The sequence below is a fragment of the Rahnella laticis genome, from assembly GCF_015644585.1.
Classification (GTDB): Bacteria; Pseudomonadota; Gammaproteobacteria; order Enterobacterales; family Enterobacteriaceae; genus Rahnella; species Rahnella laticis.
The window spans coordinates 57781-115451 of the sequence record NZ_JADOBI010000009.1 but is presented as its reverse complement, the minus strand read 5'-3'; the positions used below and the strand labels follow the sequence as shown (position 1 = coordinate 115451).

The 57671-nt window shown below is 53.1% G+C and carries 53 protein-coding genes and 2 tRNA genes (2 of these 55 only partly in view); 29 read left to right on the top strand and 26 right to left on the bottom strand.

All coding sequences use genetic code 11. From position 1 onward, the window contains the following. Positions 1-1182 carry the 3' portion of a methyl-accepting chemotaxis protein gene (locus tag IV433_RS18875; protein WP_195815457.1) on the top strand. It extends 606 nt beyond the left edge of the window, so the window shows 1182 of its 1788 coding nt (coding positions 607-1788); its start codon lies off the left edge, out of view; it ends in the stop codon at positions 1180-1182. 181 nt (positions 1183-1363) lie between these two features. Next, on the top strand, positions 1364-2146 hold the full coding sequence (locus IV433_RS18870; protein ID WP_195815456.1) for a CatB-related O-acetyltransferase: 783 nt from the start codon (positions 1364-1366) through the stop codon (positions 2144-2146). A gap of 44 nt (positions 2147-2190) precedes the next feature. On the opposite strand, the gene IV433_RS18865 is transcribed toward IV433_RS18870, so the two are convergent. From IV433_RS18865 to IV433_RS18855, 3 genes are all read right to left on the bottom strand, one after another. Further along, complete coding sequence (locus IV433_RS18865) at positions 2191-3024, bottom strand: ABC transporter permease (RefSeq protein ID WP_195815455.1); 834 nt, start codon at positions 3022-3024, stop codon at positions 2191-2193. Between the two features lie 21 nt (positions 3025-3045). Then, on the bottom strand, positions 3046-3885 hold the full coding sequence (locus IV433_RS18860) for an ATP-binding cassette domain-containing protein (RefSeq protein WP_195815454.1): 840 nt from the start codon (positions 3883-3885) through the stop codon (positions 3046-3048). Positions 3886-4008: 123 nt separating this feature from the next. Then, complete coding sequence (locus tag IV433_RS18855; RefSeq protein ID WP_195815453.1) at positions 4009-4941, bottom strand: LysR substrate-binding domain-containing protein; 933 nt, start codon at positions 4939-4941, stop codon at positions 4009-4011. Positions 4942-5046: 105 nt separating this feature from the next. On the opposite strand from IV433_RS18855, the gene betC reads away from it, so the two are divergent. Continuing rightward, positions 5047-6588 (top strand): choline-sulfatase, encoded by a 1542-nt coding sequence (betC, locus tag IV433_RS18850; RefSeq protein ID WP_195815452.1) that lies wholly within the window; start codon positions 5047-5049, stop codon positions 6586-6588. A 2-nt stretch (positions 6589-6590) separates the two neighbouring features. Next, positions 6591-7532 (top strand): choline ABC transporter substrate-binding protein, encoded by a 942-nt coding sequence (gene choX / locus IV433_RS18845; RefSeq protein WP_229893523.1) that lies wholly within the window; start codon positions 6591-6593, stop codon positions 7530-7532. Between the two features lie 88 nt (positions 7533-7620). Here choX and IV433_RS18840 read toward each other — a convergent pair whose 3' ends face one another. Next, entirely contained in the window at positions 7621-8787 is a 1167-nt protein-coding gene (locus tag IV433_RS18840) for a M20 aminoacylase family protein (RefSeq protein WP_195815451.1), read from the bottom strand. Between the two features lie 571 nt (positions 8788-9358). Here IV433_RS18840 and IV433_RS18835 point away from each other — a divergent pair. After that, positions 9359-10957, top strand: coding sequence for a methyl-accepting chemotaxis protein (locus IV433_RS18835; protein ID WP_195815450.1), 1599 nt, complete (start codon positions 9359-9361; stop codon positions 10955-10957). Between the two features lie 7 nt (positions 10958-10964). Here IV433_RS18835 and IV433_RS18830 read toward each other — a convergent pair whose 3' ends face one another. Further along, a complete protein-coding gene (locus tag IV433_RS18830; protein ID WP_229893521.1) occupies positions 10965-11996 on the bottom strand; it encodes a GlxA family transcriptional regulator in 1032 nt (343 codons plus the stop codon). 435 nt (positions 11997-12431) lie between these two features. Here IV433_RS18830 and IV433_RS18825 point away from each other — a divergent pair, with 435 nt between their 5' ends. The 11 genes from IV433_RS18825 (at position 12432) to IV433_RS18775 (ending at position 24940) form a co-directional block, all read left to right on the top strand. Continuing rightward, a complete protein-coding gene (locus IV433_RS18825) occupies positions 12432-12977 on the top strand; it encodes a fimbrial protein (protein WP_195815449.1) in 546 nt (181 codons plus the stop codon). A 119-nt stretch (positions 12978-13096) separates the two neighbouring features. Continuing rightward, positions 13097-13822 (top strand): fimbria/pilus periplasmic chaperone, encoded by a 726-nt coding sequence (locus IV433_RS18820; protein WP_195815448.1) that lies wholly within the window; start codon positions 13097-13099, stop codon positions 13820-13822. Next, positions 13800-16388 carry a fimbrial outer membrane usher protein gene (locus tag IV433_RS18815; RefSeq protein ID WP_195815447.1) on the top strand — a complete coding sequence of 863 codons (2589 nt, stop codon included), beginning with the start codon at positions 13800-13802 and terminating at the stop codon, positions 16386-16388. Before IV433_RS18820 ends, IV433_RS18815 begins: the two co-directional genes overlap by 23 nt. Positions 16389-16396: 8 nt before the next feature. Then, positions 16397-17746: a fimbrial usher protein StbD gene (gene stbD, locus IV433_RS18810; protein WP_195815446.1), complete on the top strand. Its 1350-nt coding sequence runs from the start codon at positions 16397-16399 to the stop codon at positions 17744-17746. Continuing rightward, positions 17712-18425: a fimbria/pilus periplasmic chaperone gene (locus IV433_RS18805; protein WP_229893519.1), complete on the top strand. Its 714-nt coding sequence runs from the start codon at positions 17712-17714 to the stop codon at positions 18423-18425. Before stbD ends, IV433_RS18805 begins: the two co-directional genes overlap by 35 nt. Before the next feature lie 93 nt (positions 18426-18518). Then, entirely contained in the window at positions 18519-19172 is a 654-nt protein-coding gene (locus IV433_RS18800) for a LuxR C-terminal-related transcriptional regulator (RefSeq protein ID WP_195815445.1), read from the top strand. A gap of 22 nt (positions 19173-19194) precedes the next feature. Further along, positions 19195-20514, top strand: coding sequence for a TolC family outer membrane protein (locus IV433_RS18795; RefSeq protein ID WP_195815444.1), 1320 nt, complete (start codon positions 19195-19197; stop codon positions 20512-20514). A gap of 15 nt (positions 20515-20529) precedes the next feature. Continuing rightward, complete coding sequence (locus tag IV433_RS18790) at positions 20530-21792, top strand: HlyD family secretion protein (RefSeq protein WP_195815443.1); 1263 nt, start codon at positions 20530-20532, stop codon at positions 21790-21792. Positions 21793-21817: 25 nt separating this feature from the next. After that, the gene (locus IV433_RS18785; RefSeq protein ID WP_195815442.1) at positions 21818-23980 is read left to right on the top strand and encodes a peptidase domain-containing ABC transporter; all 2163 of its coding nucleotides are present in this window, start codon (positions 21818-21820) and stop codon (positions 23978-23980) included. Between the two features lie 35 nt (positions 23981-24015). Beyond that, complete coding sequence (locus IV433_RS18780) at positions 24016-24450, top strand: DcrB-related protein (protein WP_195815441.1); 435 nt, start codon at positions 24016-24018, stop codon at positions 24448-24450. Between the two features lie 166 nt (positions 24451-24616). Continuing rightward, positions 24617-24940: a colicin V synthesis protein gene (locus tag IV433_RS18775; protein ID WP_195815440.1), complete on the top strand. Its 324-nt coding sequence runs from the start codon at positions 24617-24619 to the stop codon at positions 24938-24940. 77 nt (positions 24941-25017) lie between these two features. On the opposite strand, the gene IV433_RS18770 is transcribed toward IV433_RS18775, so the two are convergent. Next, on the bottom strand, positions 25018-25497 hold the full coding sequence (locus IV433_RS18770; RefSeq protein WP_195815439.1) for a hypothetical protein: 480 nt from the start codon (positions 25495-25497) through the stop codon (positions 25018-25020). Beyond that, entirely contained in the window at positions 25498-26463 is a 966-nt protein-coding gene (locus IV433_RS18765) for a transcriptional regulator (RefSeq protein WP_229893517.1), read from the bottom strand. Between the two features lie 1067 nt (positions 26464-27530). Here IV433_RS18765 and IV433_RS18760 point away from each other — a divergent pair. The 6 genes from IV433_RS18760 (at position 27531) to IV433_RS18735 (ending at position 33627) form a co-directional block, all read left to right on the top strand. After that, on the top strand, positions 27531-28133 hold the full coding sequence (locus tag IV433_RS18760) for a helix-turn-helix transcriptional regulator (protein ID WP_229893515.1): 603 nt from the start codon (positions 27531-27533) through the stop codon (positions 28131-28133). 129 nt (positions 28134-28262) lie between these two features. Further along, positions 28263-28763, top strand: a complete 501-nt coding sequence (locus tag IV433_RS18755) for a fimbrial protein (protein WP_452598899.1) — start codon at positions 28263-28265, stop codon at positions 28761-28763. A gap of 68 nt (positions 28764-28831) precedes the next feature. Next, complete coding sequence (locus IV433_RS18750; RefSeq protein ID WP_195815437.1) at positions 28832-29512, top strand: fimbrial biogenesis chaperone; 681 nt, start codon at positions 28832-28834, stop codon at positions 29510-29512. Between the two features lie 58 nt (positions 29513-29570). Beyond that, the gene (locus tag IV433_RS18745; RefSeq protein ID WP_195815436.1) at positions 29571-32105 is read left to right on the top strand and encodes a fimbria/pilus outer membrane usher protein; all 2535 of its coding nucleotides are present in this window, start codon (positions 29571-29573) and stop codon (positions 32103-32105) included. Then, the gene (locus tag IV433_RS18740; RefSeq protein WP_195815435.1) at positions 32096-32617 is read left to right on the top strand and encodes a fimbrial protein; all 522 of its coding nucleotides are present in this window, start codon (positions 32096-32098) and stop codon (positions 32615-32617) included. The genes IV433_RS18745 and IV433_RS18740 overlap by 10 nt, the downstream gene beginning before the upstream one ends. Continuing rightward, positions 32617-33627, top strand: a complete 1011-nt coding sequence (locus tag IV433_RS18735) for a fimbrial protein (protein WP_195815434.1) — start codon at positions 32617-32619, stop codon at positions 33625-33627. Before IV433_RS18740 ends, IV433_RS18735 begins: the two co-directional genes overlap by 1 nt. A gap of 75 nt (positions 33628-33702) precedes the next feature. On the opposite strand, the gene IV433_RS18730 is transcribed toward IV433_RS18735, so the two are convergent. Continuing rightward, on the bottom strand, positions 33703-33936 hold the full coding sequence (locus IV433_RS18730) for a putative hemolysin (RefSeq protein ID WP_195815433.1): 234 nt from the start codon (positions 33934-33936) through the stop codon (positions 33703-33705). Positions 33937-34133: 197 nt separating this feature from the next. Here IV433_RS18730 and tehA point away from each other — a divergent pair, with 197 nt between their 5' ends. Beyond that, positions 34134-35093: a dicarboxylate transporter/tellurite-resistance protein TehA gene (gene tehA / locus IV433_RS18725; protein WP_195815432.1), complete on the top strand. Its 960-nt coding sequence runs from the start codon at positions 34134-34136 to the stop codon at positions 35091-35093. A 187-nt stretch (positions 35094-35280) separates the two neighbouring features. Next, the gene (locus IV433_RS18720) at positions 35281-35436 is read left to right on the top strand and encodes a hypothetical protein (protein ID WP_229893513.1); all 156 of its coding nucleotides are present in this window, start codon (positions 35281-35283) and stop codon (positions 35434-35436) included. Positions 35437-35493: 57 nt separating this feature from the next. Here IV433_RS18720 and bhsA read toward each other — a convergent pair whose 3' ends face one another. The 4 genes from bhsA to IV433_RS18700 all read right to left on the bottom strand — a co-directional run bounded on the left by bhsA (position 35494) and on the right by IV433_RS18700 (position 38857). Beyond that, on the bottom strand, positions 35494-35751 hold the full coding sequence (gene bhsA / locus IV433_RS18715; protein WP_195815431.1) for a multiple stress resistance protein BhsA: 258 nt from the start codon (positions 35749-35751) through the stop codon (positions 35494-35496). A 255-nt stretch (positions 35752-36006) separates the two neighbouring features. Further along, entirely contained in the window at positions 36007-36726 is a 720-nt protein-coding gene (locus IV433_RS18710; RefSeq protein WP_195815430.1) for a DUF554 domain-containing protein, read from the bottom strand. Continuing rightward, positions 36723-37343, bottom strand: coding sequence for a UbiX family flavin prenyltransferase (locus tag IV433_RS18705; protein ID WP_195815429.1), 621 nt, complete (start codon positions 37341-37343; stop codon positions 36723-36725). Before IV433_RS18705 ends, IV433_RS18710 begins: the two co-directional genes overlap by 4 nt. A gap of 26 nt (positions 37344-37369) precedes the next feature. Then, entirely contained in the window at positions 37370-38857 is a 1488-nt protein-coding gene (locus IV433_RS18700; protein WP_195815428.1) for a UbiD family decarboxylase, read from the bottom strand. Between the two features lie 156 nt (positions 38858-39013). On the opposite strand from IV433_RS18700, the gene IV433_RS18695 reads away from it, so the two are divergent. Then, on the top strand, positions 39014-39901 hold the full coding sequence (locus IV433_RS18695) for a LysR substrate-binding domain-containing protein (protein WP_195815427.1): 888 nt from the start codon (positions 39014-39016) through the stop codon (positions 39899-39901). A 148-nt stretch (positions 39902-40049) separates the two neighbouring features. Here the strand turns inward: IV433_RS18695 and IV433_RS18690 are convergent, their stop codons facing one another. From IV433_RS18690 to gpt, 8 genes are all read right to left on the bottom strand, one after another. Next, a complete protein-coding gene (locus tag IV433_RS18690; protein WP_326838668.1) occupies positions 40050-40289 on the bottom strand; it encodes a helix-turn-helix domain-containing protein in 240 nt (79 codons plus the stop codon). Beyond that, positions 40267-40341: transfer RNA gene (locus IV433_RS18685), tRNA-Thr, on the bottom strand. Before IV433_RS18685 ends, IV433_RS18690 begins: the two co-directional genes overlap by 23 nt. 219 nt (positions 40342-40560) lie before the next feature. Continuing rightward, a tRNA-Thr gene (locus tag IV433_RS18680) sits at positions 40561-40636 on the bottom strand. Positions 40637-40793: 157 nt separating this feature from the next. Continuing rightward, positions 40794-42047, bottom strand: coding sequence for a glutamate-5-semialdehyde dehydrogenase (proA, locus tag IV433_RS18675; RefSeq protein WP_195815425.1), 1254 nt, complete (start codon positions 42045-42047; stop codon positions 40794-40796). Positions 42048-42057: 10 nt separating this feature from the next. Further along, positions 42058-43161, bottom strand: a complete 1104-nt coding sequence (gene proB / locus IV433_RS18670; protein ID WP_195815424.1) for a glutamate 5-kinase — start codon at positions 43159-43161, stop codon at positions 42058-42060. Between the two features lie 126 nt (positions 43162-43287). After that, entirely contained in the window at positions 43288-43689 is a 402-nt protein-coding gene (gene crl / locus IV433_RS18665) for a sigma factor-binding protein Crl (protein ID WP_195815423.1), read from the bottom strand. A 63-nt stretch (positions 43690-43752) separates the two neighbouring features. Further along, on the bottom strand, positions 43753-45003 hold the full coding sequence (gene frsA / locus IV433_RS18660) for an esterase FrsA (protein ID WP_195815422.1): 1251 nt from the start codon (positions 45001-45003) through the stop codon (positions 43753-43755). Positions 45004-45308: 305 nt separating this feature from the next. Next, positions 45309-45767 (bottom strand): xanthine phosphoribosyltransferase, encoded by a 459-nt coding sequence (gene gpt, locus IV433_RS18655; RefSeq protein ID WP_056781475.1) that lies wholly within the window; start codon positions 45765-45767, stop codon positions 45309-45311. A gap of 294 nt (positions 45768-46061) precedes the next feature. Between gpt and pepD the strand changes: the two genes are divergently transcribed. Further along, positions 46062-47522: a beta-Ala-His dipeptidase gene (gene pepD, locus IV433_RS18650; RefSeq protein WP_195815421.1), complete on the top strand. Its 1461-nt coding sequence runs from the start codon at positions 46062-46064 to the stop codon at positions 47520-47522. A 39-nt stretch (positions 47523-47561) separates the two neighbouring features. Here pepD and dinB read toward each other — a convergent pair whose 3' ends face one another. After that, on the bottom strand, positions 47562-48620 hold the full coding sequence (gene dinB / locus IV433_RS18645; RefSeq protein ID WP_195815420.1) for a DNA polymerase IV: 1059 nt from the start codon (positions 48618-48620) through the stop codon (positions 47562-47564). 281 nt (positions 48621-48901) lie between these two features. Between dinB and dpaA the strand changes: the two genes are divergently transcribed. After that, on the top strand, positions 48902-49627 hold the full coding sequence (gene dpaA / locus IV433_RS18640; protein WP_152324647.1) for a peptidoglycan meso-diaminopimelic acid protein amidase: 726 nt from the start codon (positions 48902-48904) through the stop codon (positions 49625-49627). Here dpaA and IV433_RS18635 read toward each other — a convergent pair. After that, a complete protein-coding gene (locus tag IV433_RS18635) occupies positions 49598-50365 on the bottom strand; it encodes a class II glutamine amidotransferase (protein WP_195815419.1) in 768 nt (255 codons plus the stop codon). The two genes, dpaA and IV433_RS18635, sit on opposite strands and share 30 nt — an antisense overlap. A 26-nt stretch (positions 50366-50391) precedes the next feature. Beyond that, positions 50392-50973 (bottom strand): D-sedoheptulose 7-phosphate isomerase, encoded by a 582-nt coding sequence (gene lpcA / locus IV433_RS18630; RefSeq protein ID WP_101079792.1) that lies wholly within the window; start codon positions 50971-50973, stop codon positions 50392-50394. Positions 50974-51241: 268 nt separating this feature from the next. On the opposite strand from lpcA, the gene fadE reads away from it, so the two are divergent. Next, positions 51242-53710 (top strand): acyl-CoA dehydrogenase FadE, encoded by a 2469-nt coding sequence (gene fadE / locus IV433_RS18625; protein WP_195815418.1) that lies wholly within the window; start codon positions 51242-51244, stop codon positions 53708-53710. A gap of 74 nt (positions 53711-53784) precedes the next feature. Here the strand turns inward: fadE and IV433_RS18620 are convergent, their stop codons facing one another. The 3 genes from IV433_RS18620 to mtnK form a co-directional block, all read right to left on the bottom strand. Then, on the bottom strand, positions 53785-55188 hold the full coding sequence (locus tag IV433_RS18620; protein WP_195815417.1) for a carbohydrate porin: 1404 nt from the start codon (positions 55186-55188) through the stop codon (positions 53785-53787). Positions 55189-55483: 295 nt separating this feature from the next. Further along, positions 55484-55954, bottom strand: coding sequence for a YehS family protein (locus IV433_RS18615; RefSeq protein ID WP_152324652.1), 471 nt, complete (start codon positions 55952-55954; stop codon positions 55484-55486). A 95-nt stretch (positions 55955-56049) separates the two neighbouring features. Beyond that, positions 56050-57249, bottom strand: coding sequence for an S-methyl-5-thioribose kinase (gene mtnK / locus IV433_RS18610; protein ID WP_195815416.1), 1200 nt, complete (start codon positions 57247-57249; stop codon positions 56050-56052). A 117-nt stretch (positions 57250-57366) separates the two neighbouring features. On the opposite strand from mtnK, the gene mtnA reads away from it, so the two are divergent. After that, positions 57367-57671: the 5' portion of an S-methyl-5-thioribose-1-phosphate isomerase gene (gene mtnA / locus IV433_RS18605; protein ID WP_195815415.1), read on the top strand. It continues 724 nt past the right edge of the window; 305 of the gene's 1029 nt are visible here — the first part of the coding sequence; it begins with the start codon at positions 57367-57369; the stop codon falls past the right edge of the window.

Sequence of the window (57671 nt, the reverse complement as noted above, 5' to 3'; positions counted from 1 at the left end):
GATAAGCTGGCTCTGAAACCGTTCAGTTCGCTGGCGGAAGGCGTGAATTTGCAGGATTTATTCGCGGCGAAAACGCCGGTGGATATTCAGCTTAATGGCGCAACAAAGCGCGTTCGGGCCCTGCCGGTCGCGGGCACCGAATGGTACACGCTTGTGTTGCAGGACAAGAGCGAGTCAACGGCGGGTATGCGTTCGCTGCTGACCTCTTCGGTGATCACGCTGATTGTGATCGTGCTGATTTCAGCCGCCGTGATTGGCCTGATCATCACCAAATCGTTCCGCCGTTTGTCGGTGGTGCGCGATATACTTAACGCCATCAGTTCCGGCGAAGACGATCTGACCCAGCGCTTACCGACCGACGGCCACGACGAGGTGACGCAAATTGCTCATGCGTTCAATACGTTCGTGGATAAACTCAGTAAGGTGATGTCCGAAATCCGCACCACCAGCGAATCCGTTAAAATTGCCGCCGACGAAATTGCCGCCGGGAATAACGATTTGTCGGGCCGTACCGAATCCGCCGCGGCCAGTCTGCAACAAACCGCCGCGTCGCTGGAGCAGATCACCGCCACGGTTTCTCAGTCCGCCAGTTCCGCCAAACAGGCCAGCGCGACGGCGAAATCCGCCTCAGAAGCCGCCACACGCGGCGACGAGGTGGTGACGAAAGTCATTACGACGATGGAAACAATTGAAAGCGCATCGTCAAAAATCGGCGATATCACCGGTGTCATCGACGGCATTGCGTTCCAGACCAACATTCTGGCGCTGAACGCCGCGGTTGAAGCCGCGCGTGCCGGGGAACAGGGGCGTGGATTTGCCGTGGTCGCCAGCGAAGTGCGCAGTCTGGCACAGCGCAGCGCGCAGGCAGCAAAAGAGATTAAAGTGCTGATTGAATCGACGGTGAGCAGCGTGGCGTCGGGTTCCGCGCAGGTGCGGCTGGCCAGCGACAGCATGAGTGAAATCGTCAGTAACGTGTCGAACGTCAGCAGCGTGATGATGGAAATCACCCACGCGTCCGAAGAGCAGATGCTTAGCATTCATGAAATCAACAAGGCGATTACCCAGCTTGATGGCATGGTGCAGCAGAATGCGGCGATGGTTCAGGAATCTACCGGCGCGGCGTCAGCCTTGCAGGAACAGGCCACCGGTCTGGCACTCGCCGTCGGGCATTTCCGCGTCTGATCACGTCACCTGAGTAAGATGTTAGTAACAGCGCCCGGACTTTAACCTTCGGGCTTTTTTTGCTTTATTTCTCCCCCTTCAGACGTGATTTTCACCGACCTCAGTTTTTTGCAATGTCTGTTTTATGCTAGGATTTTGATAAGAATATATAAAAACAGCAGTCACCTCTGAGGAATAATGAATGAAACATCCTGTTGATTTTCGATGGACTCAAAAACACGAGGATTATTGCTTACGCCATAAGATCCATCTTAAATTTCCTGAGATAGTGAAAGGAATATATAAAAAGAGAAACATATTTCTTTTAAAAAAAGGGGAGAAAATAAAATTCACCTCGGATGTTTGGGTCGAAGAATATGCCTCAATGCCACGAAAAAGTTTCTGCTCAATGGGCGCATATTCTTACGCGTGCAGTAAATTACCCAACAACCTCAAAATCGGCAGATTTTGCAGCCTGGCGGCAGGGGTACGGATTATGGGACCGCAACATCCTATACACCGGTTTACGACCAGTCCCCTGACGTACCATGATTTTTTCCCGAAAGTCGCGCAGGAACAATTCGGAGAAACACTGAATATTGCCGGGTTCGACTATATGCCAGCGCCGACATTATTAGGCCATGATGTCTGGGTCGGGGAACACGCCGTATTAAAAGGCGGCATTACCATCGGGAATGGCGCAGTTATTGCGGCCAATGCCGTTGTCACCAGTGATGTGCCGCCTTACGCCATCGTCGGCGGAATTCCGGCTAAGATCATTAAATACCGCTTTGCCCCGGATATTATTGACCGACTACAGGCGACTGAGTGGTGGGAATATAAAATTACGGATCTGCCAGATGTCACCCATTCGGATGACATTTTTTATTTCCTCCAACAGATGGAAGAAAAAATAGCCCGTGGCGAAATAAGAAAACATCAATATAAAGTGGTTAATATCACGCAAGAGTTAGCGAAAATATAAAAATATACACGCTGGCCACACCCCAGGGGTGTGGCCAGCGTGGTTCATAACTTTCCTGTTTTCGCTGCAAAACTGGCCGACAGCCGGTCCAGCAAAATCGCCATCAGCACCACCACAATTCCGCTTTGTAACCCGAGTCCGATATCCAGCTGCTGAATACTGCTGAGAATATCATTCCCCAGACCACCGGCACCGACCATCGAGGCGATAATCACCATCGACATTGCCATCATAATCGTCTGGTTTACGCCCGCCATAATTGCCGGTTGCGCGGCAGGCAGCTGCACTTTCCACAGCAACTGCCAAGGCGTACAGCCGAACGCCAGCCCGGCTTCGATACGCGCCTGGCTCACCTGACGGATCCCCAGATCCGTCAGGCGCACCACAGGCGGCATGGAAAATAAGATGGTGGCAAAAATGCCCGGCGGACGCCCGAGGCCAAACAAAATGGTCGCGGGGATCAGATAAACAAATGCGGGCATGGTCTGCATGAAGTCCATCAGCGTACGCACGACACTGCCGACGGTGGCGCGGCGTGCGCTCCAGATCCCCAGCGGAATGCCAAATAGCAGGCTGAAAAATGTCGAGGAAAGCGTCAGCGCCAGCGTGATGGACGCGTGATCGCTGTAGCCGCTGTAAACGATGTAAAGCGTGGCGAGCAGCGCAAACAGCGCGAAGCCTTTGCCAATACGCCAGAAGCCAATCGCGACGGCCAGAAACACCAGCCCCCACGGCGAGAGCCAGCCGGTCAGGGTTTCCAGCCCGCCGGCAACGGCGTCGATGCCTGCCGAAAGGCCGTCAAAAAAACCACCGGCATGCACCAGCAGCGCGTGAATGGCGCTGTCGATCTGACGGCTAAAATCTAAGGGATAGGCCATAGCGTTCTCTGTATAAAAGGCTTAAAGCGGCGGCTGCCAGAAATCGGCGTAAGATTCGGCCAACTGCCAGCGCGAGGTATCCACGCCGGAGAAAAAGTGCCGGACATAAGGCGACGCCGGAGCGTTAATGATGTTTTCCGGCGTACCGACCTGCACCAGTTTGCCCTCCTCCATAATCGCAATGCGCGTCCCCAGACGCAGCGCTTCTTCCATATCGTGGGTTACGAAAACCACCGTACGCTGTTGTTCCGCCTGAAGCGCCAGCAGCAATGACTGCATGTCGCGGCGGATAATCGGATCCAGCGCTGAGAACGCCTCATCCATCAGCAACACCGCCGGATTCACCACCAGCGCCCGCGCCAGCCCGACGCGCTGCTGCATGCCGCCGGAAAGCTGATGCGGATACTGCGCGGCAACGTGCGCCAGCCCGACTTTTTCCAGCATCGCGTGCGCCCGTCTGTGCCGTTCGTCACGGCTGACGCCCGACACTTCCAGCCCGAACGCCACGTTATCGAGCACGGTGCGTTCGTCAAACAGCGCAAACGACTGAAAAACCATGCCAATCTGGCTGCGGCGCAATTCAATCATTTCGCGGGCATTCAGGCTGCCCAGCGCCTGCCCCTGAAACAGGACATCGCCGGAACCCGGCTGAATGAGAAAATTGAGCGTGCGCAGCAGCGTCGATTTCCCCGAGCCGGAAAGCCCGACAATAACAAAAATCTCACCGGCTGTTATTTGCAAACTAATATCGTCCAGCGCATTGACCGGCGGTTTATTCTCCTCGCGGGAAAACAGTTTCTTTCCGGTAGCGGAAGAATAACTTTTAAAAACACGACGTAACTCGATGATGGATTGCGTCATAATGGTTTCGCACTCTGTTAATTATCCTGACACGCTAACTCAAAATAATAAAATAAGTGATATCTTTTGGAATTCTATATAGAGTTATTTCGCATTAGCTTATGACTATTTGTGAAATACACTCTATTTCTGCCGGGAAGCAGGGGCGGAATGATGATGAAAATTCCATGCTTCATTTAACAGCCAGCGGGTTACTTTTTCCTGCTGTACGGACGCCGGTTTACTGCCGGAAGAGATGAGATAATAGCCCCGTTCCGTGCGTACTTCCGGCCCGCAAACGAACAACTGACGGCTCTCCAGCAGCGCCGAAATCAGCGGCCGCCAGCCGAGCGCAATCCCCTGTCCTTCGACCGCAGCCTGGATCACCAGCGAGTACGCATTGAAGGTACGCGACCCGGCGTGATGCTGCGCGGGCAAGCCCTGCGAACGGAACCAGTCTTCCCATGTCAGCCAGCGCTGCGGACGGGTTTCCGGCAGCTTCAGCAGCGGGAAATGCATCAGTTTTTCCGGCAACGGATTATCGCCAAGTTTATCCATAACCACCTGATTACAGACAGGAATAACATCCTCGGGAAACAGCTTTTGCGCATGCGTTCCCGGCCAGTTACCGTTGCCGAAATAGATCGCCAGATGGGCGTTGTTATCGCGAAAATTATAGTCATTCGGCGAGGTCGACACCTGCACTTCCACACCCGGGATCAGCGCCTGAATCGCGTTCATCCGCGGCATCAGCCAGTAGGTGGCGAAGCCCATATCGGTGTCAATCCGCAGCGTACTGCGCTGATATCGCGTGCGTTCTATCTGCTCGCTGATGTCGCTCAGGCTGGCGCGGACAATCTGGTAAAGCGCACTGCCGGATTCGGTCAGTTGCACGCCCCGGTGACGCCGTTCAAACAGCGGTCCGTTGAGCAGATTTTCCAGCATCTGAATACGCTGGCTGACCGCCGGTTGCGAAAGTCCAAGCTCATTTCCCGCCGCGGTAAAATTACCGTGTCGCGCGGCAGCTTCAAATACCACTAAAACCTGTAACGGAGGTAATTCTAATTTACCTGCCATAAACCCACCTTATGCCATGATAATTTAATAACCTCTTCACAGAATGAAAAAGGCATGCGATAAAAATATCACGATTCACTAATTAATTTTTCTTTCAGGCTAATAATGCTTATAAATAAACCGAATATCGTTATTCTCATGGCCGATCAGTTAACCGCCGGGGCATTACGCACCTACGGAAATAATGTCAGCCTGACGCCCAATATCGACAAACTGGCCGACGAAGGCGTGGTCTTTGAATCCGCCTACTGCAACAGCCCGCTGTGTGCCCCTTCCCGCGCGGCGCTGATGACCGGCCAGTTTTTGTCAAACAACGGCGTTTACGACAACGCCGCAGAATTTCGCGCCGACTCGCCGACCTTCTGCCATTACCTGCGCGAACAGGGTTACCAGACCTGGCTTTCCGGCAAGATGCATTTCTGTGGCCCGGACCAGTTGCACGGTTTTGACGAGCGCCTGACCACCGATATTTATCCGGCAGATTTTGGCTGGACGCCGGACTGGGCAAATCCGGAACGCCGTCTGGATTGGTTCCACAACATGAGTTCAGTGCTGGAAGCCGGTGAGTGTGTACGCACTAACCAGCTGGATTTCGATGATGAAGCGCTGTTTATGGCACGCCAGCGGTTGTACGACGCCGCGCGCAAACCGGACGACAAGCCGTTTCTGCTGTTGCTTTCACTGACGCATCCGCATGATCCGTTTGCTATTCCGCGCCGTTATCTCGACCGCTTCAACGCGGAAGATATCGACCTGCCAAAAACCGGCGCGGCCGATGTGGAAGACGACGCGCACTCGCAGCGCCTGCGCGCCATGTATCAGCTCGAAGACGGCTTGCTCAGTGACGAGCAAATCCGCCGCGCCCGTCACGCCTATTACGGCTCGATTGCCTACGTGGATGACTGCTTTGGTGAAGTGGTCCGCACTCTGGAAGAAACCGGTCAGGCGGAAAACACCGTGGTATTTGTGATTGCCGACCACGGCGAAATGCTGGGTGAACGCGGGCTGTGGTACAAAATGACCTTCTTCGAAGGAGCCGTACGCGTACCGCTGATCGTCCACAATCCGAAACGCTTTGCGCCCCGCCGCGTCGGCGGCAATGTCTCGCTGGTGGATTTGCTACCGACGTTCACCGAACTGGCAGGCGGCGCGGATCGCCTTGAGCATCCGGTTGCCCCGCTCGACGGCCACAGCCTTGTATCGCATCTTAAAGGCCAGCCGGGGCCGGACGAAGCCTGCGCTGAATATCTGGCGGAAGGCGCGATTGAGCCGATGGTGATGATCCGCCGCGGGCCGTGGAAATACATTCATTCGCTGACCGAAGCGCCGCATCTGTACCAGCTTGAGCAGGATCCGTTTGAGCTGAAAAACCTCGCAGCGCTGGCCGAACATCGCGATACCGTCGCGGCGTTTGCGGCCGAAGTCGCCGCCCGCTGGGACTTAAATACCCTGAACAAACAGGTTCGCGCCAGCCAGCTAAAAAGACTGTATCTGACCGAAATCGCCGGGCGGGATGCCATTCCGCAATGGGATTTCCAGCCGCATCAGGCCGCTTCGCACCGTTTTATCCGTAACCACCAGACGCTGGACGAGCAGGAAGCTTTTGCCCGTTACCCGCGCCCTTATAAACACCCGACCGGGAAATAATGATGATGATAAAAAGACTCACCACGCTGATGCTTCTGGCCAGTGCCAGCCTGCTGCCGCTGAGCAGTTTCGCCGCTGACGACGCCCGCTGTGCCACCGTTAATCAGTCCGATCCCGGCTGGACGGATATTGCGGCGACCAACGCCGTGTCCGGCGTGGTGCTGAACGCGCTGGGTTATCAGCAAAAAGTGCAAAACCTTTCGGTCGCGCTGGCATTTCAGGGATTGAAAACCGGCCAGCTGGATGTGTTTTTAGGTAACTGGATGCCCGCACAGGCGCCGGTTATCGCGAAATTCACCGATGACATCAGCGTCATCGGCGCTAATTTACCGGCGGCCAAATTTACGCTGGCCGTGCCGGATTACGTGGCAAAAGCGGGCGTGAAGGATTTCGCCGATCTGGAGAAATACGCAGATAAGTTTGATCACAAGATCTACGGCATCGCGCCGGGCGCGCCGGCGAATCAGAACATTAAGAAAATGATCGACCAGCATGATTTTGGTTTGCAGAACTGGAATCTGGTGGAGTCGAGCGAAAGCGGCATGCTGGCGCAGGTGACCCGCGCGGTGAGCCGTCAGCAGTGGATCGTGTTTCTGGGCTGGGAACCGCATGCGATGAATACGCGCTTTAAGCTGACGTATCTGAGCGGTGGCGATAAATGGTTTGGTGCGAACTATGGCAGCGCGACGGTGAACACCGTGACGCGCAAAGGTTTTGCCGAACAGTGCCCGAACCTCAACCGCTTCTTCACGCAGCTGAAATTTAACGTGCCGCTGGAAAACGCCATCATCACCCGCGTGCTCGATGACAAACAAAGCCCGGAAGACGCCGCCCGCGCCGAACTGGCGAAACACCCGGAACTGCTGACCGGCTGGCTGAACGGAGTGACCACCCGCGACGGCCAACCGGCAGAAAGCACGGTGAAAAAAGCGCTGGGGATCTGATCGCCCGGAATAAAGACACAAAAAAAGCCAGGCAATTTATGTGCCTGGCTTTTTTGTCTCTGACGTTTATCAGTCCGTCGTCTGCCGGTTAAGCGGCTGCATCTTTCAGCTGTCTTTCCACCAGCGTGACCCAGATGCCGATGCCCAGCGGAATAAGATCATCATTAAAATCGAAACGGGCATTGTGCAGCGACGCGGAAGGTTCTGCGCCGTCGGCACCCAGCCAGAAATAAGCGCCGGGACATCGCTCGAGCAAATAGGCGAAATCTTCTGCCGCCATCGACGGCGGATTATTGAAATGCACTTTTGTGACGCCCGGCGAATGCTCCGCGGCTTCGCGCACAATTTCGGCCTGCGCCGGATGGTTTTTCGTCACCGGATAGCCAAATTCCCAGCGGACTTCGCCTTTGACGCCAAATGGCAGCGGCACGGATTTGACGTATTCTTCAATCAGCCGCCAGCAGGTAATACGCGTTTCATTACTCTGGCAGCGCAGCGTGCCGGACATGTGCAGCGTTTCCGGGATGACGTTGATTGCCTCGCCCGCCTGTAACTGCGTCAGGCTGATCACCGTTTGTTCCAGCGGCGAGAGGCGGCGCGAAATCAGACTTTGCAGCGACAAAATCAGCTGCGCGCCCGCCACTACCGGATCCGCCCCCAGTTCCGGCATCGCCGCATGGCAGCCTTTGCCGGTGAGCGTGATGTAGAAATTATCCTGCGACGCCATCATCGCGCCCTGACTGACCGCCACTTCGCCAACCGGCAGGCCGGGCCAGTTATGCAGCGCGTACACTTCCTGCATCGGAAAACGTTCAAATAACCCTTCATTAACCATCATCTGGCCGCCCCCGGCGTTCTCTTCCGCAGGCTGAAAAATGAAATGCACCGTGCCGCGAAAATGGCGGTTTTCACTGAGATGTCGCGCCGCGCCGAGTAACGTCGCCGTATGGCCGTCGTGGCCACAGGCGTGCATCAGGCCGGGATTTTGCGAGACGTGTTCGAAATCATTGAGTTCCTGAATTGGCAGCGCATCGATATCCGCGCGCAGACCGATTGACGGCCCGTCGCCGTTGCGCAGGGTCGCAACAATACCGGTTCCGGCTAGCCCGGTGTGAACGTCAAGGCCGAAAGACAGCAGCAGTTCACTGATTTTTTGGGAAGTATGATGTTCATTCAGACCCAGCTCTGGCCGGGTGTGGAGTTCACGGCGTAACTGTTTGGCTTGTTTAATAATCTGCTCGGAAATGACCGCCATAAACCCTCTGTGCTGATCTGAATTCAGTGCGGCGGGCCTGACCCGCGGGCACATTGTTAATTTAAAGTATCACATTCAGAACGATTGGGTTAAACGTCAAATAAGGCCATTACCGCTGGTCAGAGGACGCGGATTGCGCGCCTTGCGCATTTTCAGAATTTGCCCAGGTTTTGCCGGATCATTCAGTTGTGCTTGAATGAAAAATGCCCCCGAAATTGTACTTTTATTGCGCATAATCGTTATTCAGAATCGCTAAGTTATATTGCCGTGCCCTCCTGTATGAAATTTGCCTTAATGCAGTTTTTTATCTCTACCAATATTAAAACTTTCACTCCACATAAAAATTACATTTATATTAATTCAACAATAAAATTAACCTTTAATATTATCTCACTCCACCACTCAGGTTTTGTAATTTAAATATTTCTGGTCAGTAACAAAAAATCACTGCATAGTAGTTTCGTCATGGAGTGTGCTAACAATCATTTGGACGTTATAACCAGGTCGTAACACAGCAAATCAACAATATAACAACGTTATTAAATATTATTTAATAACACAGAGGTTCCTCATGCGCGTAAACATGCCAGTGACACAGCGGGAATATGGTTTAGATCCCGATACCACATTAATGTCCACGACGGATGTCAACAGCCGGATTATTTATGCAAACTCCGCGTTTATTAATGTCAGCGGATTCTCCGAAGACGAACTGATCTTCAAACCCCACAATATAGTCCGCCACCCGGACATGCCGGTCGAAGCCTTTGCCGACATGTGGTTTACCCTGCAACAGGGCGACAGCTGGACGGGGCTGGTGAAGAACCGTCGTAAAAATGGCGACCACTATTGGGTTCGCGCCAACGTCACGCCGGTACATCATCAGGATAAACTGACGGGATATATTTCCGTGCGCAATAAACCCGCTGAGCATGAAATTAAAGCCGCGGAAGAATTATACAAATTAGTAAAAGATAAAAATGCCGGAAGCCGGAAATTCTATAAAGGTCTGGTGGTGCGCACCGGTTTATTTTCACTCTTTTCGGTATTACAAAATCTGCCGGTGAGCTGGCGTTTACGTTTACCGTTATTTATCGCAGGCATTTTTCCGCTGTTATTTCCGCTGACGGGGATCGCTCAGACGTGGGTGGCTATTTCCACGATTATCCTGTTACTGCTCGCCGATCTCTTTTTACAAACACAAATCCGCAATCCGATAAAAACGATTCTGTGTCAGGCGCAGCAAGTGGTCTCCGGGAAAAAAGCCGATTCCGTGCATTTTAACCGCGTCGATGAAATTGGTTTGCTGATGCGTTCAGTGAATCAGTTTGGCCTGAATCTGCATTCTCTGGTGGAAGATGTCGGGACGCAGGTCGGCGGTATTTCAAATATCAGCAATCTGATGTCGAAAAACAGCATGGCGCTCAGCGCACGAACCGAAGAAACGGCGGCCAATCTTCAGCAAACGGCTGCGGCGATTGAGGAGATTGCCGGTGCCGTCGGGCAAAGCGCTGACACTGTGATTCAGGCCAGCAAACTGGCGGACAGCGCCGCATCCGTGGCGAAGAAAGGCGGCGAAATCATGCAGGACACTATCGGCATGATGCAGTCAATTTCGCAGGCCAGCAGCAAGGTCGTGGACATTATTTCTGTCATTGACGGCATTGCCTTCCAGACCAACATTCTGGCGCTGAACGCCGCCGTGGAAGCTGCCCGTGCCGGAACCGAAGGCCGCGGATTTGCCGTGGTCGCCGCGGAAGTACGCGTGCTGGCACAGCGTTCCGCCACCGCAGCCAAAGAAATCAAAGCGCTGATCGAAGCGAATATGCACAGCGTTGAAACCGGCGGCCAGATGGTGGAAAGCGCCGGTCAGCAGATCAGCGAAATTATCGGTGAAGTGGTGCAGATGTCGGGGCTGATTAAAGAAATCAGTCACGCCACCCGCGAGCAGACATCGGCACTTTCACTGATTAATACGTCGCTGGCGCAGATTGAAACCATGACACAAGACAATGCCGGGATGGTGGCGCAATCTTCTGAATCGGCTGAAACGCTGAACTATCAGGCTACGCGGCTGAAAAGCGCCATCGACGTGTACGGCGGCCAGATGACAAAAATGGAGAGCCGTTCTGCGCAGCTTGCGGGTTTCGGGAAAGTCACCGTCAGTTAAGAAATATTCACATGCTCGCGCGGGCGCTCAACTGTTCATTCTGCCCGCGCCAGAAACCGGGAGTACAGCCGTATTCATTCTGAAAATGACGGATGAAATGGGCGCAGTCGCTGAACCCCATGCGCACGGCGATTTCGGTAATACTTTCCTGCGTATTGTTCAGCAACCAGCACGCGTAACGCAGTCTGGCGCTGCGGATAAATTCCCGCGGGCTTTTCCCCAGTTCAGCATCAAACAACCGGGTTAACTGCCGGGCGCTGAGCTTAACCTGATGCGCCAGCCACGCGGTGCTCAGCGGGCGCGCCAGATATTGTTCAATCAGCATCACCACCTGACGCAGACGCGGGTCGGCAATCAGGGAAATATTCGCCGGCCTTGAAATGGCGGCGGTGCGAAATTCATCATGACCCAGTGATAAACGGTGGCTGGCTTTTGCCGCCGTCTCTTCACCCGCATGCTGGCGGATCAGTTCAGTGGCCAGCGTGAGCGTCGAAATACCGCCAGGGCAAGTCAGCACGTCCCCTTCATCGATAAAATCAAACCCTTCCTCGGCATACACGCCCGGAAACCTTTTGCGAAATTCTTCATTGTGAAACGGATGCACCGACGCGCGGCGGCCATTGAGCAAACCGGCTTTTGCCAGAATAAAGCTGCCGGTGCCAATCCCGACCACCGGCACACCGGCCTGATGTGCGCGCCTGATATATTTAAGATCGTCTGCCTGTCCGCGTGACAAACATTTCAGCGTTCCCCCAATAATAGCGAGGTAATCATAATGTTCGGGGAATTCATGCGCCCTGCCGGGTTTCACGCTGATACCGGTATTACTGTTCACCGGCATCTCGGGTTTTGCGCTGATAATACTCAGCTGACATTGTGTTTTATTTCCGGCATGTGCGGCATAACGCATGGCATCCATCATTCCCGACAGCGCCAGCAGCGGAAATTCCGGCCATAAAATTAATCCGATATGTAATTTCTCCCCGGGGGGAGGAATATTTTCACCTGCGGGAGAAGAAACAGCGGCAGATGTTTTCATTATTGTTCCCTCGTATTTATGGCAGGGAATTATAACGGGCAATTAATAACCACTTATCTCAACAGATCGTCAACGTGGCCAAACCTCAGGATTTCTTAACCGCCAAATCTTCCCGTTTCAAACCAAATAATTAACGTTAATCACACAAGCGCAGTGCGGCACTTCACATTTCCTGAGTTTTCTTCACTAACATAACTTTACATTCGAATTCTACTATGGCCCGGCAAATGAGCGATTCGTGCTTATTGCAGCTCTTTCTGATGTTTTTTTGAGATTCAAATGTACGTCTTTAAGTCTTCAGCGCCGCCCCAAGACGGGGCTGAATTTTAAATACAGGGTTGATTTCAGCATCAGAATGAAAAGGAAATACGCCGTTGTGCGTTATGAAACGTCGCCGTCGTATTAATCAACTGTAAGTAAATAGGGAATTTTGCAATGAAAAAACTGGCCTTCTTATCTGTTACGGCAATGTCTGTTCTGTTCGCATCTCAGGCGTTCGCTTTTTCTGATAATACAGTGACTTTCCAGGGTGAAGTGACGGCAGAAACCTGTTCTGTGACCATCAACGGTAACAGCGCAAAACCACTGGTTCTGCTGCCAAGCGTTAACGCAAGCACGCTGGCTGCAGCAGGTCAGACTGCCGGTCAGGCGACTTTCGATATCGGTGTTTCCGGTTGTACTGGCAGCGCAGATGCTGCAACTAAAGTTTCCAGCGTCTTCGCCGGTAACAGCGTTGCGACCACTGGCGACCTGAGCAACGTGGCAACCACTGACGCTGCAACTAACGTAAACATCCAGATCCTGGATACCAAAGCCACAGCAATCGACTTCTCTTCTCCGTTCACAGCTGACGGTGACCTGACGCTGGCTATGGGTGAAACTGCTGCAACGGCTACCTACACCGCGCAATACATTGCAACCGGTAAAGCAACCGCGGGTGCGGTTGAATCCACTATGCAATACGCAGTGAGCTACAACTAATACCTTAATAAATCAGGGATGTTTATTTCTCTGAATACCTTATTCAGATTAATTAAGGCCACGGATGGCCTGTTAACTCCTTTCCAGAATATCAGTCAGTATTTTCACGGGTGGATATTATGTCCCGCTTTCAATGGCGTAGCATTTTCTTATTTGTATTCGCACTGAGCGCTTCATTCAGTGCCTCAGCCAGCGTCGTCATGACCGGCTCACGCGTTATTTATCCCTCTGATGCGAAATCAGTGGACGTCCAGCTGAGAAATAACGACGAATTCCCTTACGTTATTCAGGCCTGGTTTGACAGCGGCGATCAAAATTCCACACCGACGACCGGTAAAGCGCCTTTTGTCGCCACACCACCCACATTCAGAATTGCCGCCAAAGACGGGCAGGTATTACGCCTGTTCTTTACCGGTGAAAAGGCATTACCCCAGGATCGTGAATCCATTTTTTATTTTAATTTCCTGCAAGTGCCTCCGTCTAATATTGGCGGAGACAAAGGAAATCAGATGGTCATTATGCTGAAAAACAGGCTGAAGGTGTTTTATCGCCCGGCCGGTTTAAAAGCCAATAATAAGAAGATCTTTGATTATCTGAGTTTCAGCAATATCACCGCCAATAATATCCGCATTACCAATGCCTCACCTTTTTATATTTCACTCGGCAAGGTTGCGGTGAAAGGGGTGAATGCAAAAGATAAACCGCCAATGATTGCGCCTTTTGCCGCCGCGGATGTGGCGCTGAATGCAGGAAAAGTCACCGATAAGAACGTTCAGGGAATAGAAATCGGTCTGGTTAATGATTATGGAGCAACGGTGACACATGAGTATCCAATCCAAAAATAACAACCGGGTCTTCCGCCTCGCGGTGCTGACCTGTGTGATTAAAGCGTCATTGTTCTCTCATTCTGCGTTTGCCGAAGATTACCGTTTCGACAGCCATTTGCTCGCTGGTTCGGATTTCGCAGAAAGCGTGGATCTGGATAAGTTTAACGAAACCCAAATCAGTGTTCCGGAAGGCCCGCAAACGCTGGATATCAGCCTCAACGGCATCAAAATTAAAAGCCAGGTACCGGTGCAGTTCCGCAAAGTGAAAGCGACGGATAAAAGCGCGCAGCCGTGTCTGGACGTTGAGCTGATGAAGCTGTTGCAGCTGAAATCCCAGCCGCTGAAAGGCACGCAGAAACAGTGCGTCTTTTTGTCAGAAATCACGCAACAGGGCAGCTGGAAAATACAGCAATCGACCCTGACGCTGAATTTTTTAATTCCGCAAATTCTGCTGAACCGCCAGCCGCGCGATTACATTCCGATTTCAGAATGGAATGCCGGTGCGCCGCTGGTGTTTTTACGCCACAACACCAACTTCACGCGCAACATCATGCGCGACGTTCACTACAACTATGTCTGGAGCATGATCAACGCCGGGGCGAATATGGGCATGTGGCAACTCCGCCATCAGGCCAATTTGCGCTATATGGAAAGCAGCACCAGCGGCGATCACTACAAATGGAACACCGTGCGGACGTGGGTGCAGCGCCCGGTTCCTTCCCTTTCCAGCGAGCTGATGGTCGGTGATACCTACACCGACAGTTCAATGTTCGGCTCGATGTCGTTTAACGGTGTGAAGCTGGCCACCGATCAGCGCATGTGGGCGCAGGGAAAACGCGGTTACGCGCCGGAAGTGCGCGGCGTGGCGAGCACCAATGCGCGCGTGATGATCCGTCAGGCCGGTAATCTCATTTATGAAACGCAGGTGCCACCCGGCCCGTTCCTGATTGACGACCTTTACAACACGCGCAGCCAGGGGGATTTACAGGTTCAGGTGATTGAAGCCGACGGCAAATCGTCGTTCTTCGTCGTGCCTTACGCCGCCGTACCGAACTCCATGCGCCCCGGCAACCTGAGCTATCAGTTTGCCGCCGGTAAAGTCCGCAATTATTACTCGGTGCAAAATGCCTTTACCGAAGGCGTGCTCCAGTACGGCGTGAATAACAGCATTACGTCCAACACCGGCGCGCGCTTTGCCAATGATTATCAGGCATTGCTGGTCGGCGGCGTGTTTGCGTCTGAACTCGGCGCGCTGTCGCTCAATACCACCTGGTCACATGCGCGGGTGGAAAACGATCAGTCGAAAAGCGGCTGGCGTGCGGAGATGTCGTACAGCAAAACGTTTGAAACCAATACCAATATCGTGCTGGCGGCATACCGCTATTCCACCGCCGGTTACCGCGATCTCGAAGACGTGCTGGGCGTTCGCCGTCAGGAAAATGGCGGCACAAACTATTATTCCGACACGCTGAAACAACGTAACCGTTTCACCGCCACGCTCAGCCAGAACATGGGGGACTACGGCACCGTGGCGCTCAGCGGCAGCAGCACGGACTATTACAACAACCGTTCGCGCATCACCGAGTTGCAGCTTTCTTACAACAATATGTGGAAGAAGCTCAGCTACAACATCAACGTAGGCCGCCAGCGTTCGAGCTGGAGCAACGATAACGTCTACAGCGTGAACGACGCCGATTACGATTCGAGCCGCTATCAGAAATATACCGAGAACGTAATTTCCATTGGTCTGTCCGTGCCGCTGGACTGGCGCGATTCCCGCTCGAGCGTGTCGTTTGACATGATGAAAGACAAAAATACCCGCTCGGCGATGACCACCCTTTCCGGCTCCGCAGGCCAGGAAAGCGACTTTACCTATTCCGTGTATGCCAACCACGACAAATACACCGAACGGGAAGAAGGCAAGAGCCATGATATCCGCTGGGGCACCAACGTGCAGGAACGCACCCGCATGGGGACGGTCCGCGCCTCGTATGCCCGCAGCGATGATTATCATCAGCTCGGCCTCGGCACGGCCGGAACGCTGGCCGTTCACGGCGGCGGGGTGACCTACGGCCCGTACGCCAGCGACACCTTTGCGCTGGTCGAAGCGAAAGGCGCAACCGGTGCGCGCGTCAACAACGCACAGGGCGCACAAATCGATACCTTCGGTTACGCCATCGTGCCGTCACTCGCGCCTTACCGCTACAACACCATCAGCATCGACGGCAATTCCATGAGTCAGGACGTTGAGCTGGAAGGCGGTAACGTGCGCGTGGTGCCGGTACTCGGCGCCGTGCCAAAAATTGCCTTCAAAACCCTCGGCGGCACACCGGCATTAATCACGGTCATGATGCCGGACGGCACGCCGGTGCCGATGGGTGCGGATGTGAAAGACAGCAACGGAAACAGCGTCGGGATGGCCGGTCAGAGCGGTCAGGTCTACGCCCGTCTTCCGGCCGCTTCCGGCACGCTGTTTATCAGCTGGGGAAGCAATAAATCGTGCCGCGTGAATTATCAGCTTCCGGCTAAGAACAAAACCGACGGCAATAACTTCATTCTCTTAAACGGCACCTGCGTACAGTGAGAATCACCATGAAATTTTCTATTTCTCAGTTAAAAACCTGGCTGATTGCCTCAGCCTTTATGGCCTGCTCGCCGTGGGCTCACGCGATTTGCTACAAGGTCACCGGGATCGGCACCACCACGTCCACGATCCCGCAGGCGGTGGCGGATATGGGTTACACCGCCACCAGCTGGGGCGGCGTACTGAACTCGGCGGCGGCCTCGATTTCGTTCGGGACCATTATTATGGGTACCGGCGCGCAGTCGCTGGCGACGGCGGGCACCGTGCTCGCCAGCGCAAACCTGAACTTTATCGATACGGCGCTGAAAGTGCCGTATTCCGCCAATCAGATTGTCTTCAAATGCGCGCTGGCCGATGCCGATACGTTATATGAAATGTATGCCCTGTTCGGCGGCAACGGGGTTTTCTACGGCGGATATGCGGTGAATGACGTTGACGGCGGTTATGCCACGCCGGCACAGGGCATTGCCTACCGTATTACGAACCAGAAAACCGGCTTGTATTACACCAGCAAATGGCAGGAACGTAAGCTGACGGCTGATGATTACATTACCGTCGGATCTAACATTTATATTCCGGCGTCGTCATTTGACAGCGCCACGTTTGAGCTGATTAAAACGGACGATATCGGCTCCGGGGCTTACGTCACACGTAATGCCTTCTCGCAAATCGTAGCTCCGCAGGGTTTTGTGGCCCTGAAGGGCAACGCGATGAACACCGATCTGACCACCGGATCCCTCGCAAACTCTCCTTCACCTTATAACACCTCCGCGGTGTGGAGCATGAGGGGCGGTTCCACCACGATCATTCGCGGGAATACCTGCAAGGTCGGCGATTTCGACCAGGTGGTGCAGTTGCCGTCCATCGGTGCCGGTGATTTGCGAAACGGCAGCAGCAGTTCGAATACCTTCAACGTCTCCATCGAATGTGACGCTGGCGCCATTTCCGGTACCACGTCCAGCAGTACAAACGCTCCTGTCGCGATGGGTTTTCTGGTGACGCAGCCCACGGCGTTAAGTCAGGCGTCAACGCTGGGGCTGAAAAGCAGCTCCGGCGGGATCAGCTATCTGCTTGATGATAACTACGGCACCAGCGGCGTGGCCTCCGGCGTTGGCATCCGTCTGTACTCGCCGTCCGGCGCGGCACTGAATCTGCTGTCATCCAAGGATACCACCGGCACCGGCAATGCAGCGGGCTGGTACGGATTTGCCGATTTACTCAGTGCAACCGGTGCCACGTCGACCGGCGGGGAAGCGTATGGTGGAACGTTCACCGCGTCACTTGAACAACTTCCGGGATTACAGGCCGCAGCAGGATCAGTCAATGCGCAAGCTCAGATTGTTGTCAGCCTTCAGTAAGCCTTTGCTGGCGGCGGCGCTGTTGCTCAACGCCAGCCTGGCCGGTGCGGTGGTTAACAGCACGCAAAGCCGTCTGGTGTTTAATGAAGACAGCATGGCGGAATCGCTGGTGCTGGTGAATTCTGAGCGGGCACCGGCGCTGGTTCAGGTCTGGAGTGACGATAACAACCCGCTTACGCCACCGGACAAGATCAGCACGCCGGTTATTGTTGTGCCGCCGGTGTTCAAACTGGACGCAGGCGGATCGCGCAACCTGCGCGTGATGTTGCTTTCCCGTCAGGGAATGCCGTCGGATCGTGAGCAGGTTTACTGGCTGAATATTTATCAGATCCCGCCGAATACGCAGGCCGGCAGCACCGGTGAAAAGAAAGTCATTTTGCCGCTGCGTATCCGTATGAAAGTGTTTGTGCGCCCCGCCGGGCTGAAAGCACCGGGTGAAGATATCGGGAAATCGCTGGAGTTTGCGCTACGCGATGGCGCGCTGGTGATCACTAATCCGACGCCTTATCACCAGACGTTAGGCGGGCTGAGCCTGGGCGATAAACCACTGACGCCGCTGATGGTGGCACCAAAATCTTCCGCCACGGTGACGGTTCCGGCAGGCAATCACGCCCGGCAGATAAGCTGGTCGGTGATTGACGATTACGGGAAACAAACGTTGTACCAGCGGCAATTATAACAATAACGCTGTCACGTCCGGGCATCCCGCAGATGCCCGGATTTATCGCACCCGTTCCAGAGGTTTATTACGTTGACGAACCTGAAGCAGCCTATGAAAAATACAACGCTCACAACGATTAATATGACGTACTTCCATCAATATCATATGTCCTATGATTTGATTGCTTCATATATTCAGCAGGAGATGAAAGTCAGTCATTTAAAGCTACATCATTTTCCGGATCCGGAATCGCTGTTAAACGCGGTGAAAGAAAATAAAATCGACATTGTGATGATTAATTCATCCTGCCTGTTTGACGGATATTTCCGTGAAACCGAAATCCGTAAAGTGCTGTCTGTGCTTTGTGCAAATAATCACACGACCACGGTGTTATTTGCTCAAAACATGAAACCAGTTTTACTCAAAAAAATGGCCGGCGCGGGCATGGATATTATGCTCAGCTCCCATGACACGCCGCATGAACTGGTCACCGCGCTGATGAACGCCATGATGACGGCAGAACCGGAACCCTATATTTCTCAGTCCATTAAAGCACATCTGTTGCAGACCCAGGATGAGCTGACCACCAAGGAATGGGAAGTCATCAACCTGATTAATCAGGGATATTCACTTTCACAAATTGCCTCGAAAAAATGCCGGGCGATGAGCACCGTCTCGACCCAGAAGCGCAATGCCATGAATAAGCTGCATATCACCAGTGAAAGTGAATTATTGCGATTTTTACACCAGAACACATTTTTCTAATTATTAAACTTTGTGGAATTTCATGTTTAAAAAAATGCTTATCCCGCTCACCGGGGGATTATTACTCACCGGGAATGCCTGGGCGCTGTCGCTTCAGGAAGCCCTTATTGCAGCCAATACCTATAATGCAGAAATTAATGCGGCGCGCAGTGAACACGACGCGGACAGCCAGAAAAAATATCAGGGATTTGCCGGATTATTACCGGTTGTCACCCTGAACGGCGCGTGGAATAAAACCGATCAGCCCGATGCCGCTTATTCCGCCGGCGTCACCCGTCATAATTACAGCTTCAATGTGACGCAGCCGATTTTTGACGTATCGAAATATGCGACATGGCGCAAAAGCCTGGTGATCAGCGATCTGGCTGACGTGAATTACCTGATTGCTCAGCAAAAGCTGATCACCGATGTGGTGTCGGCATTTTACGACGTGGTGTATCAGCGCAGCGTGCTGGAAACCAATCAGCGGATCCTCGCGGCGTTTAACGCCAAGCTGAAACAGTCGCAAAAAGCGCTGGAAGTGGGCGACGGCACGCGGCTGGATGAAGTGGAAGCGCAGGCCAACTATGACAAGGCGGTGGCGGATGAGCTGGCGTCAGAAAACAGTCTTAACGATGCCTACGTGACATTCCGCCAGATGACGGGCCTCGACGCGCAGGGGATTTCCGACCAGACCCTGAGCTGTGTGCGTTATACGCAGGACATCAATCCTGAGCAGATTAAACAGCTGGCAACCGCCAACAATCTGGACGTGCTTTCCGCCATTCAGACCCAGAAAGGCACCGAAGCCGACATTACCACCGCCACGTCCAACTATATGCCCGTCGTCACCTTTCAGGCCGGTTATGGCAAGAACTGGAGCCGGGCGGAAAACAGCAATCTGCTGGATGACCTGTTCGGCACCACGTCCAAAACCGACAACACCACTTACGGCGTCAACGTGTCGATCCCGCTGTTTGCCGGTGGCAGCCACATTTCGCAAAGCCTCGAAGCCGCTCACCGCTATGAACAGAGTAAGGATTTGCTGATTAACGCACGCCGCAAAGCCGAACAGCAGGCGATTCAGGCGGCGTCGGGCGTGAGAAACGATCAGTCGCGGATCAGGGCGTATGAGCGGGCGATCAGTTCCGCCGAAAAGCGGCTGACGTCAACGCGTTACGGACGGGAAATCGGGCAGCGCACGCTGATCGACGAATTCAATGCCGAGAAAGATTATTACCAGGCGATTCAGGATCTGGCGCAGGCGCAGAACAGCCTGATTCAGTCGATCGTTAAATTAAAATCCGCAACCGGCGCGCTCGATTACGCCGCGATGCAAATTTTCAACTGTGGCGCGGCGTAACCGGAGATTTTGAGCATGAATAACGACTTATTTCGAAAAGAATCGCTGGACGCCCAAAAAACTAAAGTGCTGGGCGCGGTGGCCCTGTATTGCCCGCCGTTCCGCTGGCTGATTATCGCCATCGTCTGTGCGCTGGTGGCGGTACTGATTGGTTTTTGTATTTTCGGCAGTTACACCAAACGCGAAACCGCGAAAGGCGTGCTGACGCCGGAAAGCGGCATGATGACCATGACGGCGATGACCGCCGGAACGGTGATGGCCCTGCCCGTCCGCGAAGGCGATAACCTGAAAAAAGGCGATCAGATTGCCACTATTTCGTCGGAAATCTCCACCGGCCGTTATGGTCAGACGCGTGAAGCGATCGCCAGCCAGCTGGATCTCCAGCAGCAGGGTTTAAACAATCAGCTGACCAATCTTGAGCAGCTCAATGCGGAAACGCTCCGCTCGTTGCAGGAAAAAAGCAGCCTGCTGGAACAGCAGTCCGCTGAGCTGGACACGATTTACCAGCAGCGTACACAGCAAATCGCGCTGACCAAAAAGCAGGTCGATAAAATGGCCGCCATGCGCGCCGAAGGCTACGCCTCGAATACGCAGGTCGAGCAGCAGCAAAATGATCTGCTGGATGCCAGCGTGCGTTTGCAGGATGTGGCCCGTCAGCGCATCGATGTCAGGCAGCAACTGGCTCAGGCGCGCCAGCAGCTGCGTGAGCAACCACTCACTTATTACCAGCAGAAGAATGACCTTCAGCAAAAACTCTCCGACATCACGCAGTCGATGATGGAAAACGAGTCCCGCCGTTCGATTGATTTGCGCGCGCCGGAAAAAGGCACGGTCAGCGCCGTGCTGGTGAAACCGGGGCAAATCGTCAGCGCCGGGCAAACGGTCGCGATGATCCTGCCGGACAACGCCCGCTTGCAGGCGCGGATCATGCTCAGCAGCCGCGCAATCGGGTTTATCCGCCCCGGCCAGCGCGTGGTGCTGCGCTACGAATCTTTCCCCTGGCAGAAGTTTGGTCAGCAGTACGGCACCGTGACTGAAATCTCCAAATCGGCGCTGTCACCGCAGGAAGTCTCCAGCATTACCGGCGATTCTCAGGTTCAGGAATCCCTTTATCAGGTCAAAGTCGCCATCGATCACCAGTCAGTACAGGCCTATGGCAAGCAGGTCAGCCTGCGCCCCGGCAGCGGGCTGGACGCTGATTTTATCGTTGATAAACGCCGCATCTACGAATGGGTTCTTGAGCCGCTTAACGCGCTGGGCAAGATGACCTCTCTGTAATTTCAAATAGTTAACCGGGTTGAGCATGGATCTTTTTCACAAACTTAATTTGTCGTTCCGCCATAAGTTGCCAGTTTTACGCCAGACGCAGGCCGCAGAGTGCGGGCTGACGTGCGTCGGTATGATTGCCGGTTTCTACGGCCACCAGATTGATATGGTGTCGTTGCGCCACCGTTTTCCGTCATCACAAAAAGGCAGCACGCTGACGGATGTGATGTCCTTCGCCCAAAATCTGGGAATGGGTTGCCGCGCCGTGCGGCTGGAGCTTGATGAGCTGCATAAACTCAGCCTGCCCTGCGTGCTGCACTGGGATCTGAACCATTTTGTGGTGCTCAAAAGCATCAGCAAAAACACCATCACAATCCACGATCCGGCACGCGGCGTGCGTAAAGTGGCGATGGATGAAGTGTCGCGATCGTTCACCGGCGTGGCGCTGGAACTGTATCCGGCGGCAACCTTTGAGCAGAAGAACGAGAAAAAGTCGATCTCGATGCTCAACCTGATCCGCAATGTGTCGGGCATCGGATCCGCGTTTACGCAGGTCGCCCTGCTCTCTCTGGCGCTGGAGTTTTTCGGCATCATTTCACCGTTTTATATGCAGTGGGTGATCGACCAGGTTTTGGTGTCCAGCGACCGCGATCTGCTGACGCTGCTGGGCGTGGCGTTTATCAGCATTACGCTGTTCCAGAATCTGATCAGCGCATTACGCAGCTGGGTGACGACCTGGTTTTCCAGCATGCTGAGCGTGCAGTGGTCGGGGAATTTGTGCGCTCATCTGCTTGGCCTGCCGCTGAGCTATTTTGAGGAGCGGCACGTCGGCGACATTCTGTCGCGCTTTGGTTCTATCGCCAATATTCAGAGCACGCTGACCGGTCGGTTTATCTCGTCGATTTTCGACGGCGTAATGGCACTGGTCACATTGGCCGTGATTTTTACCTACAACGCCAATCTGACGTTTGTGGTCATCGGCCTGTTTCTGCTTTATGCGCTGATCCGCTGGATCTCGTTTGAACCGTTCCGGCAGGCCAATGAAGATCAGCTTCTGGCCTCCGCGCAGGCGCAATCACAACTGCTGGAATCGATTCGCGGCGTGCAGGCGATCAAGCTTAATAACAAGCAGGATCTGCGCGTTTCGACCTTTACCAATGAAACCGTGGAATCCACCAACAAAGGTATTACGACACAAAAACTGTCTATCGGATTCAGCACGTTACAGGGCACGATTTCCGGCGTCGGCAAGATTGTCCTCATCTGGCTGGCCGCCGGACAGGTGCTGGACGGTAATTTTACCAGCGGGATGCTGGTGGCCTTTATTTCGTTTTCCGACCAGTTTATTTCCCGCTCGGCCGGGCTTATCAACGCGCTGATTGAATTCAAAATGCTGCGATTACACGGTGAACGTATCTCGGACATCGTGCTGACGGAAAAAGAGCAAAACATGGAAAGCAATATCGCGCTGGCCGAACAGGAAGGCCCGGTGCGTCTGGATATCCGTCAGCTTTCGTTCCGCTATTCCGCCACGGACGCCGAGATTTTTACCGGTTTTAATCTGGCCATTGAAGCGGGTGAATCCATCGCGATTATCGGCCCTTCCGGACAAGGCAAAACCACGCTGGCAAAACTGCTGCTGGGATTACTGAAACCGGTGAGCGGCAGCATCTGCATCAACGGCGTCGATCACACAAAGCTGGGCATGACGCATTACCGTGATCTTATCGGCAGCGTGATGCAAAGCGACATGCTATTTGCCGGATCCATCATGGATAACATCAGCTTCTTTGATGCCAGCCTCGACCGTCATCACGTTGAGCGCGTGGCGCGTATCGCGCAGATCCACGATGACATTATGGCGATGCCGATGGGCTACAACAGCATGGTCGGCGACATGGGTTCGTCTCTGTCCGGCGGGCAGATTCAGCGCGTGATTCTGGCGCGGGCGCTGTACCGCAAACCGCGCATTCTCATTCTCGACGAAGCCACCAGCCATCTCGATGTGGCGCGCGAAAGCGCCATAAATGCGGCGATTAAACACATGGCGATGACGCGCGTCATTATCGCGCACCGCCCGGAAACCATTTTAAGCGCGGACCGTATTATCCAGATTAGCCGTAACGGCATCATGGAAGTGCCAAAACCGGATTTCATCCGGCTGGTCAACGCATCACAACCGGTACTTGAGGCAGGCTAAGCGCTCAATGCCCCCGTAATCCATCAGGAGAAATCATGAATAATCGCTTAATTTGCCTGGAAGGCACCCTGGATTTTGAAGAAGAAATCCGCACGCAGTCGATCAACATTGTCTCTTTCCGTCAGGGACAGCAAATCACCATTAATCGCGACCAGCTTCCGGCAGGACGCTCTTTTGCACAACAAATGTCATTACAGTTAGATAACGCGCAAAAGATTTTTAATCAGTTCAGTTTTGTAAAAATGGATGAAATGAATGAAGGCGATTTATTTGCCGATACTATTCAGGTTATCTTTACCTTTATTACGGGCAACGGGCAGAAAGTCTGGCAGGTCACATTTGCAGCCTGCCCCGGCGGGAAAGAAATCATTAATTTTACTTCTGTATATCCTGATGAAGAAAGTATGAAAAACGAAGTCTGGAGATTACGGCATTGCGTCACGCACTTTGTATTATCCGCAGAAAAATAAATTTTAAAACCAACTAAAAATAGAAGTAATTCTATATATTTCAAAATCGATAAAATGCAGAATTCCCCCATCGAAAGACAGCCGGACATTCCGGTTCTTTCGTGGCGTAGAGTAATCTTCACACGACGTTGTAAAACATTTTATTTAAATAAAAAGGAAGAAATAAATGCGTGAATTAAGCGTAATGGAAGTGGAAGCAGTTTCTGGTGCAGGTTTCTTTAGCGCTTTGACCAGCGCTATTTTAGGCGGCGCAGCTGCAGGTGCAGCGGGTGCTGTTATCGGTGGTATGCACGGCGGTGACGGCGGCGGCATTCTGGGCTTTGGCGCAATCGGCCAGGGCGTTGGGATGGTTGCTGGCGGCCTGTTCGGTATCGCTTTTGGTGCTATTGGCGGCGCAATCATTGGCTGGAACGATCCTGATTCCGTGACTTCAATGGTTAGCCAATGGGTCAGCAATGTGAGCAACGGTTCATTCACGCAAACCGCGTAATAACCTGACGAGTCTCATGAATAAATAAAAAAGGTGCAGATTATTCTGCACCTTTTTTTATTTCTGATTTGCCTGGTTTACTCTTCTTCGATACTCTTGCATACATAAGTGGGAATGGTATCAATCATAAACAGATAGTTGTTATTTTCCTGCTGATCAATGCGCATATAAATACTCTTATCCGGATAAACAAAAAAATCCGGTTCATGCTCACCCAGCCAGGTGTCATCCACATTATCATCCGGAAATTTAAGATTACTTTTTGACGTCATAAAATAAACGTCACCTTCTTTATGCATCGTGAAGGATATTTTACGGTTGAACACTTTATCGGGATGCGCTTGTGAACGTCCGTTAATACTGATAATCCCCGACGTACCGCGTACCGTATAGCTTAATGAAACATCCACGTTGTCACCGGAATAATGCTGCGACAAACTGGCAGCGCAGGAGAAATTATCCAGCGTGTTACTGTGCCAGAAGGAATAAATAATCGCCGCCACAACCCCTGCTCCCGCGACAGAGATCAGGATTTTGGCCTTACGGTTGAGCTTCATTTATTTATCCTCAAAGAAATAATCAGAAATGCAGGTATTCGGTTCCGTCATCGGTTTATCACAACGGATAACCGACGTTCTTGGCAGCAACGGCAAATGCGTCACGTAGACCCAGGGATAACTTTTGCAGCCGTCGGGGATCTGTTTGCTACGCTCAAGCGCGTTCGCACGGGCTTCCGGCGAAATAATGCCGTCCGACAGAAAAATGTGGCAACCCTGCGTGGTTTTCAGAAAGTGGTAACGCGAAAAAAACTGACCGTCGTCGTTGCTGCGCAAAACCAGAGTGGCAGCGCCTAGCATAACGAGCGCAATCAACGCGCTGACGCCGCCGGTCATCCACTGACGACGTGAACAACGGCGTGCCGGTTTGGCTTCTGCGACCGGCACAGGCGGCGGTTCGGATCGCAGTTCGGGCGATACTTGCGCAGGCGTCTCTGCCGGTTCTCCGGATACCGGAACCTCTTCCTCATGCACGCCTTCCTGTTGCTGAAGGATCCTCAGTTCCTGGTTCAGCGACTGCTCATCGATAAAGTGCGCATTCTCATGACTGACTTCCACCAGCTGTTCTGTGGTCAGTTTTTTGATGTGCGTGCCGCTGGCCAGCGTTAAGCCGATGCGCGGAATAGTGACGACCGGATCGTCGGGCAGGCCAATCTTTTTTAACCCTTTCCGCAGAATAGAAATGTTCTGATAAAAGGTATTAGAAGACACCAGCATTCCCCGCTTTGCCCAAACGATATCCAGAAATTCGTGCTGGGTGACAATGGTTCCGGTTCTTTCAATCAGCAACAGCAAACAACGCCCCGCCGGTGAATTTAATACAACCACGTGGTCAGGGTCGTTGAGATCACGCAATGTACTGGTGGCCGGGTGAAATTCAACAACCCCGTTAATAATGTAATGATTATGCATACGTGTGGGTAAAAACTCCGTGGGTGCTTCATGGGCGATCCATGGAAGCTCCATTGGTAAATAGCCGGCGCATAAACGCCCTGTCCCTTAATTAACCGTAAAGTCTGATCAGCAGAAATGAGAAGAACTCACTCAGGCGTAATTTGACGCATAAAATAAATAATGTATATCGCCGCCACTGGCGATTTGTCTCATTTTTCATGATAGCCAGCCTTGCGTGTTCTTAATCTGATTAAGCAATATTAATATCTTACATTACGGCTCGTTCATTAAAGGGCGGTTATATTGACGCATTACAGCCCACAGACCTTTTCATAAGGTGTGATTTTTTATGAAGTTAAGCATAACCGTCTGAATGCTTTATGAAGCATACCCGTTTAAAAACATCAGATATTATTTCTTATGAAGAAGAGCAAAGGTGTGAATTAAGCATTTTTTAACGTTATCCTTCCACGATAAATGCACGAACCCCGCACCTTGACATTTACAAATACTGACATACGACACCCTTGAACGCGACAGACACGGATGTCCGCGCTGTTATGCCCGTTATTAAATTGGTAAAGAGAAGAACCCAGTAATAATGCGGCCTGAGCCATTAAAACCCTCACCGTTACACTTGTTTTGCGCCCGGTGAAAACGCATAAATTTCGTGCATATTGTGAGGTTTAGTCAGTAAGGACGCGGGTTCTCTGACAAACCGCTTTCCGGTTTTTACAAATCATTAATAAACTGCACAGTACACTTAAGATTGTTCTGTATGATTATTCTCATACCGAAAAGGGAAAGAAAGCATTACAAAGGGAGCATTTAGCAGGCCAGACCTGCATTAACAAGGAATACCTCTAAATAGGAAGATCTCAGACTCAACGGTCATTACTAGGATATTTCTACGGATAACTCTGAACAATTTTAACGCGGAATGGTGATTTTTACTGCAATTTCACATTTTACCCAAAGTCAGAGAATCCAAAAATTAACAGAAGGTGAGATTTATTCAGAAGATCATTCCGAAAAATCACCTATCATAAGTGAATAAATCCTATTTTCAGCCAGATTAATCATGTTGTTGATCGTTTATTAAAAGATATTACATTAGCATTACCAATCGAGGGGATATTATGGAAAGCATATTTGAACCCGGGGGAATCACGGATATTGCATTAATGGGAGACGACCACTATGCCCGGCAGGGAATAGCCTCCTTATTGCAAGTCATGGGTTCTAAATTAAGGATAAAAGCCTCTGTTCGTGATTATCAAGTTCTTGATATGGTTTTAGAAAAAACACGAATAGATCTCGTATTTCTCTCGGAACCTGAAAAATGTAACGCTGGCTTCGACACATTAAAGTTTATTAACAAAATCAAACTTAGTCATCCGCATATGGTTATTTGTATGTACTCAGTACATACCAGCTCATTGTTATGGGTGCGCGGAGATGTCGATGCTTTTATTTCACTGAAAGAGCCGATGTATAACTGGCATGCAAATATTATGAAATTGGTGGATTCACGTTACCGGCCAAGATCTAAACCTGCTGCGTTATCCCTGACGCCTATTGAGTGGAAAGTATTGAAAGAATTAAGAAACGGGCAGGACTTACGCCGCATCGCGGCAACGGAAAAACTCTCTTATCGTCGGGTCAGTGCATTAAAAAGCTCGGCGACAAGAAAACTCGGGCTCAGGAATAAGACAGATCTGCTGATTTTTCTAACCAGTTAATTCTGCCGTATTAAGAGCAACACTTAGCAATAAATTAAAAATGGAAATTTTAAGATGAAATTACACACCACTAAATCATTAATCGCTAAATCACTGATCGCGGCCACGCTGGTTTTCGCCGGTCAGGCTATGGCAGTCGATGAAACTCCGGTTCCGGTTGTCGTCGACGGCGGCACCGTGAACTTCAACGGCAGCGTCGTGACCGCCGCCTGCGCGCTGGGCAGCAACAGCGCCAACATTGATGTCGATATGGGTCAGGTGCGTACTGCCTCTCTGGCCACCGCCGGCAGCGTAGCCAGCACGTCAAAAAGCTTCTCTATCGTACTGGAAGATTGTGACAGCACCGTTTCCACCACCGCAGCCGTGACCTTCACCGGTACCGCTGACGCCAACGACAGCTCAAGCCTGGCGGCGGGTTCTAACGGCGGCACCGGCACGGCGCAAAACGTGGCCATCCGTCTTTATGACGAAAAAGGCACCGTGGTAAACCTGGGCGAAGCCTCCAGTGCAACGGCCCTGCGTAACGGCGAAAACACCCTGAACTTCAGCGCGAAATACTATTCGCCTAAAGGGACGGCGACCGCCGGTGACGCAAGCGCCGTTGCGACTTACACGCTGACCTATCTGTAATTTTTAGTCTGTCATTACCGCGGTCCGGCCGGATGGCCGGACCTGATTCACCGCAAAAGGGAATTGCTATGCACAAGTTAGCTTCTTATGTCGTACTGGCCGCTTCACTCACGTCGTCAGCCGTTTATGCCGGGGGCGTAGGATTAGGCGCCACGCGGATGGTGTATTCCGCCGCCGCCAAACAATCGTCAATGGATGTCAGAAATACCAGCAAGGATTCGCCGTTTCTTATTCAGTCATGGGTAGAAGATGAATCCGGCAACCGGACGAATGATTTTGTTATTACGCCGCCGTTATATGTTTTAAAAGCGTCAACCGAAAGCGTCGTGAAAGTCATCTTTAACGGCAAACAATTACCGGCAGATCGCGAAACGCTTTACTGGCTGACCGTCAAAGCCATTCCACAGGATGGCAAGCACGCCACAGGAAATACCTTACAGTTTGCCTCGGCGAACCGGATTAAAGTGTTTTACCGCCCTGAAGGGCTGAATGAAAATGTGAATGAAGCCTGGAAACGTGTCCGGGGAGAATTCCGTCAGGGAAAAATTAAGCTCAATAACCCGACGCCTTATTACCTCACCACCGTGAATTTAACCGTGGACGGTAAAGCCGTAAAACCGGTGATGATCCCGCCGAAAGGCAGCGTCACGCTGGAAGAGTCTTTTGGCAGCGCCCGTGAGTTCAGCTACCAGACCATCAATGATTTCGGGGCCTGGACACCGGCGATGACCTATCCGCTGGTGAAATGAGTTTCGGGTAAAGTCACCGGCAGCGGAAGCCGCAAAATATAAAGTAAGGCGTAATATCGTGAAGGTTAAAATCGTTTGTGCCCTGGTTTCTTTAAACCTGATGGGAAGTGCTGTGTGCGCAGAAAACGATTTGCAATTTAATCCGGCATTTCTTAATGGTGAAGGATCTAATATTGCCGATCTTTCCTGGGTAAATGCGGGAGGTGAATTACCTCCGGGTGAATACAATATTAATGTTTACGTTAATAACAATTATGCATTCACCGGCAATATTACTTTTGATGTCGATAAAGAGAATGCGAAATCCGCGCCAGCGCCCTGCTTAACGCCGGAACAAATTGCCGCGATGGGCATTGATGCCGGGCAGGCTCAGGGCAACGCCATGCCGCTGACGCAAAAATGTTATTTCCTGAATCATTATTTTCCGGGAACGCAGATTGATTTCGACCAGAAAACGCTGACCGTGAATGTCTCCGTTCCGCAGCGTTTCATGCTGAATTTACCGCGCGGCTATGTCAGCCCGCAAAGCTGGGAATCGGGGATTACGTCGGCCTGGTTTAATTACGTCGTGAACGGCGCCAATAACCAGTATCAGGGCGAAAGCAGCGCCGACCGTGAGCAGCTGTTTGCCAGCCTGAACAGTGGCGTCAATCTGGGGGCGTGGCGTCTGCGTGATTTCACAACGTGGACCAAAGAAAACAACGAGCTGACGCACGTACAAACCTGGTTACAGCGCGACTTGCCTGCCCTGCGCGCGCAGTTTTATGCGGGTGAAACCTACACGTCGGCGCAGATCTTTGATTCCGTCAGCCTGCGTGGTGTGGCGCTCAGCACTGACGACAATATGCTGCCCGCCAGCCTGAGCGGCTACGCGCCGGAAATCCGCGGGATTGCGCGCAGCAATGCGACGGTTACGGTGCGCCAGAACGGCAACATCATCTATCAGACGTCGGTTTCAGCCGGTGAGTTTGTTTTAAAAGATTTATACCCGACGGCCTCCGGCGGCGATCTGTCGGTCACCATCACCGAAAACGACGGCAGCAAAACGCAGTATTCCGTGCCGTTTGCCAGCGTGCCCAATCTGGTGCGCGCCGGGCAGTTTAAATATTCGCTGGGTGCCGGGAAATTCCGCCCGACGTCCAATCAGGAATCACCGGCGTTTATGCAGGGCGAGATGTTCTGGGGCTGGAAATATGGCCTGACGTTCTACGGCGGCACGCAGTTATCACAAGATTATACCGGCGTGGCGCTGGGCGTCGGGCAGAACATGGGCAGTTTCGGCGCGTACTCACTGGATCTGATCCACGCCCGCAGCACGCTGGCGGACGGCAACAGTTACAACGGGGATTCCGTGCGCCTGCGTTACAGCAAGCTGATTAACGACGTCGGCACGCGCCTGAATTTCTACTCATGGCGCTTCTCGACCGAAGGGTTTTATACCCTCAGCGATACGACCTACAAAGGCATGAACGGCGGGACATCGACGCAGGTGACGGAAAGCGACGGCACGGTCACCACCAGTTACGAAAACGTGTACGACCTGAGAATGTCGCGCAAATCCAAAAATCAGCTGATGTTGTCACAGCCGATGGAAAATCTGGGATCCGTTTCACTGTCATGGGATCAGCAGACGTACTGGAACACGCAGAAATCGACGCAGGGCATTCAGTTCTCCTGGAACAATACGTTTAAAGACGTTTCGGTCGGGGTGAATTTCCAGCGCAGCACCAGCCTTTACGACAATCAGAAAGACAACATTGTGTCGCTGTCATTGTCGGTGCCGCTGGGCAATCCGGCACTTTCAACGCGGGCACGCTACAGCGCCACGCAGTCTGACGCTGGCGGCGCGACCCATAGCGTCGGGCTGAGCGGTTATGTACCGGGCAAAGACAATTTGTATTACAGCGTGAACCAGCGTTACAGCAAACAGCAGCAATACGGCGGCGATACCGCGCTGCAATATCAGGGGCAATGGGGCGATTACAACCTCGGTTACAGCTACTCCGGCAACTCGCGCAATCTGAGCTACGGCATGAGCGGCGGCGCGGTATTGCATGAAAATGGCCTGACGCTCAGCCAGCCGCTGGGTAACACCAATATTCTGGTGAAAGCGCCCGGCGCTGCAAATGTTGCAATCCGTAATCACAAAGGGATTAAAACCGACAGCCGCGGTTATGCGGTCATCCCTTACGCCACGCCTTACCGCGTTAACCGCGTGGAGCTGGATGTGACCACGACGGGCAATGACGTCGAGCTGGATAACGCGGTGATCAATGCGACACCGACCGAAGGCGCGCTGGTCCGGGCGACCATTCCGACCCGCGTCGGCCTGAAAGCCATGCTGGTTATCCGCAACAAAAACGGCGTTCTGCCTTTCGGCACCGTGGTTTCGCTGCTGGATGACAAAAACGACAGCAGCAGCATTGTCGGCGATAACGGCAGCCTGTATTTGTCCGGTTTGCCGGAAAGCGGTTCAGTCAGAGCCGTCTGGGGAACCGGCAACGGCAAATCCTGTACGGCGAAATATCAGCTGAACAAGCGTGATTACAATGCACAGACCGGCCTTTATTCACAGGAGGTGATATGCCAGTAATGTTACGTTTCGCCGGATTCGCCGCGCTGGTCGGGCTGATTTCCACGCCGGTCAGCGCCTACGACGTGCTGGTGTCGGTGACCGGTTCGATTTACGGCAACACCTGCACGGTGTCGGCGGATTCAAAGGAAATCACGGTGCCGCTGGGCACAGTGGCGACACGCCAGTTCGGTGCGGACGGCGCAGTCAGCAACGTCAAAACGCCGTTTTCCATCAATCTGGAAGACTGTGGCCCGACGTTCTCCGGCGTCAAAATCTCGTTTACCGGAACGCCGGATCCTCAGAATCCGGAGCTTTTAAAAACCGAAGACAACGGCGCGACCGGTGTGGCCGTGCAGTTACTGGATAACCGCAGCACCGCTATTCCACTTGGCACGTCAACCGAAGCCTACGGAAGTGCGGGCGCGGAGACGGTGCAGATGAAGTTTTTCGCGCGTCTGGTGGCAAACGGTGAAACCGTCAATCCCGGCAGTGTTTCTGCTGTGGCAACCTGGGTAATGGAGTACCAATAATGCGTTTATTTCTGATTTCTCTTTTATGGATGTGTTCGGCGACCGGCGTTTTAGCCGCAAGCTGGACATCTGACATCACGCTTTCGCCACAACCGATGAGCTTCTCCGGCCCGGCGGATTCCGTCGTACCGGGCAAAATTATCGGCTCGACCTGGAGCGCGACGGCCAACGTCGAGGAAGTGGTCTGGTGCGGGCTGGTGTGGACCTGTCAGACCGGCACGATGGAGCCGGGCAGCGGTATGATTTCCACCGGCATGACCGTGACGGTCGATGGCGCAAACTATACCGTTTTCGAAACCGGCGTGCAGGGCGTGGGCTTTATTCTCGGCCTGAAAGACTACAACGGCACCACCTATATGCCATTGCAAAGCGCGCAGACGCAGACTTATCCGGCAGCGGGCACCAGTGGTTATGCCACCAAGTTAGGCTGGTCGGCAAAGGTCACGTTTGTGAAAACCAGCCAGACGCTGGCGACCGGTGTTTACACCACCAAAACATTGAATGCGGCACTGCTGACGGTCAAAAATAACGAAACCGTGACGGCAAAAGTGATCATTAATCCGACGACAATTACGGTCAGCGCCACCGGCTGTACCGTGCTGACGAAAACCGCCAATGTCGATCTCGGCGCAGTAGACGTTCGTTCACTGCCTGCGGTGGGCAGCACATCGCCGTCGGGCGGTTTCAACATTTCGCTGTCGTGCGACCAGCAGGTTTCTGTAAATGCGACCGTCAGTGACCAGACTCATCCCACTAATTTCTCTTCCGCGGTTTCGCTGACGGCGGATTCCACCGCCTCCGGTATTGGCGTGCAGTTTCTGTATAACGGTACGCCGGTCACTCTCGGTAAGGACAGTTCGGCATCCGGCACTCTGAATCAGTTCTTTATTCAGACTACGAGTACGGCACAGACGCTGTCTCTTCCCTTTCAGGCGCGGTATATCCGTATGGGGGATGTCGTTCCGGGCACCGCTAACGCACTGGCCGGAATAACGTTTTCCTACCAGTAAGTGAGCGCTTACAACATATCCATAAAAAAGGCTTTCCTCTTTCGGGGAAAGCCTTTCCGGCACAAAGCCTCTGACCTAGCGGTGGTCGTGGCGGTACAACTCCCATTCGTCGATGTGTCTGCCGTCAGGGAATACGCAATCCGTCCTGACGCCCTGCTGCGTTTCAATATTCACCGATCTGCCGCCTCTTTCATGGCAATAAACCGCCGCCGGATTCGCCATTCCGGTCTGACGTCTTTGCGGTTCGTGATGATGATTCACGCAGCCCGACAGCGCTGCAACCATGATGATGAATAAGAGTTTTTTCATTCTGAGCCTTCGTGGAAAGAGTAAAACAACGCAGCGATTCTATTCCCCAACGCTTTCGGTTATCTACTCATGGTTTCCTAAAAACGCACTTCGTTTGGCCTGCGTTTTGATTTACAGCGGAACATTGACCGGGCTTATCGCTGAGGGCGATTTTTGCGTATAAACTTTGCCGGTCATTTCACTTCCGGTTAATCGCTATGTCATTTTCGCAGTTTGTTCATCGGGTTCCCGTCAGTTTTTTCGGGATGGTTCTGGGGGTTTTCGGGCTGGGCAGCGCCTGGCGCTATGCCGCCACGCTGGGACTGGGACCTGCCTGGCTGGGTGAAACGCTCATTTTTGCCGGAAGCTTTATCTGGCTGACGCTGGCGCTGGTTTACGCCGGTCGCTGCCTGACCGAACCGAAAACCGTGCGCGAAGAGTTTCTCAATAATAACCAGTTCAGCTTCATCAGCTTACTGCCCGCGGGCGGCGTGCTGGTTTCGACAGGCTTACATCCGTACAACCTGCTGCTGGCGAACACGCTGATGATCGCCGGTGCCACCGGGCAACTGATATTTTCCGCCTGGCGTTGCGCCCCGCTCTGGCGCGGCGAATTTGCTTCAGAAGCCACCACACCCGGTTTTTATCTCCCGACCGTTGCTGCCAACTTTATCTGCGCCATGGCTTTCGGCACGGCCGGACATCAGGATATCGGTGCGCTGTTTCTCGGCGCAGGGTTGATTTCATGGCTGACGCTCGAACCGGCGATCATCCACCGGCTGCGCACGCAGACGGAACTTTCCGGCCCGGCGCGTGGCGTGATCGGCGTCCAGCTCGCACCGGCGTTTGTCGCCTGTTATGCGTGGCTGTGCGTGAACGGCAATCATTTTGATATGTTCGCCCTGCTGCTGCTGGGCTACGGTTTGCTGCAACTCTTCTTTATGCTCCGGCTGGTGCGGTGGTTTTTTGCAGGCGGATTCAGCCCGTCGATGTGGGCCTTTTCGTTCGGCCTTTCAGCTATGGCAAACGCCTCTTTACGGCTGGCGCACAGCCGGCAGGTCATCGATATGCAGATTTTGTCGTGGATTTTATTTTCCCTTGCCAATCTTCTGCTGGCCGGGCTTATCGTGAAAACGCTGTTGTTGCTGATGAGCGGCAGGTTGTTGCCGGGGAAATAAGGCACGCCGTAATCGCCCGATATCTTTAAAAAAGCCGGGTGGCTCACATAAACGAAAAATGTTCGTGGCTAAGATAATTTGGCTTAAATCGAATATCACTGGCAGGGAGGTGGGAATGGAAAGGTACCAAAACCGGTGAGGTAATTCGGGTATCGTCGCTTTTTTGACAACGGAAGATTCAATTACGGTGAAGTTTAAAGATGGCTGGCATTACATCTACAACTCCATTCGCCCCGGTCTGGCCGATGTGGACCGCATGAAAGCGATGGCGAAAGCAGGCAGCGGTCTCCATGGCTTTATCAACCGTAAGATCCGCAATAACCATTTCCATAAATACCACTGAACTGCAGACATGAAAAAGGCGGCAAACGCCGCCTCTTCTGCATACTGCTGTGACATCTTATTTATACAGTTCTGCTGTACCGTACATCTGGTTATTACCGGAAGCACCGATGATGCGGTATGAACTTGCACCGGCCTGTTCAGCTTTGGCATTCAGTTGTGATTGCAGGCTTGGCAGTGAACCGTAAGTTGATGCGCTGACCACACCTAAAGTTTGCTGACCGGCAGGGGCGGACTGAACTTCAGTTGCTGCCAGAGTGGTGAATGAAGCGGTAGCCAGTGTCAGAGCAGCGATAGTCATTGTGATAGTTTTCATGATGTTAATTCCTGTTCGTTAATTTGGTCTGGGATGCCTTCTTCAGGAACCCCGGTTTCAGGTCAACGTTATTTATTAATTAACGTTCGATAAGTAAATACTAATGGCTGATGAGACTTTGTGCAAGAGATTTATTTAATGACCATTAACTAAATGTGCGTTCGCGTACAGAAGCGGGCAGGAAGGGATAAACAAAAAGGGAGACGGCAGAGGCGGTAAACGCTCTGCCGTGCGGGAAACCGTGCTTTTTGATTTTCAGAAAAAGTGAGTCCACAGGGCGGATATTGGCATCGCCAGCACCAGCGCGGGCAGCATATTGGCCACCGGGAAAATCTTAATACCGCAGATTCGAAAACCGGTCGCGAACATCAGTACACCGCCAACGGCGGAGAAATCGGCCTGCATGGCGGGCGTGGTCAGCGGCAGGATAAACACCGCGCCGTACGCCAGCAGCAGCTGGATGATTAATTGCGGAACCGCAACCACGGCGACGGCAAAACCGAGCGTAGTGGCAAAGATCGCCGCAGTGAACAAATCCAGGAACGATTTGGCGATCAGCACGCTGGTGTCGCCGGTCATGCCTTCGTGCATCGACCCGAAAATCCCGGTGCCGCTGGCGCAGAACAACACAATGATCGCCACGTAGCTTTGCAGGAATTTTTCCTGAGATTCCTGATCGCCCGGATCGGATTTCACAAACACTTCAACCAGACTGCGGGCTTTGCTGCCCAGTTTGCCGATGCTTTTTTCCAGATAACACAGTTCACCGAGCAGCGCGCCGAGGATCACCGACAGCACCATCACCGGCATATGGCTGAGTTTTCCCACCAGAACGACGCCCATACACATGGAAGCCGCCCCGAAAATTAAGGGCATAGACGTACGGATGCGCTCTGGCAGGCGGTTACTGAGCACCGCGCCAACGATGCCGCCGATCAATACGGCGGAGCCGTTGATATAAGGTCCGATAATCACGAGTCTTTACTCCTGGTCATTAACTTCATGTTTTCACCCCAGCGAGGCAAATCGGCACAGTCCAGATCCAGCAGACCCAGCGCGCGCGCCACGCTATGCGCAATAATGTCTTCAACACTTGTCGGCCTTGCGTACAGGGCAGGTACCGGCGGAAAAGCAATTGCGCCGGATTCCGTCACCTGTTGCATGTTGCGCAGATGCCCCGCATGCAGCGGCGTTTCACGCACCATCAGTACCAGCCGGCGCCGTTCTTTTAACACGACGTCCGCCGCCCGCGTCAGCAGATTATCCGTCAGGCCGGTCGAAATAGCCGCCAGGGTATGCATCGAACAAGGCGCCACCAGCATGCCGAGCGTACGGAATGATCCGCTGGCAATTGCCGCCCCCACCGCGCGGAAGGGATAAACCACATCCGCCAGCTCTGCCACATCCGCTTCCGTCAGCGTGGTTTCGTGCTCACGGTTGAGATGCCCGGCCGGGGAAATCACCAGATGCGTTTCCACATCCAGCTGGCGCAGGTAACGCAACGCCTGAACGCCATAAGAGAACCCGGACGCGCCGCTGATCCCGACGATAACGCGGGGTTTCTGTGGTGCCTTTAATGCAGACCCTGACATGCTGTTTCCTTATTGCTTATTACTGATCACTTTTTAGTAAAACCCGGGATAAAGCGGTTTACGTCCACTTCGAGGAACTCGCTGCGGTGGAAATTCGCTTTCATGTTATAAGGTACTGTGCAGTCGAAAATGGTTTTGCAGGCAATACCGTGGTCGCGCACCGACGGGCTGAAAGCCGGATCGGATGACGGATCGAGCGGATGGCAGCGCACGCCAGGAATAAAGATGGTGCTGACGTCGCCCTGATAGCGGGTGGTCATCGCCCAGATCACGTCATTGAGATCAAAGATATCGACATCTTCATCCACCAGCATGACGTGTTTCAGCTCGGAGAACGCTGAGAACGCCAGCAGTGCCGCCTGACGCTGACGACCTTCGTCCGCCGCAAAACGTTTTTTCACCTGCAATACCGCCAGGTATTTACCGGTACCCGGAGACGGGCAGTGAACGTTCTGCACAAAGCCCGGCAGTGCGCGTTCAACCATCTGCAAGATACTGGCTTCTGTCGGAATGCCCGCCATGTTGGTGTGTTCATCGCTCGGCCCGATACAGGTTTGCAGGATCGGATTGCGGCGGTGAGTAATCGCTTTCACTTTAATCACAGGCACTTCGGCTTGCGCGGCACCGGTATAACCGGGGAACTCAGGCATCGCTTTGCCGGTATTGGTGTTCTGGTCTTCGCGCACGCGGTAGTTCGGCAGCAGTTCACCTTCAATCACGACTTCGGCGTTAGCGATACCGCGCGCATTCACGGTCAGACAATCCACCAGTTCTACGGCCTGATTGCGCAGGCTGCCCGCGATGGACAGTTCGTCAAAGCCCAGCGGCGTGGTTGGCGGCTCAAAGCACGCACCGATTTCAATCGCCGGATCCACACCGATGCTGATTGAAATTGGCAAGGGTTTACCGGCCGCTTCGGCTTTCTGACGGAACACGTCCAGATGACGCCCCGGCACGAAATACATGGAGATTTCGTCTTTGCTCTGCACGCACAGGCGGTGAATGGTGACGTCATGCTCGCCGGTTTCCGGGTCGGAGGCGTAGCACATGCCGAGGGTGAAATACGGACCGGCGTCTTCCGGCGTATTGGTCGGCGCTGGCAGGATTTTCAGGATATCGAAGTCCGGGTCAGTCGCCAGATGAACCACTTCCTGACACACCGCCTTTTCACGTGGGATCACGATAGGCGCGATAGGATTCGACACGGAATCTTTCAGCATAAACGCCAGGTTTTCCGGCGTGGTACCAAACAGGCGAGCCACGCGTTTACGTGAAGACAGCAGGCCAATCAGCACCCGCATGTCGTTATAGCCTTTGACCTTATTAAAGATCATCGCCGGACCGATTTGGGTCGGACGTTTAACGGTGCCGTGGGCGCCTACGTAGCGGTATACACCGGATAACTCCGCGATCGGATCCACGGGTTCATCGGTGTAGATCAGTTCGTCGTCGTACTGGCTTAAGACCTCCAGTGCGGAACGGAGATCAGTCACTTTTTTTTGTTCTTCAGACATCTCAATGGCCCTTAAAGTCAGGTAATCGGGGGTGCAGCGGAATGTGCTTCTTTGCCGCTGCCCGGTCAGTTTGCAAAGAATCGGTGATAAGAGTCCAATAACATTATCGAGCTCTTTGATAAGGGATTATTATGAGAAAAACGACGCGGAGAATGTATGGATTACCGACAATTACACTCATTTGTGGTGCTGGCAGAAGTGCTGCATTTTGGTAAAGCCGCCCTGCAACTCAACATCGCGCAGCCCGCACTAAGCCAGCACATCAAGGCGCTCGAACAGTCACTGGGGATCCCGCTTTTTACCCGCGACAAACGCCATGTTGCGCTGACTTTCGAGGGGCAACAGCTGGTAGAAGAAGCGCGGATTGCCATCAACCATTACGAGAAATTTCTCGAAAATGCGCGCAGTTTACGGCAGGGTTTTAAAGGACAACTGAAGCTCGGCTACGTCGGATCGTCGATTCTGGATCCGGCGCTGGCACTGTTAATTAATGGTTACCGCAAGAAAAAACCGGATATAGAGATTGTTATTGAAGAACATAACGTTCACGAGCAGCTAACACTTCTGCTCAACTACCAGCTTGATATCGCCCTCGTCCGCTCGCCGGTACCGCAGTATCCTGAGCTGGAATATCTCGACGTCGCGACCCGCCCGCTGATTGCCGTTCTCCCGCGCAATCATCCGCTGGCTGCCGGTCAGAAAATCGCCCTTTCCTCACTTTCCGAATGCCCTTTTCTTATCCAGAGGGATCCGCCCGGCGTCGGCCTCGGCTGGTCAGCGATGAACGCCTGCCAGCAAGCCGGATTTGTCCCGCAGAAAATTCAATTCACGCGGGATGTGTCAGTGGCTATCGGGCTGGTCTCAATGGGAATGGGCGTCACGCTGGTGCCGGAAACGCAGAGATCGGTGATGATCCCCGACGTGAACTACTGCTTCCTGACCGACTCAGGCGCAACATCTACCCTGACCCTGAGCTGGCAGCGACACCAGAAAAATAAAGCTCTGGCTGATTTTATTCGTTATGCGAGGGAGCTGACGGTTTAGGGGGATTTAGCACGGGGGTTAAAAACGGCAGAGATTTCTATCTGCCGTTTGAATATGCCCCGCCCGGAAAACAGTCAGGCAATGAAATATTGCCTTCTGTAAATAGCCGGGCAAAGGCTTACAGTTTCTGGCTGATGGCCGATGATTCCTAAGATGACGGCTTTTTACTTTCATGAAATCCAATAATCAGCGCAGCCAGCTCGTCTTCCTCTGCATAAAAATAGGCAACCGGCACATCTAATACTTTGGCGATTCGGCTCACCGTATCCTGATCGGGCTGATGCTTGCCCTTCTCATATTGATTCATTCGGGCGCTGGAAGAAGCTTCATCCAGCCCCGCGAGTACACCAAGTTTGTACTGAAATTGGTGCGATAATAGGAGTTGAATCTACAACCTTCGCATTACGAATGCGCTGCTCTAAACACTGAGCTATATCGGCTTTTTAAGGGATTGGCGGAAGACTACGGAGTAACAACTTATTCCTTACCTGCGGCGTCCGTCAAGGCTCTGGCGGGACGTTTGGTGAGATCTTAATCACCCTGCATACGTTATGGCTATTATGTTTGTTTTGACGTGAAAAATCAGGCTGAGAACAACCAGACATCGCCGGAGCGTGGGGTATTAACGTTTTGATATTTCTGGGATTGGGTCTGAAAAATGGTGCCGACTACCGGAATCGAACTGGTGACCTACTGATTACAAGTCAGTTGCTCTACCTACTGAGCTAAGTCGGCTTTTTGAAGTGTTACCGGGGAACTACGGGGTGCTAAATTAGTGAAATCTGACGCTGCCGTCAAGCCCCTGAAAGTGCGTTTGCTGTTTTTCTCATCAAATGGCGCAGAATAGGAAATTTCTACCGGTTTCATAGGCTTGAAACTGGTAGAAAAAGGGTCACGGACGCACTAAATCGTCGCCATAACCAATCCATTTATAGGTCGTCAGGGCTTCTAATCCCATCGGGCCGCGGGCGTGCAGTTTTTGGGTACTGACCGCCACTTCTGCGCCTAAACCGAATTGGCCGCCATCGGTGAAACGGGTGCTGGCGTTGACGTAGACCGCCGAGGAATCGACTTCACGCACGAAACGGTCGGCGGAGCTGATTGAACGGGTGAGGATGGCGTCGGAATGTTCGGTGCCGTAGGTGCGGATATGCGCCACGGCGGCGTCCAGATCGGCGACGACGGTGACGTTCAAATCCAGCGACAACCATTCGTCCTGATAATCTTCCTCAGCCACGGCCAGCACTTTCGCCGGGCCATTTTGCAGATGCGGCATGGCGGATTCACTGGCATGAAGCGTGACGCCCGCACGGTGCATACGACCACTCAGCTCCGGCAGAAAACGTTCTGCAATCGCCTGATGAACCAGCACGGTCTCGAGGCTGTTACAGGCGCTCGGACGCTGCACTTTCGCGCTTTCAATCACGGTCAGCGCTTTGTCGAAATCCACGCTTTCATCCACAAACGTATGGCATACGCCGATACCGCCGGTGATCACCGGAATGGTGGACTGTTCGCGGCACAGTTTGTGCAGCGCCGCGCCACCGCGTGGGATCAGCATGTCGACGTATTTATCCAGACGCAGCAGTTCCGCTACCAGCGCGCGGTCCGGGCTCTCGATGGCCTGAATGGCGGCTATTGGCAGGCCACATTCTTCCAGCGCCAGCTGGATCACTTTGACCGTCGCCTGATTGGTGTGATGCGTTTCTTTCCCGCCACGCAGGATAACGGCGTTGCCGGTTTTCAGGCACAGACTGGCGACGTCGATGGTGACGTTCGGGCGCGCTTCATAAATCACGCCAATCACGCCCAGCGGGACGCGGCGGCGTTCGAGACGCAAACCGCTGTCCTGCTGAGAACCGTCAATCACCTGCCCGACCGGATCGCTCAGGCGGCAGACATCGCGCACGTCGCTGGCGATGGCGGATAAGCGCGCAGGCGTCAGCAGCAGGCGATCGAGTAATGCTTCGCTCATGCCGCTTTCGCGGGCGGCGGCCATATCCAGTTCGTTGGCAAGAATAATGCTCTGGCTGTTGGCCTCGAGCATGTCAGCCATCAGCATCAGCGCACGGTTTTTCTGCGCGGTGCTGAGGGTGGAGAGCTGCCAGGACGCGGCTTTCGCGGCCCTGCCCATCTCGTTAAGCATGTGTAACTCCTTAACTGACAATCATGTCGTCACGGTGAACGGCAACCGGGCCGTATTCGTAACCGAGAATTTCGCTGATCTGCTGAGAGTGATGACCGGCAATCATGCGCATCGCATCGCTGTTATAGCGGCTGACGCCGTGCGCGAGGTCTCGCCCGTTCAGGTTGCGGATGCGGATCACTTCGCCACGCGAGAAATCGCCTTTCACTTCGCGGATACCTTTTGGCAGCAGGGAACTGCCGCGCTCCATCATGGCGGAAACGGCGCCGTCGTCGATGGTGATTTCACCGGCTGGCGGTGCGCCGAAAATCCAGCGTTTACGGTTTTCCAGCGGGGTTTCCATGGCGTGGAAACGCGTGCCGACGGAAACGCCGTTAATCACATCGCCAATCACACCCGGCAGGTTGCCTGCGGCAATAATGGTGTCGACGCCCGCACGGCAAGCGACGTCTGCGGCTTGCAGTTTGGTCGCCATCCCGCCGGTTCCGAGACCGGAAACGCTGTCACCCGCCACGCCACGCAGTTCATCATCAATGGTCATGACTTCGCGGATCAGTTCGGCTTCAGGATTGGTACGCGGATCGGCAGTAAACAGGCCGCTCTGATCGGTCAGCAGCAGCAGTTTATCGGCACCAGCCAGAATCGCAGCCAGCGCCGAGAGATTGTCGTTATCGCCGACTTTAATCTCTGCGGTGGCGACGGCATCGTTCTCGTTGATCACCGGCACGATATGGTTATCGAGCAACGCGTGCATCGTGTCGCGGGCGTTCAGAAAACGCTCGCGATCTTCCATATCGGCACGGGTCAGCAGCATCTGACCAATGTGAATGCCGTAAATCGAAAACAATTGCTCCCAGAGCTGGATTAAACGGCTTTGCCCGACGGCAGCCAGCAGCTGTTTGGAAGCAATGGTGGCGGGGAGTTCGGGGTAGCCAAGATGTTCACGCCCGGCGGCAATCGCGCCCGACGTTACAATCACAATCCGGTGCCCTGCCGCATGTTGTTGCGCGCACTGGCGGACAAGCTCAACAATGTGAGCACGGTTGAGGCGGCGTGAACCGCCAGTGAGCACGCTGGTGCCCAGTTTTACAACCAGTGTCTGACTGCCACTCATTAGTCTTTCCATTAAGGTGAAATAAGAAATGCTTCGTTGTCTTTGTAACAGGGGAGAAGCGTTATGCCAACCGGCATAACGCTATAATAGCAGCATTCAGTATGGGAATGGGTAGTACAGAAGGTGTCAGGCGGAGAGCTTCACCGGTTCTTCGCTGAAATCATCAGCCGGTTCCAGTTTGAGGGACATCTCTTCGATCATCGTGTTGAGTTTTTTGTGGAACCCAACCAGAGTGGTCTCAAGTTTCTCACGCACTTCAGCATCTTTAATGTTTTGCGCCTTCCAGATGCCGTCTTTATCGAACAATCCGAAGTAATAAACATAGGTAAAACGTTCGGCTTCGGCTTGCAACTCTATCCACCAGCCCCAGAATTCACGCTTCTCAGGAGCGGGTTTCACGTTCACACAGACCGCTAAGCAGTCAAAGAAAAAGCGGTCGTTCTCGCATTTCCCTTCTCTAATGTACGGCCCGAGTGTACCGAAACGTTTCATTAGCCTGCTTTTAGGATGACCACTTGGTAACGTCATTGTACAACCTCCATAGAAAGACGATCCTTTTTAGCAAACCGTTAAGAATTAGCAACCGTTAAGTTAACGCATCTGCTTTTCCAGCCATTCACAAATTTCGTGTAACGCGCTGTCAAAGTGCTGATAAAGCGGCTCACTTTTGATGGTCAGAATCTTGCCTTCGGAGGAGGAATCCGCAATCAGCCTGGCTTCGCTCTTCGGGCTGAAGATATCGCTTTCCCAGTAGGCGGCAAGCATTGGCGTCGGTGTTCTGCGCCCTAATAACCCCTGCGTTTTCAGAGAATATCGATTAAGTTCAGTTTTCAGCGCGGAGTCCGACGCCGTCGACATTCCGATGCGGCTCGCCAGCACGTCCATGTACATATCCGGCACCTGTTCCTGACATTTCGGGTCGCTCAGCAGCGAATGCACCAGCGCGCCCAGCGTCGCCACAGCCCGCACGCGGCGCGGCTCGAGATACGCCAGCCGCACGGCGACGTTCGCTCCAAAGCGATAACCCAGCAGGCTGACGCGGCTCGCATCCACCCACGGCACATCAGAAAGCTGCATGAGAACCTGCTGATGCAGGAAGCTGGTGTCCTGCGTCAGTTTCCATTTAGAGGAAAAACCGATCGACGGCATGTCGATGGTGAGCATCGCAATGCCCATCGGCGCGAGATAAGAGCGGAACAGGCGCTGATGGTCACTTTGTAACGTGTCCAGACCGCCGCAGACCATGACCGTCGGGAACGGCGCTTTGCCTTCGTTCGGCAGATGCAGGAAACCGGTGATCGGCGCGCCGCCCGGGATTTTGAATTCCAGCTCTTTCAGATCATACGGTGAATGTTCGGAGGATTTCTCAAACGCTTTATTGGCCAGCGCTTCCGCCTGTTCTGCCAGCGTATCCCCTTTCAGATGCGGATAACCGGCAATGCTGTAAAGGTTCGCGGCTTTCAGCCAGTATTCGCTGGCAAGATTGGCGTCTTTCTCATCGGCGGCTTTTTGCTGCCAGTGCATGGCCTGATTCGACCACTCATAAATCCAGTTGCCGTTGCGATAGCCAATGACGGTATCGAGCAATAACGGGTCGCTGTGTTCGGCCTGAGAAACGGCAATGCGCGACAGCACTTCTTCCACTTCCAGCGGATCAACGCCGCGCCACATCCACATCAGACGGTTGATTGTCCGGTACCAGCAATTCACGGTATCGCCTTCCAGCGCTGAGTGCATCGGCGGGTGCGTATTGTGATGATGAACGCGATGAACCAGTGTCGAAGTTTCCGGATATTTGAATGACGGTTTGAACAGTTTTTCCGTGAGATTGGCTGGAGCCATGATGCAAGATCCTCCGTTAGCAAGCAGCTTTTCGCCCGCAGGCGAACGTTTCAGGCAGGGATTATAACCCGCCCACGTTGCGACAAGACAGGAGTGAGGTCAAGCGGAAAGGATTTCAAGTCAACAAAAGCAAAACGCCCGGCAATTAGCCAGGCGTTATTTTAGAAGATCATCACCACAATCCTCTAAATCATTCTTGCTGCATCAAGGCGGCAACGGAGCAAATCGCCGGGAGCATACAAAAGTATGTGACCGGGGTTTGCGAAGGCAGCCAACGCAGAGACAGCGTGAAGGATGACGAGGGTTTACTTGCCGACCAATGGCGGGACGAACACCACGCCCATATCCCACGGCTGTTCAATCCAGGTGTTCTGCGGGATATCAACCACGTAATCGTCAACCAGCGGCGCACCGGCAGGTTTGGCGAAGATCGTGATGAAATGCGCTTTCGGATACATTTCGCGGATCGCTTTCGCGGTGCCGCCGGTATCGACCAGATCGTCGATTACGATGAAACCTTCACCGTCGCCTTCTGCGCGTTTCAGCACTTGCATTTCGCGCTGATTGTCGTGGTCGTAGCTGGAGATACATACGGTATCCACATGACGGATGCACAGTTCGCGAGCCAGTAACGCTGCCGGAACCAGACCGCCACGGCTGACGGCAATAATGCCTTTCCATTGTTCTGCCGGCAGCAGGCGTTTAGCCATCGTGCGGGCGTGGATTTGCAGCATGTCCCAGGTTACAACGTATTTTTCGCTCATAAAGGTGTCCCAGCCAGTGAATTGACGGCTTCTAAAAATGTATTCGAGGGGAAAAAAGGTTGCGCAGGATTATAGTGAGTCCAGCCTACAAAAACCAGCGGTTATAGCACCGCCAGCCCGCAAAAATCCTGCATTTTCTCCCCGCGCCCGCGCACAGGTTAAGATTAAGTGATATTCTGTCAGGCCACTCGCCACACAGTCTGGCGGGGATTACTTAACCTTAAACCTACAGCATCTCAATCAGTTCCCCTGCAAATGGAGCCTGAATGAGCTGACTGTTACAGGAGACTTATAGTGTCTGAACTGTCTCAGCTTTCGCCACAACCGTTGTGGGATATTTTTGCCAAAGTATGTTCAATTCCGCACCCTTCTTATCATGAAGAAGCGCTGGCAAAACACATCGTTGAATGGGCTCAGGAAAAGGGTATCCACGCTGAGCGTGATGAAGTTGGCAACATTTTGCTGCGCAAACCGGCCACCAAAGGCATGGAAAACCGCAAAGCCGTTGCCCTGCAGGCCCACCTCGATATGGTGCCGCAGAAAAACAACGATACTGTTCACGATTTCACTAAAGATCCGATTCAGCCGTTCATTGAAGACGGTTGGGTAAAAGCCCGCGGTACCACGCTGGGCGCAGACAACGGTATCGGCCTGGCTTCTGCACTGGCGGTTCTGGCTGATGACAGCGTAGAACACGGCCCGCTGGAAGTGCTGCTGACCATGACCGAGGAAACCGGCATGGCGGGCGCATTCGGCCTGCAACCGGACTGGTTACAGTCTGAAATTCTGATCAACACCGATTCTGAAACCGAAGGCGAAATCTACATGGGTTGCGCCGGCGGGATTGATTTTACTGCAACGCTGCCACTGAGCCGCGAAGCGGTTCCGGCCGGTTTCACCACGCTGAAACTGACGCTGAAAGGCCTGAAAGGCGGCCACTCCGGCGCGGATATCCACCTCGGTCTGGGCAATGCCAGCAAACTGCTGGTGCGCTTCCTGTCTGAACACGCCGACACCCTCGGCCTGCGCCTGCTGGATTTCACCGGCGGTACGCTGCGTAACGCCATTCCCCGCGAAGCCATCGCAACCCTGGCGATTGCAGCCGATAAAGCGGACGCACTGAAAGCCGCTGCACAGGAATTCCTGGCAACGATTCAGTTCGAACTGTCTGCGGTTGAGAAGAAAATCGCTTTCGTCGTTGAAGCGGCAGAAAGCACAGCGAAAGCGCTGAGCAAAGACAGCCAGGGCAAATTCATTGCCCTGCTGAACGCGACGCCAAACGGCGTGATCCGCATGAGCGATGACGTTAAAGGCGTGGTAGAAACCTCCCTGAACGTCGGCGTTGTCACCATGAAAGATGACGAAGTGGCGATCAACAGCCTGATCCGTTCCCTTATCGACAGCGGCAAAGAATACGTCGTCAGCATGCTGAATTCGCTGAGCGAACTGGCCGGCGCGAAAAGCCTGGCAAAAGGCAGCTATCCTGGCTGGAAACCTGAGCCAAGCTCTCCGGTGATGACGCTGGTGCGTGAAACCTACGAAACGCTGTTCAGCAAAACCCCGAACATCATGGTGATCCACGCCGGTCTGGAATGCGGTCTGTTCAAAAAACCGTACCCGGACATGGACATGGTTTCCATCGGGCCAACCATCACCGGGCCACACTCGCCGGATGAGCAGGTTGAAATCGCCAGCGTTGAGCTGTACTGGAAACTGCTGACAGCATTGCTGAAAGCGATTCCTGAACGTAAGTAATTGTTTTAGCGCCTCCCCTGCGAAGGGGAGGCGCTACAGTCACTCCCACGGCAGTAACAACTGCCGTTCTATCTGCGGATCCTGCAACGTGACATGCAACCCGACCAGACGCACACCCCGCCCGCCGCGCCGCTGTTCCCACGCTTCACGCGCCACTTTCAGTAAATCTTCTTTATTGAGCACCGGCCAGACGTGTTCCTGCGTGGTCTGCTGGAAATCATGGAATTTGAGTTTCACGCCCTGACGCGCGATGCGTAAATTCGGGCTGACCCGGCTCAGGCGCGTTTGTAATTCAGGATATAACCGTTCGATCAGCGCGACGCATTCCTCCCAGCTGTGGATATCTTCCGCCAGCGTGCGTTCCACACCGACCGATTTCCGCAGCCGCTCGGCTGAAATTTCACGCTCGTCGATGCCCTGACAACGCTCCCACAGCACGCGGCCAAATTTGCCAAACTGTTTAAGCAGCCTTGCTAAATCATAGCGCTGCACGTCGCCGCAGGTGATCAACCCCTGCTCCTGCAATCGCTGGGCGGTGACTTTGCCAACGCCGGGGATTTTACTCAGCGGCAGATCCAATAAAAAAGCCTCAACTTTGTCTGGCGTAATCACAAACTGGCCGTTGGGTTTATTCAGGTCTGAGGCAATTTTTGCCAGAAATTTGATGGGCGCAATGCCCGCCGAGGCCGTCAGATTAATTTCATCAAAAATCGCCTGACGGATTTCAGCGGCGATCAGCGTCGCGGAGCCATTGCATTGGGTCGATTCTGAAACATCCAGATAAGCTTCGTCGAGTGACAGCGGTTCGATCAATGGCGTATAACGCGCAAAGATTTCGCGGATGTGGTTTGAGGCTTCTTTATACGCCTCCATTCTGCCGGGGATCACTTTCAGGTGCGGGCAAAGTTTGAGCGCCATTCCGGTCGGCATCGCGCTGTGTACGCCGAATTTTCGTGCCGGATAATTGGCGGTGCTGATGACGCCACGCCGGTCGCGGCTGCCACCGATGGCGACAGGAATGTCGCGCAGGGAAGGATCATCGCGCATCTCGACGGCCGCGAAAAAGCAGTCCATATCCACATGAATGATTTTACGCATAGCCCTCCCCCAATGACTGTATAAGTATACAGTTGAATCAGGAGATTTCAAACACAGAAAATGACGGTTAATTTGGCTTAATTAATCACCATTAATGGCATCAGAAAGTATTTACATTTCCTGAAGCGAGAATTCAATATTTGGTGATTGCTAAAAAATTAATCAGTATTAATATGGCAACGTTTCAGACAGGCAGTACATAAGAAGAAAATCAGTGGCGGTCTTACAGGCAGTTCATCTGTAGACAAAATAATCAAAATTATTATCGAGCAGGACTTAGAATGATCAGAATCGCGCTGTTTCTTGCGATGCTCCTCAGTTTGCCTTTATTTACAGCAAATTACGCCGTGGCCAGCGATGCTGTCCCGGTAAACGCGGCGCTTAAAAAACAATTGTTAGGTGCTCCCGTTTATATCCAGATATTCAAACAAGAACGTAAACTCGAATTGTATGCCCAGCTCGACGGCGAATATCGTCTGATCGGCAGCTACGGCATCTGCGATTTTTCTGGCGGTTTAGGAAATAAACGTCGCGAAGGTGATTTTAAAAGCCCGGAAGGTTTCTACAACGTGGATATTCACCACCTGAAACCGGACAGCCGTTTTTATCGCGCCATCAACATCGGTTTCCCGAACGCCTATGATATCTCGCAGGGTTATTCCGGTAAGTATCTGATGATCCACGGCAACTGCAAATCTATCGGTTGCTATGCGATGACTGACGGTTATATGGATGAAATCTTCACCTACGTGCAGGCGGCCTTCCAGTTCGGCCAGCGCAACGTGCAGATCAGCATTTATCCATTCAAGATGACCGATGCCAACATGCAGTCGCACAAAAACTCAAGCTACATCACGTTCTGGCGTCAGCTACAGCCGGGCTTTGCGTACTTTGAGAAACACCATCAGCCACCGAACGTCGTGGTGACTAATGGGAAATATGAAGTGCTGCAACCGTTGTCAAACATCCCGCTGCCTTCACAGCTGGCGTTCGCCCCGGTGAAATAATGCGAATTCACCTGGAGCAATTTTGTTCCAGGTTTCGTTTGCCGTCAGCGGTTGCGTGGCAATCACGGTGACGACATCATCCGGTGTCGTCTGCTGCTGAAAATCAATTTCCACATCCTGATCCAACAACGTTGCCTTTCCGAAAGGCGCCCGCCGCGTGATCCAGTGCAGATTGGTCGAACAATAGGCCATCACAAAATGCCCGTCCGACAACAGCATATTAAACACGCCCTTCTGCCGTAACTCATCCGCCAGCGACGCAATAAACCGGAACACCGGCGGCCAGCTGGCCGGACGGCGCGGATAACGCTGCGTAAGTTTATGCAGCAACCAGCAAAATGCGTATTCACTGTCGGTTTGCCCGACCGGACGCAACGTGCCGGTATCCAGCTGGCGGTAACCGCGAAGCTGGCCGTTGTGCGCGTAAGTCCAGTTATGGCCCCACAGTTCGCGGGTAAACGGATGGGTATTCTCCAGCGCCACTTCGCCACGGTTTGCCTGACGAATATGGGAAATCACCGCGCAGGATTTGATCGGATATTCCTGAACAAGGCGGGCGATAGGCGAATTAAAACTCGGCATCGGATCTTTAAAAGTACGACAGCCATTCCCCTCGTAGAAGGTAATGCCCCAGCCGTCTTTATGCGGGCCTGTCCCGCCACCGCGCTGCACTAATCCACTGAAACTGAAGCAAATATCAGTTGGAACGTTAGCGCTCATCCCGAGCAATTCGCACATCTCCCGCCTCCTTTACGGCAAAGGCATTACGCCTTCGCCATCTCTTTTTCGATTAACAGAATCAAAATGTGGATCACTTTAATGTGGATTTCCTGCACGCGGTCAGCGAAGCCAAAGTGTGGCACGCGAATTTCCACGTCGGCAGAACCGTCCATTTTGCCGCCGTCTTTACCGGTCAGGGTAATGACTTTCATGCCTTTGGCGCGTGCGGCTTCAATCGCTTTGATCACGTTACCGGAATTGCCGGAAGTGGAGATGCCCAGCAGCACATCACCTTTCTGACCCACGGCTTCCAGATAGCGGGAGAAAATATATTCGTAACCGAAATCGTTACCCACGCAGGAGATGTGGCTGACGTCGGAAATCGCAATCGCCGGGTAGCCCGGGCGGTTTTCACGGTAGCGGCCGGTCAGTTCTTCTGCGAAATGCATGGCGTCACAGTGTGAACCGCCGTTACCGCAGGAAATCACTTTCCCGCCCGCCTTGAATGAATCGGCCAGCAGCACTGCTGCACGTTGAATAGACTCAATATTTGCCGGATCGCTGATGAATTTATTCAGCGTAGCAGCAGCTTCGTTCAGTTCAGTACGGATAATATCCTGGTACATAGCAGCCTCTTTTATGTCCATTTGCAGCCAGCTGTGGCTGGCCGATAGCAATAAAACTTTCCGCTGAGCAGTTTAACGGAAAGCCGAAACAGCGAGAAGCCAAGAAGCGGTAATGATTCTTATAGTTTCCGTTTTTGACGCTTCGTGCGGCCGGTTTGTGAGCTGTGTTGTAATTAGTATGTAAACACATTGATAAAGAAATGAGCATGAACTAAAACCATTGTATCCCTACAACAGGTCAGACCTCCTACTACTCAGGAGCTTTACTATGATGGTTCTTAGCATTGTTGCATTTGTCGTGATCCTTGGTGCGTTGTTTTACCACAAGGTCAATCTTGCCTTTAGCAGCCTGATTTTACTGGCATTTACCGCTGCCATGGGTGCCATTCATCTGTGGACGCTGTGGCTGTTACTGCCGCTGGCGATTATCCTGCTGCCGTTCAATGTGCCCGCACTGCGCCGCGCATTGTTCTCTGCACCTGCACTTCGCACCTTCCGTAAAGTGATGCCTGCAATGTCACGCACGGAAAAGGAAGCGATTGAAGCCGGTACCACCTGGTGGGAAGGCGATCTGTTCGGCGGTAAGCCGGACTGGAAAAAATTGCAGGATTATCCTGAACAACACCTGACCGAAGAAGAGCAGCGCTTTATCGACGGCCCGGTTGAAGAAGCCTGCCGCATGGCGAACGACTTTGAGATCACGCACGAACTGGCTGATTTGCCGCCGGAGCTGTGGGCGTATCTGAAAGAACACCGCTTCTTCGCGATGATCATTAAGAAAGAGTACGGCGGTCTGGAATTCTCCGCTTACGCTCAGGCCCGCGTGTTACAGAAACTGGCGGGGGTGTCCGGCATTCTGGCCATCACCGTCGGCGTGCCGAACTCCCTTGGCCCGGGCGAATTGCTGCAACATTACGGCACCGAAGAACAGAAAGACCATTATCTGCCGCGTCTGGCTGAAGGTCTGGAAATCCCATGTTTCGCACTGACCAGCCCGGAAGCCGGGTCTGATGCCGGGGCGATCCCTGATTTCGGTATCGTCTGTAAAGGTCAGTGGCAGGGCAAAGAAGTGCTCGGCATGCGCCTGACCTGGAATAAGCGTTACATCACGCTCGCGCCAATCGCCACCGTGCTCGGTCTGGCGTTTAAACTGAAAGACCCGGATCATCTGCTCGGCAGTGAAACGGATCTGGGTATTACCTGTGCGCTGATCCCAACGGACACTAAAGGTGTGGAAATCGGCCACCGCCACTTCCCGCTGAACGTGCCTTTCCAGAACGGCCCGACGCGCGGTAATGATATTTTCGTTCCAATCGATTACATCATCGGTGGCCCGAAAATGGCCGGTCAGGGCTGGCGTATGCTGGTGGAATGTCTGTCCGTGGGCCGCGGCATTACCCTGCCGTCTAACTCCACCGGCAGCCTGAAATCACTGGCGATGGCGACCGGCGCTTACGCGTACATTCGCCGTCAGTTCAAACTGCCTATCGGTAAGATGGAAGGTATCGAAGAACCGCTGGCGCGTATTGCCGGTAACGCTTATGTGATGGACGCCGCTGCAACACTCATCACCAACGGCATTATGCTCGGTGAAAAACCGGCTGTGCTGTCGGCGATTGTGAAATATCACTGTACCCACCGTGGTCAGCGCGCTGTCATGGACGCGATGGATATCACCGGCGGTAAAGGCATCATGCTCGGTAAAAGCAACTTCGTGGCCCGTACCTATCAGGGCGCGCCGATTGCCATCACCGTGGAAGGTGCCAACATTCTCACCCGCAGCATGATCATCTTCGGTCAGGGCGCTATCCGTTGCCATCCTTACGTTCTGCGTGAAATGGCGGCAGCTGAGAAAAACGATCTGGACGATTTTGACCGTGCGCTGTTCGGGCATATTGGCCACGTCGGCAGCAACAAAGTGCGCAGCTTCTGGCTCGGTCTGACCAACGGCCGCACCAGCGATACGCCGGTTAATGATAAAACCGCGCGTTATTACCAGCACATTAACCGTCTGAGCGCTAACCTCGCGCTGCTGGCTGACGTGTCTATGGGCGTGCTGGGCGGCAGCCTGAAACGTCGCGAACGTATTTCCGCCCGTCTCGGCGATATCCTTAGCCAGATGTATCTGGCGACGGCAACCCTGAAACGCTTTGATGAAGAAGGTTGCAACGAGGCTGATTTACCGCTGGTTCACTGGGGCGTGCAGGATTGTCTGCATCAGGCCGAAGTGGCTATCGACGACCTGCTGCGTAATTTCCCGAATGCGTTTGTGGCGGGCGTGATGCGCCTGGTGATTTTCCCGCTGGGCCGTTCACACGCGGCACCGTCGGATCGTCTTGATCATGAACTGGCGCGTATTCTTCAGGTGCCTTCTGCGACCCGCAGCCGCATTGGTCGCGGTCAGTATCTGACGCCAAGCGAACACAACCCGGTCGGGCTGCTGGAAGAAGCGTTACTGGATATTCTGGCCGCCGAGCCGGTGCATAAACGTCTGTGCGACGCGATGGGTAAAAAACTGCCGTTCACCCGTCTGGATATTCTGGCGCAAAAAGGTCTGGATGCCGGTCACCTGAGCGCCGACGATGCGCGCATTCTCAGCCGTGCGGAAGAAAGCCGTCTGCGTTCTATTAACGTCGATGATTTTGAGCCACACGAACTGGCCGCGAAAAAGCAGGACGTGGAGGAAGAAAGCGCAAAAAAGGATGACGCCAAACCGCGCCATACCGAAGCCGCTTAATCCTTAAAATTCACGGTTAAAAAAAGCCTGAGTGTTTACGCACTCAGGCTTTTTCTTTTCCGGATGACGGGTAATCAGAAGTAATACTTGAATCTTACACGGCCGCCATACCGCTGATCGCTGTCATTATCATTGCTGTAATGTTTATCCGCTTCCAGCATCGACACATACGCGCCCAGATAGATATTGAAGTTCTTCATGTCCATCACGTTCGGGATGAGATAACTGGCGTGGATCGTATGAATATCGTAGCTGCCCGGTTCGCTGAACCAGTCATCACCGGCATTTTCGTTATTCATTGGCCGTAAACCGTTGGCATTAAACTCTTCGATACGGTTATGCGCGTAGATGTAACCCAGCTCGAAGTTTTTCCACAGGGCATTGGTGCCGACCGTGAAATCTTTCTCGTCTGAGGCGTCCATGTACGCCGTACTCAGGTTCGCCACGATGCCGTTTTCCGGATCCGCTTTCTGCCCGTTCCAGGTCATAGTCATGCCGTAACCGTTACGTTTGGACTGATCAATGATTTCGCCCTGATCGTTCTTGTAGCCGTAAGCGTTGTTGACGATGTTGGTTTCCATCGCCGCCGCAACGGAGAACGCCTCACCTTTCCAGGCAATAACCGGCCGCAGATACGCGACGTTTTTATCCTGTTGCAGCTTGTTGCCGTGGTAGTTCTGATCGGCAAACAGCGACGTCCCGTTTTCCATCAGCGTATTGAGCTCGAAGTACCAGTTGCCGAGCGTTTTGTTCAGCAAAATGTTACCGCCGCTGTCACTGCGTCCGCGCCCTTCTTTCATCATGTACACATAGCCGTAGCCGTCGGCGTACAGATCGTTAGCGGTATTCCCGGAATATTCGATAAACGTATCCTGATTCAGCGGGAACATATCGTAGGCTTCAAAGCGGCCGATTTTTGCCATCCAGTTTTGTTCTTTACCGAAGAAGAAGGCGGCGTCATCGACATTCATTGAACCGTTTAAATCAGCGGTCGGTTGCACGGAGAACCCTGAAAATTGCCCTTTATCATTCCGGCGATAACCATCCAGCCCGATCAGCAAACGGCCATTGACATCCCAGCGTTCATTGCCGCCATTCCATTTATTATCATCGCCATTTTTCGCCGAAATTAATTGCCCACTGCGGCTTGCGCCGTCGACGTTAAATTCTACGTCACCGTATAATTTCAGATTATCGAAACCATTAAGCGTTAATAACTTGTCCTTCGATATACCGTCTGTTTTTACTTCTACCGGCGTGAATTCTTTCACGCTGGCAATTTCCTGCTCGCGCTTCACATCCTGTTTTTTCAGCTGCTGGATTTGTTTTTCTGCCGATTCCGCGCGGGCCTCTGCCTGCTGAAGACGCTCTTCAAGCTGCGCCATGCGGGCTTCCAGACTGGCTGAAGAGCCTGCCGCCATCGCAGAACCCGACACGGCGATCCCCACTAATAATGCCAGCGTCTTAATCTTTCTCATAATTACGATATCCTTTTCAATACAAAATCAAACCATCGATATCAATTAACGACGTTGTTTTGTTTTTATTAAAATAGTGCCCGGAGGTTTCATAATGAGAAATGAAGATAGATTCTGGCCGAATAAACTGTCAAAAATAAAGCGGGGAAACGTGAAGTAAAACTGTAATAACGAAATATCATCCTTACAAAACCAATAAACATAAAAAACGGGGTGCTGTTATTCACAGCACCCCGCTTATTATTCATTTCAAATACATTGCGCCCAATATATTTATCAGTCGAATGTTTACAGCTTAGCTTTTCTTAGGACGAATCTTCGCGGTCAGCCCTTTCAGGAAATACCGCAGAACCTGATCGCCGCACGGACGATAGTTTTTGTGCCCTTCCTTACGGAAGAATGCGCTTAGTTCGCCTTCGGAGACTTTGAAATCTGCGGCCGTCAGCACGGCAATCATGTCTTCGGTTTTCAGCTCAAACGCCACACGCAGCTTTTTCAGCATGATGTTGTTGGTCAGACGTTTTTCCACTTCTGGTGCCGGGAAACGATCGTCTTTACCACGTTTGAACACAATCAGCCCGTTCAGGAAGTTTGCCATGACTTCGTCCGGCACTTCCATATACCCTTCTTCGTCTTCTTTTTTCAGATAACGGGACATCACTTCAGGGCTGACCGGCGTGCCGGTGGTTTTGAGGATTTCAATCAACTGACCTTCGCTCAAATCCAGCATGTAGCGCACGCTGCGCAAGACATGGTTATGCATCATAATTCTGTATTCCTGTTAAAAGTAAACCGAGGAAATGCCACCGGGTTTACCCCTACGCACCTCGAAGGCGGGCATTATACAAGAAACCGACAGAATTAGCTGAACTGGCGGATGCGCGCGATAAAGGATTCCACATCACTGATTTGCGGTGCCGTCAGGATCAGCCATTTTCCGAGACTCAGCGCGTGGCGCTGGCAGTCAGCGCGCATTGCGGCGTCTTTGATGGAATCAAGATCGGCCACGTGCGCCAGCCCGATGGTGCGACGGATTAATTCCGCGCCGCAATATCCGACCGCGTCGTGCCAGACGTCCTGCAAGAAAACGTCGGCGTAGCCCGGCTCGGCCAGCGTCGGATCCTGTGATTTTTCACGCGCCAGTTGCAGGAAACGTTCGGAGAAGCTCAGCCACAGTTCGCGCACATCTTTCAGGCGCTGTTCGCGACCGTCAGCGGCTTCACGCACGCCCACCAGCCCCGGCAAACCGCAATAGTTCAGCAACAAATTACCGATAGCCGAGCCCGGATCAAAACCGACAGGGCCGTAATAACCGAACTCGGCATCAATGGCTTTCAGTTTGCCTTCGGCCACAAAAATCGAACCGCTGTGGATATCGCCGTGCAGCAACGCTTCGGCCTTGCTCAGGAAACGGTGCTTGAGCGCCGCCACCGCCAGACGCAGCGGTTTATCGGCACGCAGCGCATCGACTTCCGGCTGCAATACCGGGTCAAAATTATTCCGTTCGTGATCGACATAAGGATCGGTGAAAAACAGATCTTCGGTGATCTGGCAAAGTTCCGGGTTGGTAAAGCGCGAAACTTCAGCTTTCTTGGTCTGCGCGTTCTGATAGAAATCGGACGTATGGAATAACGTCTGCGCCAGGTATTCACCCAGCTGGCTGGCGGCCTGCGGGAAGTATTTCCCCTGCACCAGCTCGCTGCGCCAGATCTGATGATCCGATAAATCTTCCTGCACCATCACCGCCAGTTCGGCGTCATGATGCAACACTTTCACCGTATGCTGCGGGCAATACTGACCGTGAATAATCAGCGTTTCCGCTTCGATGCGCGCGCGGTCGAGCGTCAGTGGCCAGGATTCCCCGACGCAGCGCACGTACGGCAAAGCCTGTTTCACGATCACTCGGCTTTTGCCCGTGGTATCGCGGATTTTAAACACCAGATTCAGGTTTCCGTCACCGATTTCATCGGCGGTTACCAGAGATTGCGGATCTGCTACGCCACCGTATTTACGGGCATATTCAACAGCATCTTCGGCGGTAAATGTGTAGTAGCGCGACATCCTGACCTCTCGAAATTTTCTTTTAGCCTTAAAAGTGTTTAGACGTCTATACATCCATAAAACATGTTGGCAGAATAAGTGAACAGATGCAACCGGGCAACAAGGATTTAACCAACAATGCAAAGCCTCACAACCACCAGTTTACGTATCCGCGAAAACCAACTGTGGATCCTCGATCAGCAGGCCCTGCCACAACGTTCCGACTGGCGCGAATGTCGCGATGTCAGCGATCTGGTGGATCACATCCGTACCCTGCGTGTGCGCGGTGCGCCGCTGATTGGTTTATCCGCCAGCCTGCTACTGGCGTTGCTGGCTGAACAGGGTATGAAGCAGGATGAACTGGCGCATTCGCTGGACGTTCTTCGCGCCTCACGCCCGACGGCGGTGAACCTGATGAACAATCTCGACCGCATGAAAACCGC

Bases quoted from the DNA above. Each gene is read 5' to 3' on its own strand.
- IV433_RS18695 (WP_195815427.1), top strand. From the start codon at position 39,014: ATGGATTACCGACAATTACACTCATTTGTGGTGCTGGCAGAAGTGCTG.
- IV433_RS18770 (WP_195815439.1), bottom strand. From the start codon at position 25,497: ATGAAGCTCAACCGTAAGGCCAAAATCCTGATCTCTGTCGCGGGAGCA.
- IV433_RS18830 (WP_229893521.1), bottom strand. From the start codon at position 11,996: ATGAAAACATCTGCCGCTGTTTCTTCTCCCGCAGGTGAAAATATTCCT.
- stbD (WP_195815446.1), top strand. From the start codon at position 16,397: ATGAAATTTTCTATTTCTCAGTTAAAAACCTGGCTGATTGCCTCAGCC.
- choX (WP_229893523.1), top strand. From the start codon at position 6,591: ATGATGATAAAAAGACTCACCACGCTGATGCTTCTGGCCAGTGCCAGC.
- IV433_RS18740 (WP_195815435.1), top strand. From the start codon at position 32,096: ATGCCAGTAATGTTACGTTTCGCCGGATTCGCCGCGCTGGTCGGGCTG.
- IV433_RS18785 (WP_195815442.1), top strand. From the start codon at position 21,818: ATGGATCTTTTTCACAAACTTAATTTGTCGTTCCGCCATAAGTTGCCA.
- IV433_RS18700 (WP_195815428.1), bottom strand. From the start codon at position 38,857: ATGTCTGAAGAACAAAAAAAAGTGACTGATCTCCGTTCCGCACTGGAG.
- IV433_RS18825 (WP_195815449.1), top strand. From the start codon at position 12,432: ATGAAAAAACTGGCCTTCTTATCTGTTACGGCAATGTCTGTTCTGTTC.
- dpaA (WP_152324647.1), top strand. From the start codon at position 48,902: ATGATCAGAATCGCGCTGTTTCTTGCGATGCTCCTCAGTTTGCCTTTA.
- IV433_RS18815 (WP_195815447.1), top strand. From the start codon at position 13,800: ATGAGTATCCAATCCAAAAATAACAACCGGGTCTTCCGCCTCGCGGTG.
- IV433_RS18615 (WP_152324652.1), bottom strand. From the start codon at position 55,954: ATGATGCATAACCATGTCTTGCGCAGCGTGCGCTACATGCTGGATTTG.
- dinB (WP_195815420.1), bottom strand. From the start codon at position 48,620: ATGCGTAAAATCATTCATGTGGATATGGACTGCTTTTTCGCGGCCGTC.
- tehA (WP_195815432.1), top strand. From the start codon at position 34,134: ATGTCATTTTCGCAGTTTGTTCATCGGGTTCCCGTCAGTTTTTTCGGG.
- IV433_RS18795 (WP_195815444.1), top strand. From the start codon at position 19,195: ATGTTTAAAAAAATGCTTATCCCGCTCACCGGGGGATTATTACTCACC.
- IV433_RS18750 (WP_195815437.1), top strand. From the start codon at position 28,832: ATGCACAAGTTAGCTTCTTATGTCGTACTGGCCGCTTCACTCACGTCG.
- frsA (WP_195815422.1), bottom strand. From the start codon at position 45,003: ATGGCTCCAGCCAATCTCACGGAAAAACTGTTCAAACCGTCATTCAAA.
- IV433_RS18840 (WP_195815451.1), bottom strand. From the start codon at position 8,787: ATGGCGGTCATTTCCGAGCAGATTATTAAACAAGCCAAACAGTTACGC.
- IV433_RS18790 (WP_195815443.1), top strand. From the start codon at position 20,530: ATGAATAACGACTTATTTCGAAAAGAATCGCTGGACGCCCAAAAAACT.
- IV433_RS18820 (WP_195815448.1), top strand. From the start codon at position 13,097: ATGTCCCGCTTTCAATGGCGTAGCATTTTCTTATTTGTATTCGCACTG.
- IV433_RS18775 (WP_195815440.1), top strand. From the start codon at position 24,617: ATGCGTGAATTAAGCGTAATGGAAGTGGAAGCAGTTTCTGGTGCAGGT.
- IV433_RS18835 (WP_195815450.1), top strand. From the start codon at position 9,359: ATGCGCGTAAACATGCCAGTGACACAGCGGGAATATGGTTTAGATCCC.
- IV433_RS18800 (WP_195815445.1), top strand. From the start codon at position 18,519: ATGAAAAATACAACGCTCACAACGATTAATATGACGTACTTCCATCAA.
- betC (WP_195815452.1), top strand. From the start codon at position 5,047: ATGCTTATAAATAAACCGAATATCGTTATTCTCATGGCCGATCAGTTA.
- proA (WP_195815425.1), bottom strand. From the start codon at position 42,047: ATGCTTAACGAGATGGGCAGGGCCGCGAAAGCCGCGTCCTGGCAGCTC.
- fadE (WP_195815418.1), top strand. From the start codon at position 51,242: ATGATGGTTCTTAGCATTGTTGCATTTGTCGTGATCCTTGGTGCGTTG.
- IV433_RS18860 (WP_195815454.1), bottom strand. From the start codon at position 3,885: ATGACGCAATCCATCATCGAGTTACGTCGTGTTTTTAAAAGTTATTCT.
- IV433_RS18805 (WP_229893519.1), top strand. From the start codon at position 17,712: ATGCGCAAGCTCAGATTGTTGTCAGCCTTCAGTAAGCCTTTGCTGGCG.
- IV433_RS18635 (WP_195815419.1), bottom strand. From the start codon at position 50,365: ATGTGCGAATTGCTCGGGATGAGCGCTAACGTTCCAACTGATATTTGC.
- gpt (WP_056781475.1), bottom strand. From the start codon at position 45,767: ATGAGCGAAAAATACGTTGTAACCTGGGACATGCTGCAAATCCACGCC.
- IV433_RS18780 (WP_195815441.1), top strand. From the start codon at position 24,016: ATGAATAATCGCTTAATTTGCCTGGAAGGCACCCTGGATTTTGAAGAA.
- IV433_RS18730 (WP_195815433.1), bottom strand. From the start codon at position 33,936: ATGAAAAAACTCTTATTCATCATCATGGTTGCAGCGCTGTCGGGCTGC.
- IV433_RS18620 (WP_195815417.1), bottom strand. From the start codon at position 55,188: ATGAGAAAGATTAAGACGCTGGCATTATTAGTGGGGATCGCCGTGTCG.
- IV433_RS18765 (WP_229893517.1), bottom strand. From the start codon at position 26,463: ATGGAGCTTCCATGGATCGCCCATGAAGCACCCACGGAGTTTTTACCC.
- crl (WP_195815423.1), bottom strand. From the start codon at position 43,689: ATGACGTTACCAAGTGGTCATCCTAAAAGCAGGCTAATGAAACGTTTC.
- IV433_RS18755 (WP_452598899.1), top strand. From the start codon at position 28,263: ATGGCAGTCGATGAAACTCCGGTTCCGGTTGTCGTCGACGGCGGCACC.
- IV433_RS18760 (WP_229893515.1), top strand. From the start codon at position 27,531: ATGGAAAGCATATTTGAACCCGGGGGAATCACGGATATTGCATTAATG.
- bhsA (WP_195815431.1), bottom strand. From the start codon at position 35,751: ATGAAAACTATCACAATGACTATCGCTGCTCTGACACTGGCTACCGCT.
- lpcA (WP_101079792.1), bottom strand. From the start codon at position 50,973: ATGTACCAGGATATTATCCGTACTGAACTGAACGAAGCTGCTGCTACG.
- IV433_RS18870 (WP_195815456.1), top strand. From the start codon at position 1,364: ATGAAACATCCTGTTGATTTTCGATGGACTCAAAAACACGAGGATTAT.
- IV433_RS18855 (WP_195815453.1), bottom strand. From the start codon at position 4,941: ATGGCAGGTAAATTAGAATTACCTCCGTTACAGGTTTTAGTGGTATTT.
- IV433_RS18735 (WP_195815434.1), top strand. From the start codon at position 32,617: ATGCGTTTATTTCTGATTTCTCTTTTATGGATGTGTTCGGCGACCGGC.
- IV433_RS18705 (WP_195815429.1), bottom strand. From the start codon at position 37,343: ATGTCAGGGTCTGCATTAAAGGCACCACAGAAACCCCGCGTTATCGTC.
- proB (WP_195815424.1), bottom strand. From the start codon at position 43,161: ATGAGTGGCAGTCAGACACTGGTTGTAAAACTGGGCACCAGCGTGCTC.
- mtnK (WP_195815416.1), bottom strand. From the start codon at position 57,249: ATGTCGCGCTACTACACATTTACCGCCGAAGATGCTGTTGAATATGCC.
- IV433_RS18865 (WP_195815455.1), bottom strand. From the start codon at position 3,024: ATGGCCTATCCCTTAGATTTTAGCCGTCAGATCGACAGCGCCATTCAC.